The organism is Marinobacter persicus (assembly GCF_002934325.1).
Classification (GTDB): Bacteria; Pseudomonadota; Gammaproteobacteria; order Pseudomonadales; family Oleiphilaceae; genus Marinobacter; species Marinobacter persicus_A.
The window spans coordinates 1-41,948 of record NZ_PTIV01000030.1 but is presented as its reverse complement, the minus strand read 5'-3'; the positions used below and the strand labels follow the sequence as shown (position 1 = coordinate 41,948).

General features: G+C 57.8%; 45 protein-coding genes and 1 tRNA gene. 20 read left to right on the top strand and 26 right to left on the bottom strand.

Translation table 11 applies throughout. The annotated features are described in order from the left end of the window. Positions 1-193: 193 nt before the first annotated feature. Positions 194-1,174 carry a 23S rRNA pseudouridine(2604) synthase RluF gene (rluF, locus tag BY454_RS13910; protein ID WP_104417137.1) on the top strand — a complete coding sequence of 327 codons (981 nt, stop codon included), beginning with the start codon at positions 194-196 and terminating at the stop codon, positions 1,172-1,174. A 34-nt stretch (positions 1,175-1,208) separates the two neighbouring features. On the opposite strand, the gene rlmE is transcribed toward rluF, so the two are convergent. Further along, positions 1,209-1,829: a 23S rRNA (uridine(2552)-2'-O)-methyltransferase RlmE gene (gene rlmE / locus BY454_RS13905; RefSeq protein ID WP_104417136.1), complete on the bottom strand. Its 621-nt coding sequence runs from the start codon at positions 1,827-1,829 to the stop codon at positions 1,209-1,211. A 192-nt stretch (positions 1,830-2,021) separates the two neighbouring features. On the opposite strand from rlmE, the gene BY454_RS13900 reads away from it, so the two are divergent. Then, positions 2,022-2,768, top strand: coding sequence for a TrmH family RNA methyltransferase (locus tag BY454_RS13900; protein ID WP_104417135.1), 747 nt, complete (start codon positions 2,022-2,024; stop codon positions 2,766-2,768). Here BY454_RS13900 and BY454_RS13895 read toward each other — a convergent pair. Further along, complete coding sequence (locus tag BY454_RS13895; protein ID WP_104417134.1) at positions 2,765-3,400, bottom strand: hypothetical protein; 636 nt, start codon at positions 3,398-3,400, stop codon at positions 2,765-2,767. The genes BY454_RS13900 and BY454_RS13895 overlap by 4 nt on opposite strands. A gap of 305 nt (positions 3,401-3,705) precedes the next feature. Between BY454_RS13895 and BY454_RS13890 the strand changes: the two genes are divergently transcribed. Next, positions 3,706-4,806, top strand: a complete 1,101-nt coding sequence (locus BY454_RS13890) for a GGDEF domain-containing protein (protein WP_104417133.1) — start codon at positions 3,706-3,708, stop codon at positions 4,804-4,806. Positions 4,807-4,813: 7 nt separating this feature from the next. Here BY454_RS13890 and BY454_RS13885 read toward each other — a convergent pair whose 3' ends face one another. Both BY454_RS13885 and BY454_RS13880 read right to left on the bottom strand, forming a co-directional pair. Next, the gene (locus BY454_RS13885) at positions 4,814-5,854 is read right to left on the bottom strand and encodes a succinylglutamate desuccinylase/aspartoacylase domain-containing protein (RefSeq protein WP_258075664.1); all 1,041 of its coding nucleotides are present in this window, start codon (positions 5,852-5,854) and stop codon (positions 4,814-4,816) included. Further along, positions 5,851-7,335: a hypothetical protein gene (locus BY454_RS13880; protein ID WP_104417131.1), complete on the bottom strand. Its 1,485-nt coding sequence runs from the start codon at positions 7,333-7,335 to the stop codon at positions 5,851-5,853. The genes BY454_RS13885 and BY454_RS13880 overlap by 4 nt, the downstream gene beginning before the upstream one ends. 149 nt (positions 7,336-7,484) lie before the next feature. Between BY454_RS13880 and BY454_RS13875 the strand changes: the two genes are divergently transcribed. From BY454_RS13875 to BY454_RS17080, 4 genes are read left to right on the top strand one after another with little or no spacing between them, the layout of a single operon-like run. Then, positions 7,485-7,778, top strand: a complete 294-nt coding sequence (locus tag BY454_RS13875; protein WP_104417130.1) for a HigA family addiction module antitoxin — start codon at positions 7,485-7,487, stop codon at positions 7,776-7,778. Next, on the top strand, positions 7,779-8,282 hold the full coding sequence (locus BY454_RS17155; RefSeq protein WP_308471509.1) for a pilus assembly FimT family protein: 504 nt from the start codon (positions 7,779-7,781) through the stop codon (positions 8,280-8,282). A gap of 37 nt (positions 8,283-8,319) precedes the next feature. Further along, positions 8,320-8,730, top strand: a complete 411-nt coding sequence (locus BY454_RS13865) for an META domain-containing protein (RefSeq protein WP_104417129.1) — start codon at positions 8,320-8,322, stop codon at positions 8,728-8,730. A 45-nt stretch (positions 8,731-8,775) separates the two neighbouring features. Then, complete coding sequence (locus tag BY454_RS17080; protein ID WP_258075663.1) at positions 8,776-9,105, top strand: hypothetical protein; 330 nt, start codon at positions 8,776-8,778, stop codon at positions 9,103-9,105. Here BY454_RS17080 and BY454_RS13855 read toward each other — a convergent pair. From BY454_RS13855 to BY454_RS13780, 16 genes are all read right to left on the bottom strand, one after another. Further along, a complete protein-coding gene (locus BY454_RS13855; protein WP_104417128.1) occupies positions 9,017-9,994 on the bottom strand; it encodes a 5-oxoprolinase subunit C family protein in 978 nt (325 codons plus the stop codon). The two genes, BY454_RS17080 and BY454_RS13855, sit on opposite strands and share 89 nt — an antisense overlap. Further along, positions 9,991-10,674 carry a 5-oxoprolinase subunit PxpB gene (pxpB, locus tag BY454_RS13850; RefSeq protein WP_104417127.1) on the bottom strand — a complete coding sequence of 228 codons (684 nt, stop codon included), beginning with the start codon at positions 10,672-10,674 and terminating at the stop codon, positions 9,991-9,993. The genes BY454_RS13855 and pxpB overlap by 4 nt, the downstream gene beginning before the upstream one ends. Further along, on the bottom strand, positions 10,671-11,411 hold the full coding sequence (locus tag BY454_RS13845) for a 5-oxoprolinase subunit PxpA (RefSeq protein WP_104417126.1): 741 nt from the start codon (positions 11,409-11,411) through the stop codon (positions 10,671-10,673). Before BY454_RS13845 ends, pxpB begins: the two co-directional genes overlap by 4 nt. Before the next feature lie 15 nt (positions 11,412-11,426). Next, complete coding sequence (gene hemH / locus BY454_RS13840; RefSeq protein WP_104417125.1) at positions 11,427-12,539, bottom strand: ferrochelatase; 1,113 nt, start codon at positions 12,537-12,539, stop codon at positions 11,427-11,429. 25 nt (positions 12,540-12,564) lie between these two features. Next, the gene (locus BY454_RS13835) at positions 12,565-12,993 is read right to left on the bottom strand and encodes a TIGR01244 family sulfur transferase (RefSeq protein ID WP_104417124.1); all 429 of its coding nucleotides are present in this window, start codon (positions 12,991-12,993) and stop codon (positions 12,565-12,567) included. After that, entirely contained in the window at positions 12,993-13,436 is a 444-nt protein-coding gene (locus BY454_RS13830) for a YeeE/YedE family protein (RefSeq protein ID WP_104417123.1), read from the bottom strand. Before BY454_RS13830 ends, BY454_RS13835 begins: the two co-directional genes overlap by 1 nt. Before the next feature lie 4 nt (positions 13,437-13,440). Continuing rightward, entirely contained in the window at positions 13,441-13,878 is a 438-nt protein-coding gene (locus BY454_RS13825) for a YeeE/YedE family protein (RefSeq protein WP_104417122.1), read from the bottom strand. Positions 13,879-13,965: 87 nt separating this feature from the next. Beyond that, positions 13,966-14,778 carry an exodeoxyribonuclease III gene (gene xthA, locus BY454_RS13820; protein WP_104417121.1) on the bottom strand — a complete coding sequence of 271 codons (813 nt, stop codon included), beginning with the start codon at positions 14,776-14,778 and terminating at the stop codon, positions 13,966-13,968. Positions 14,779-14,843: 65 nt separating this feature from the next. Beyond that, a complete protein-coding gene (locus tag BY454_RS13815) occupies positions 14,844-15,581 on the bottom strand; it encodes a hypothetical protein (protein WP_104417120.1) in 738 nt (245 codons plus the stop codon). Then, positions 15,578-16,102, bottom strand: a complete 525-nt coding sequence (locus BY454_RS13810; RefSeq protein WP_104417119.1) for a DUF2878 domain-containing protein — start codon at positions 16,100-16,102, stop codon at positions 15,578-15,580. Before BY454_RS13810 ends, BY454_RS13815 begins: the two co-directional genes overlap by 4 nt. Continuing rightward, on the bottom strand, positions 16,099-17,370 hold the full coding sequence (locus BY454_RS13805; protein WP_104417118.1) for an SAM-dependent methyltransferase: 1,272 nt from the start codon (positions 17,368-17,370) through the stop codon (positions 16,099-16,101). The genes BY454_RS13810 and BY454_RS13805 overlap by 4 nt, the downstream gene beginning before the upstream one ends. Further along, positions 17,358-18,269, bottom strand: coding sequence for a DUF1365 domain-containing protein (locus BY454_RS13800; protein WP_104417117.1), 912 nt, complete (start codon positions 18,267-18,269; stop codon positions 17,358-17,360). The genes BY454_RS13805 and BY454_RS13800 overlap by 13 nt, the downstream gene beginning before the upstream one ends. A gap of 1 nt (position 18,270) precedes the next feature. Further along, complete coding sequence (locus BY454_RS13795; protein ID WP_104417116.1) at positions 18,271-19,536, bottom strand: NAD(P)/FAD-dependent oxidoreductase; 1,266 nt, start codon at positions 19,534-19,536, stop codon at positions 18,271-18,273. Between the two features lie 26 nt (positions 19,537-19,562). Then, positions 19,563-20,345 carry an SDR family NAD(P)-dependent oxidoreductase gene (locus tag BY454_RS13790; protein WP_104417115.1) on the bottom strand — a complete coding sequence of 261 codons (783 nt, stop codon included), beginning with the start codon at positions 20,343-20,345 and terminating at the stop codon, positions 19,563-19,565. Next, entirely contained in the window at positions 20,342-20,812 is a 471-nt protein-coding gene (locus BY454_RS13785) for a nuclear transport factor 2 family protein (RefSeq protein ID WP_104417114.1), read from the bottom strand. Before BY454_RS13785 ends, BY454_RS13790 begins: the two co-directional genes overlap by 4 nt. After that, a complete protein-coding gene (locus BY454_RS13780; protein WP_104417113.1) occupies positions 20,809-21,765 on the bottom strand; it encodes an acyl-CoA desaturase in 957 nt (318 codons plus the stop codon). Before BY454_RS13780 ends, BY454_RS13785 begins: the two co-directional genes overlap by 4 nt. Positions 21,766-21,773: 8 nt before the next feature. On the opposite strand from BY454_RS13780, the gene BY454_RS13775 reads away from it, so the two are divergent. Further along, positions 21,774-22,793 (top strand): NAD(P)/FAD-dependent oxidoreductase, encoded by a 1,020-nt coding sequence (locus BY454_RS13775; protein ID WP_104417112.1) that lies wholly within the window; start codon positions 21,774-21,776, stop codon positions 22,791-22,793. A 3-nt stretch (positions 22,794-22,796) separates the two neighbouring features. Here BY454_RS13775 and BY454_RS13770 read toward each other — a convergent pair whose 3' ends face one another. After that, a complete protein-coding gene (locus BY454_RS13770) occupies positions 22,797-24,281 on the bottom strand; it encodes an HD domain-containing protein (RefSeq protein ID WP_104417111.1) in 1,485 nt (494 codons plus the stop codon). Between the two features lie 112 nt (positions 24,282-24,393). Between BY454_RS13770 and BY454_RS13765 the strand changes: the two genes are divergently transcribed. The 6 genes from BY454_RS13765 to BY454_RS13740 all read left to right on the top strand — a co-directional run bounded on the left by BY454_RS13765 (position 24,394) and on the right by BY454_RS13740 (position 28,948). Further along, on the top strand, positions 24,394-25,575 hold the full coding sequence (locus BY454_RS13765) for a PP2C family protein-serine/threonine phosphatase (RefSeq protein WP_104417110.1): 1,182 nt from the start codon (positions 24,394-24,396) through the stop codon (positions 25,573-25,575). A gap of 44 nt (positions 25,576-25,619) precedes the next feature. Further along, positions 25,620-26,111: an STAS domain-containing protein gene (locus BY454_RS13760; RefSeq protein ID WP_104417109.1), complete on the top strand. Its 492-nt coding sequence runs from the start codon at positions 25,620-25,622 to the stop codon at positions 26,109-26,111. A 51-nt stretch (positions 26,112-26,162) separates the two neighbouring features. After that, positions 26,163-27,224, top strand: a complete 1,062-nt coding sequence (locus tag BY454_RS13755) for an NAD(P)H-dependent glycerol-3-phosphate dehydrogenase (protein ID WP_104417108.1) — start codon at positions 26,163-26,165, stop codon at positions 27,222-27,224. A 33-nt stretch (positions 27,225-27,257) separates the two neighbouring features. Further along, positions 27,258-27,713, top strand: coding sequence for a SixA phosphatase family protein (locus BY454_RS13750; RefSeq protein ID WP_104417107.1), 456 nt, complete (start codon positions 27,258-27,260; stop codon positions 27,711-27,713). 10 nt (positions 27,714-27,723) lie between these two features. Then, positions 27,724-28,284, top strand: a complete 561-nt coding sequence (locus BY454_RS13745) for a DUF1285 domain-containing protein (protein WP_104417106.1) — start codon at positions 27,724-27,726, stop codon at positions 28,282-28,284. Between the two features lie 202 nt (positions 28,285-28,486). Next, positions 28,487-28,948 carry an FKBP-type peptidyl-prolyl cis-trans isomerase gene (locus tag BY454_RS13740; protein WP_104417105.1) on the top strand — a complete coding sequence of 154 codons (462 nt, stop codon included), beginning with the start codon at positions 28,487-28,489 and terminating at the stop codon, positions 28,946-28,948. A gap of 114 nt (positions 28,949-29,062) precedes the next feature. On the opposite strand, the gene BY454_RS13735 is transcribed toward BY454_RS13740, so the two are convergent. Beyond that, positions 29,063-30,715 (bottom strand): electron transfer flavoprotein-ubiquinone oxidoreductase, encoded by a 1,653-nt coding sequence (locus tag BY454_RS13735; RefSeq protein WP_104417138.1) that lies wholly within the window; start codon positions 30,713-30,715, stop codon positions 29,063-29,065. 216 nt (positions 30,716-30,931) lie between these two features. Here BY454_RS13735 and BY454_RS13730 point away from each other — a divergent pair, with 216 nt between their 5' ends. The 3 genes from BY454_RS13730 (at position 30,932) to BY454_RS13720 (ending at position 33,959) form a co-directional block, all read left to right on the top strand. Further along, positions 30,932-31,681, top strand: coding sequence for an electron transfer flavoprotein subunit beta/FixA family protein (locus BY454_RS13730; protein ID WP_104417104.1), 750 nt, complete (start codon positions 30,932-30,934; stop codon positions 31,679-31,681). Continuing rightward, positions 31,682-32,623 (top strand): electron transfer flavoprotein subunit alpha/FixB family protein, encoded by a 942-nt coding sequence (locus BY454_RS13725; RefSeq protein WP_104417103.1) that lies wholly within the window; start codon positions 31,682-31,684, stop codon positions 32,621-32,623. It begins immediately after the preceding gene. A 100-nt stretch (positions 32,624-32,723) separates the two neighbouring features. After that, the gene (locus tag BY454_RS13720) at positions 32,724-33,959 is read left to right on the top strand and encodes a saccharopine dehydrogenase family protein (RefSeq protein ID WP_104417102.1); all 1,236 of its coding nucleotides are present in this window, start codon (positions 32,724-32,726) and stop codon (positions 33,957-33,959) included. Positions 33,960-33,977: 18 nt separating this feature from the next. On the opposite strand, the gene cydC is transcribed toward BY454_RS13720, so the two are convergent. From cydC to BY454_RS13700, 4 genes are read right to left on the bottom strand one after another with little or no spacing between them, the layout of a single operon-like run. Continuing rightward, entirely contained in the window at positions 33,978-35,588 is a 1,611-nt protein-coding gene (gene cydC / locus BY454_RS13715; protein WP_104417101.1) for a thiol reductant ABC exporter subunit CydC, read from the bottom strand. After that, on the bottom strand, positions 35,581-37,260 hold the full coding sequence (gene cydD, locus BY454_RS13710; RefSeq protein WP_104417100.1) for a thiol reductant ABC exporter subunit CydD: 1,680 nt from the start codon (positions 37,258-37,260) through the stop codon (positions 35,581-35,583). Before cydD ends, cydC begins: the two co-directional genes overlap by 8 nt. Then, positions 37,261-38,262 carry a cytochrome d ubiquinol oxidase subunit II gene (gene cydB, locus BY454_RS13705; protein ID WP_104417099.1) on the bottom strand — a complete coding sequence of 334 codons (1,002 nt, stop codon included), beginning with the start codon at positions 38,260-38,262 and terminating at the stop codon, positions 37,261-37,263. It lies immediately after the preceding gene. Positions 38,263-38,264: 2 nt separating this feature from the next. Then, entirely contained in the window at positions 38,265-39,695 is a 1,431-nt protein-coding gene (locus BY454_RS13700) for a cytochrome ubiquinol oxidase subunit I (RefSeq protein WP_104417098.1), read from the bottom strand. Between the two features lie 283 nt (positions 39,696-39,978). Between BY454_RS13700 and BY454_RS13695 the strand changes: the two genes are divergently transcribed. The 3 genes from BY454_RS13695 to BY454_RS13685 all read left to right on the top strand — a co-directional run bounded on the left by BY454_RS13695 (position 39,979) and on the right by BY454_RS13685 (position 41,867). After that, positions 39,979-40,632: a class I SAM-dependent methyltransferase gene (locus BY454_RS13695; protein WP_104417097.1), complete on the top strand. Its 654-nt coding sequence runs from the start codon at positions 39,979-39,981 to the stop codon at positions 40,630-40,632. A gap of 70 nt (positions 40,633-40,702) precedes the next feature. Further along, positions 40,703-40,790, top strand: a tRNA-Leu gene (locus tag BY454_RS13690). A 372-nt stretch (positions 40,791-41,162) separates the two neighbouring features. Next, the gene (locus BY454_RS13685; RefSeq protein WP_104417096.1) at positions 41,163-41,867 is read left to right on the top strand and encodes a hypothetical protein; all 705 of its coding nucleotides are present in this window, start codon (positions 41,163-41,165) and stop codon (positions 41,865-41,867) included. Positions 41,868-41,948: the final 81 nt, after the last annotated feature.

The window sequence follows — 41,948 nt, the reverse complement described above, 5'->3', positions numbered from 1 at the left end:
TAATTATTAATCAATCGTGCCCACATCTGAGCGGTCATGGCGGTCACCCGCTTAGTCTGCGAGACTTGCAGGGTGGCTGTGAGAAATCCGGGCTAGGATAGTCGGCTTACCAGCCGCGAGTGTAGTACCATCTTAGCCGGCTGCTCCGCGCCGTTGGATTTTCCCAAGCAATCATCAAAATAAGCCATTACCTATGCCCAATGCCTCCTCGACCCGTCTCAATAAATACATCAGCAGCAGCGGTATGTGCTCGCGTCGTGAAGCGGACCGTTACATTGAGCAGGGTAATGTGTTTTTGAACGGCAGGCCTGCTGTGGTTGGCGACCTTGTGATGCCGGGCGATACGGTGAAGGTCAACGGGCAACTCGTTGAGCCGCCAGAGCCGGACGACTTCGTGTTCATCGCACTGAATAAACCCGTCGGTGTCGTCAGCACGACGGACACGAGTGAGCCCAATAACATCCAGCGCTTTGTGGGCCACGGTACCCGAATCTTCCCCATTGGTCGGCTGGATAAAGATTCCCAGGGCCTGATCTTTTTAACCAGTAACGGCGATCTGGTGAATAAAATTCTGCGCGCTGGCAATGACCATGAAAAAGAATATCTGGTGGAAGTCGATAAGCCCATTAACAAGGGCTTTATCGACGGCATGGCCAATGGGGTGCCGATTCTGGGCACCATGACCAAGAAGTGTAAGGTCCAACAGGAGTCCGCCAAGGTCTTCCGAATCACCCTGGTGCAGGGCTTAAACCGCCAGATTCGTCGGATGTGCGAACACTTTGGTTACGATGTGGTCAAGCTGGAACGGGTTCGCATCATGAATGTGAATCTCAAAGGCCTGGCCGTTGGTGAGTGGCGCGACCTCACTCAAAAAGAGCTGAATGGCATTATGGAGGCTATCAAAGACTCATCGTCTGAGGCGCCTGCCGGGCATAAAAGCACGCAGAAACGGCCCGGTAAGAAACGCGGTGGCCCACCTAAAGCCAAGAAAACCGGCGGTAAGCCCAATGGCAGGCATCAGCCCGGCAAACCGTCAGGCAAACCTGCGAAACCCGGCAGGGGCTGTGATAAGAATCGGCCGGGTGGCAAGCCTGGCGGCAAACCCGGCGGCAAAAGCACAGGGCCAAAGTCCAAGCGGCCAAGGAAGCCAAGTGTGAAGAAGGCGCGCGGCTAGTGGCCGGTTTTCCGGCCATCCATTAGCCTGCTCGTTAGCCCTTGAAGCCTTTGGCCACCACGTAAACCTCGCGGGAGCGGGCGCGGGAGGCATCGGGTTTGCGAATCAGAACCTTGTTGAAGGACGTGCGCACGTCTTTCAGGTACTCGTCATAGCCCACCCCCTGAAACACCTTGGCGACAAAGCAGCCACCGGGTTTCAGGACCTGGCGGGCCATGTCCAGGGCCAGCTCCACCAGATACATGGAAGCGGCCTGGTCGGCCACATTGATGCCGCTGATGTTGGGGGCCATGTCCGATACCACCAGGTCCACCGGGGCGTTGTCCAGGGTGGCCATGATGTCGTCAAAGACCTCGTCTTCGGTGAAGTCCCCCTGGATGAAGTCCACGTCCGCTATGGCATCCATGGGCAGGATATCGGAGGCGATCACTCGGCCCTTGTCGCCGACCATGTTTGCCAATACCTGTGACCAGCCGCCCGGTGCACTGCCAAGGTCCATGGTCACCATGCCGGGGCGAACCAGCTTGTCCTTCTTAATCAGCTCAAGCAGCTTGTAGCTGGCGCGGGAGCGATAGCCATCGGATTGCGCGCGTTTCACATACACATCGTTGACGTGCTCATCAAGCCATTGCTGGCTGCTTTTGGATCTCGCCATGTCATTGCTCTAAGTCGAACCTGAATGATGCGCGGATTATACCTGCTCGGGCAGGGGGCTGTAACACCGGAAAATCCCGATCCATGCTAGTATTCGCTGGCTTTGCAGGCGCTGTGGACATTCTGGCGTCATCTTGGCGGGTGAATGGCACAGCAGTGATGGATGCGATTTTGATGGGTTGAGTAACGCACGATGAAACTGGATGACATAAAGAAGCTGCACAAGAAGAAAGGCCGCAATGACCTGGGCTGCTTTCTGGTGGAAGGCGAACACCTGATCCTGGAGCTGGAAAAGGCGGCCAAAGCCATTCCCGCATTCCGGCAGGCGAAAATTTATGTCAGTGAAAGCTATGGCGACGTGGCGACATCGCTGGAACAGGTGCGTATTACCGACAGGCAAATGCAAAAGATCGCCGATACGCAAACCCCGCAGGGCATTTTGGCGGTGGTGCCGTTTCCTTCCGCCGAGCGGCTGCCCGCGCCTTGTGCCAGCGAGGGTGAAACAAGCCAGGAAAAAACCATCTATTTGTACGAAGTCCAGGACCCGGGCAATCTGGGTACTATTTTGCGAACGTTGGCCTGGTTCGGTGGTTTTCGCTGCGTGTTAAGCCCCAATAGCGTGGACCCGTACAATCCCAAGGTTGTGCGCGCCAGTATGGGGGCGATTTTCCATTTGTCCATTGAACTGGATGTAAGCATCGATGAGCTGAAAAGGCGGTTTGATCACTTCGCGTGCCTGGATATCGAAGGCGCGCCGCTCTCCAGCGAGGGCTTTACTAGAGAACAGTGCTTTATATTCGGCAATGAAGCGCGCGGTGTTCCCCATGACGAACTGGCCAGGCTTGATGTGACCGCGTACTCCATCCCGGGCGCCGGCGTTCTCGAATCACTGAATTTGGCCACGGCCGTAAACATGTGCGCGTACGAACTGAATCGCTAGCTTCGAATCACTCGCATTATGGCCCTGCGCTTGCGTGCCCATGCCAGGCCTGCGAACCCAACAATCATAAGCGCTAAATTCCCCGGTTCATCAACCTTGAAAGAGGGTGGATAAGTTTCGAAAAAGCCACCGGAAAATCCTACGTGGTGATCATGGTATTGGACATGAATACCGTTGCTTTCAATGGACCAGTCAGGAAGTTGAAACAGGTAATCAAAGTCGGTCATTGATGGGCTATGGTTTTTATCAACCGTAAAATATAACCCTCGATCCGGAAAAATCTGACCTATTTTGCCCGCTCCAAAGCCGAACTGTTGCTGCAAATACAGGGACGGATAGAAGAAAGTATCAAACTCCTCGATTGAAGGGTCCTCCGGCCACGAAGTTGGTGAGGCAAAATAGGATCCCGTCCCATAGTTATAGCCCTTAAGATCAACCACCAACTTTGAGCCGTCATCGAATAGGCCTGTGTAGTTGGTAATAATGACTGCTTTTGAGATTGGTGAGAAAAAAATCAACAAGAGCAAAGCAAAGAACAGGTGCGCGCGGTTTATAGATTTCATTGTCTTAGCCCCCAATTTACCGCTTTCTGAGTTACAAAGTCCTTTTCCTATGGCGAAAGCCTTTTTCATCTCTTCGCTACACCAAAGGGCGATAACAGGATTTCACAGCGCTTGAAGCGATATTTAGGCCAACTTTCAAGCCTGCTTTTAAACAGGTAGTTAAGGGGACCTTTTTGTTTAGCTTGGCTCCAGGTGTAAAAAAAGCTGACGCTTTTCGGGCTGTGGTGCTTTGTGTCAGGGAAGTGATGGTTGCTGTTTGCACCTAATCAGGCCAAAACTTGTTCCTGGTCATTGTTGATCCAGCAACCGAACTGATCGAATGGGCAAACCCCCGCTGGCATACCAGATGAGTACAGGAGCTTGAGAGAACTATCTTGAATCACCCGTTATATACCAAGATGCGCGCCGCGCTGCTTGATTGTGTCAGTTCGCGCGATCACAGCCATGATTTCTCTTTCTATCGCAGTGAGCTACTGCTTGAGCGGGTGCGCCTGTTCGCGGCGCTGTTCGGGCTCGCCTCGCCTGCATGGATTCTGGTTGACCGTTGGTTGCTGCCCGAGGACATTCTGGGTGCAATGATGGGGTTGCGCGTTGTCACCGGTCTGGTGCTGTTACTGCTTGCCCTGGTTCCTGTGAAGCCCAGCCTCAACAGCGCCCGTTTGCGCATAACCGCGCTGGTGGTTGTGGTGATGGGGTTCTATGTCTTTGTTGAGGTTCTGACTGGCGGCACTTACCCCTCTCCGGGCTTGATAGGCTATACGATACTTCCGGTTTTGCTGGTGGGGGTTCTGTCGCTTTTGCCCCTGACCATACTGGAGAGTTCCGCAGCGCTGGCACTGATTGCACTAACAGTGCTCGGGACGCATTTTTCAATTGCCTCCCTGGGCGATGCTGGGGTCCTGGGTCTGTTTTGGGTGTTGTTGCTGTTTATCGGCTTCGCCCTGTTGGCGCAGATTTTTCAGCTCCGCCTGTTACTGCTGATTCATCGCCAGGCTACCCGCGATGCCCTCACCGGTTTGTTCAACCGCGGGGCGCTGCTGCGCCATGCCGCCCATGTACTGGCGGACTGTAAGAAGCGTGAGGTGAGCTATTCCGTTCTCATGATCGATCTGGACCGGTTCAAGCTGATCAACGATACCTATGGTCACTTGGCGGGTGACAAGGTCCTGCGTGCCGTGGCCCGCGTGATATCCGGTTCTTTGTCACCGTCGTATCTGCCGGGGCGCTTCGGCGGTGAGGAGTTCCTGTTATTGATGCCGGACACCGAACTGGAGGCGGCATTGGAACAAGCGGAGCGCCTGCGGGCATCGGTTGAGGAACTGGTGGTGAAAACCGACAGTGGGCCATTGAATATTACCGCCAGTATTGGTGTCGCGGTGGGGGCACCCGGAGATCCGCTGGAAGAGGTGGTGCATCGGGCCGATCAGTCGTTGTACAGCGCCAAGGAGTCCGGGCGTAACTTCGTGGTGTCGTAGGACTGTCTTAGAAAATAGGCTCCCCGGTCGCCTTAACGGCATAAAACAGGCAATCGCTCTTTGCGATCACCGGGTTGGTGGTGATCATAAACGTCCTGATGGCCTGGGCAGGGTAGATCTGCCCATCCTCCACCCGAAGCACCTTCTCCATGTTTTCGGTCTGGTTATGGCCAATAGCGGTGAGGATGCCCAGGCCCCTTTTCCCAATCCATCCCAGCGGTTCACCCGGGGAGATCACCCCGAAATTACGATGTTCGATGTCTGGCGGCAGGGTGATGTCGGCCCGGCCGGTGGGTTCCAGGCTGTATTCGATGGTGGCATCGGGTGCCAGCTCAACCCGTATGGGATTCCGCAGTACGGCGACGTCCCAATCCGCTTTTTCCAGTGACAGCACATCTGGCCGGGAGGCATAGCGAACGAGGCCATCGTAGGCCAGTTCGTGGGCGTGGTCGTCATGGGCCCCACCACACTCGATGGTGACCGTGGGCACTTCCTGTTCGGAGTACTCCATCAGTGCCCCCAGGCGCAGGTCGGTCATGATCAGCCGGTCGGTGTAGAGCGAGGCCAGTGCCTGGTGGGCGGCGTCGTTGGTGATGGTCACGGCGAACGCCGGGCCGGTGCCGGAGGTGTTGTGTACGTCCAGCACGCATTCGGGATTGGCTCTGTGGAGTTCGGCCAGCATGGCTTCGGCTATCGCCCCTTCTTCGCCGTCAAACGGTTCCTTGAAGCATCGGTTGAGGTCACGTCCACTGGGCAGTTGGCGCAGTGAAAAGGTGGGTGGAATCTTTGCCGGGTATACGCCGGCAATCAGGAACAGCATGTTGACCTCGGGCGTGTGTTGTTCCAGCAGCCAGCGGTGCAGTGCAAACAGGCCTGAAGGTTCGTTGCCGTGCAGCAGGGTGGCCATGGCCCGTGTTCTTGAGGGGTCGCGGCCGGCCACGCGAACCACGGTGGGCTTTTGCATTCGATCCAGCCATTCCAGGGGCGAACGGCCCAGCGTGCGCGGCGAGGGGTTATCCAGGTAATCCAGAACATTCGGATGGCTCATGGTGACAGCGTCCATTCATGAAGCGGAATGTTTTTCTTCTGGTTGGCCATGTACTCAGACAGCATAGCCCGGAATGCCTCGTCGGGGCTCAATGATTTGAACAGGGATTCGGTAACGCGCCGCTGCCACCGGGCACCGGTCATGGCGCATTCAATGCGGCCTTCGATGATGCCCAGCAGGCGGTGAATTTCCGCCTCCACCACGGCGGTTTGCTGCAGCGCTTCCCGGGCACGGGGCAGCAGGGTTTTGGCCACGGTTAACAGGGGCACCGCCTGCAATTGAACCTGATCTTTGTGGGGCCAGATGATTTCGGCGCTGATGCCGTATTTGGCGGCACGGTAGAAATTATGCTCGGCGTAATGGAAGGGGAGGATCGAGGTCAGGTGTTCGATGTCATTGAGCACGGCCAGAGCCGCCCCGATGATAAACAACCCGTTGGCACACATATCCACCGCCGTGGGGCCGGCCGGCATGGAGCGAATCTCGATGCGCAGGTGGCCACCCTCGGCGTGGTCATAGATCGGCCGGTTCCAGGGCCAGGTGGTGCCGTGGTGCAGGCGCAGTTCGGCCAGCTCCGGCACCTCACCACAGTCAATCACCGCCATGGGATCTTCCTCGGACATCAAGGGAATAATCGGGGGATACAGCGAGGCCGAGGCGGCGAACAGCTCCCAGGCGTTGCGAGCCCAGCCGCTTCCGTAATACACCCTTGAGGGGTGGCGCCAGGTTTTGTAGGTGGGGGAGCGGCTGTCGATGGACTGTTTGAACAGGGCGATCCGCGTCTCGTCCCACAGGTGGTGGCCAAACAGGCTGGGGGAATTGCTGGCCAGGGCCAGAACGATCGGCGTAACCAGTTGCACCGCATTGAAAAAGTCGGCAAAGCGATGGGCGGGAACACGCCAGTGCAGCTGGAAGGAGGTGTTGGCCCCCTCCATGGTGACGTCGTCGGCTTCCAGGTTGATCACATCCTTGCCGCCAATATGGATGCTGAACGGCTCGCCCCTTTGTTTCAGTAGCGCATTGGACAGGGCATGGTAGCGGGGCTCATTGGTCATCACATGAGCCCCCACATCAGACCGGCGAAGTGTGGGCAGAATGCCAATCGGCACCAATTCCCCGCCCAGTGGTACGGCGTGCTGGTTGATTCGCCGGATGGCTGCGAGCATCTCCTGTTCGGTTCGTCCGAACGGATCGCCACTGAGGGAGTGGGGGCTGAGGTTGTATTCGAGGTTGAATCGGTTCAGCTCAACAGTCAGCTGCGGGTCCTGAACGCTGGCGGCAATTTCGGTATTGATGGGGTGAGCGCGCAGGGCCTGGTTCACGATATAGAACTCGACCTCGGCGCCGATGGAACTCTCTCCCTCACCAAAGCCGGGTTGGGCCAGAAGGCGAGCGAGGGCGTCAAGATCCGTGCGGACCTTGGCTGCAAACCTTTCAAAATCTTCCGCCGAGAATTCCGATTTGTTGATGGACAGTCCCATGGCAAGGCCGTCTTTATTGCCTACTTATCTTTGATATTAGTGGAGAATTTGTTCTGCACCAGTTAATTGTTGCGCGGTGCGCAATGCGCTAGAATTCTTGTTATGATTAAGTGATATCGTCACCCTCTTAATTATTAGGATTATCACTGATGACTATGCATAATCCGCCGCATCCGGGTGAGTTCATTAGGAAGGTTTACCTGGAGCCCTCCGGTATCAGTTCCCGTCAGCTTGCCTCCAGCCTTGGCGTTTCCCCCTCAACCTTATCCAGGTTGCTTAAAGGCACCAGCGGGATCAGCCCGGAAATGTCCCTCAGGCTGTCCAAGGTTCTTGGGCGTAGCCCCGAGAGCTGGCTTGCAATGCAGGATGGATATGATCTGTGGGTGGCCCGTAACACGGTCAACCTGGATGAACTTCGTCCTCTGGACTTTGGTGCAGCTTAAATGTCGTACACGAAACTGGAAATGCTCCACACCAGTAACAGGGCCTATGATCATGGTTTTACACTGATTGAGCTAGTCGTGGTTATTGCGATTCTCGGTATTCTGGCTGCATTCGCGTTGCCAAGGTTTGCTGATTTAGGCTCAGGCGCTCGCATCGCAACGCTCGAAGCTCTGGAGGGTTCCGTGCGATCAGCGGTGGCTTCGGCAAACTCTCTAGCCATTATTGAAAACAAGACAGACTGTTCGATTGACCCCACGATTGAAATGGGAGGCAAGACAGTCACTTTACGCTGTGGTTTTCCTTGCCCCCACCCGAACGGTATCGGCAACGCGATTGATTCGAATGACAGCTATTCGTTTGTCGGTGGAAACTGCTCGGGGCAACTGGGTGCTATTGATGTTCGAATCAGTGATGCGCCGGATCCAGCCAATTGCAGGCTTCGCTACATTTCTGCCCGACAAGACAGGAAGCCTCGGGTCGTTTTGACGAAAAGTGGCTGCTGACTGCCCTGCCTTTTATTTCAATCAAAGGATTCCCAAAATGAAAAAGATCTTATTCACCGCATTAGCCGCTATTTTTATTACCGGATGCGCCACACAGTCCGCGCAAAAGGCCGCAATAACTTCGGACCAATTGAAAGGCCAGCAATGGGTGGTCGAAGACATCAACAACCAGGGCATCATCGACAATTCCCGCGTTACGCTGAACTTTGGCGATGAGGGCCGGGTGGCTGGTAAGGCGAGTTGTAACCGGTACTTTGCGGTTTATTCCGTTGATGGTGACACATTGAATATCCAGCAGGCCGTCACCACTATGATGGCGTGCCCGGAGGCGTTGATGAACCAGGAGCGGCGCTTTCTGGATGCCCTGCAGGGAGTTCATTCGTTTGAGATCGATGCAACCGGTGCACTGGTTTTAACCGGCGAAAACAGCCGGATTCTGGCGCGTTGAGTCTCTTGAGTCAGACCACGCGTTTAAGCATTGGAGGATATGCCCATGGCTGACAACGATTCAGACAACTCGATTCCCGAGCGCGATCACCGCCGGTTTGCGGTGTCTGCCAACCGGAGCAGGGCCAGCCATCGGGTTCGGTATGTGGAGACCGGCGGTGCCTCGGTGGATAACGAGGAGTGCACGTTCTGCCAGGCGGTGCCGGGTCTGGATGATGAACCGGAGGGAGTCGAAAAGGTGGTAGCGCCCGGTGAAGAGACGAGCGAGGAACAGGCCAGCTCTGAGGCTACCGCCAATGAAGAGAACGGCCGTCCTCGCTCCAAACCGTCTCGTGATAATGCCGCTCAAACAGACGACGCTGATTCTGGGCGCTGAGTACGTCTGTCCATTCAAACCGTATTTGCGTGCCCGGCAGTTGTTGCGCCAGCAGGCCGCAATCCATTGAAGTGATGATCCCGGGCTTGGGATAGCCGCCGATGGTCTGGCAGTCGGCCAGCAGGGCGATGGGTTGGCCATCGCCCGGCACCTGTACCGCGCCCGGCACAATGCCTTCTGAGACGATCCCCGGAGGCGGGTCGGCCATAGGTGTTCCAGCCAGGCGATAGCCCATCCGGTCGGATTCATCCGATACCTGATATTCCGTGGTGACCAGCCGCCGTAAATCCGCGGGCTGGAACTGGTGATACTGGTAGCCAGGGACCAACCCCAGTACCGGCGGTTGTTCCAGCCATTGCCAGGCCTGGGGTGGGGCGATGCGGGGTGTGCCCTGGAGGGCCTCGGCAGACCCCGCCGGCAGGATGTCTTCGGGCTCCAGTGGGCCGGCACCTTCCAGGCCTTCCCGAACCACCACCGAGCGGCTGCCAAACCAGTCCTTTGTCTCGAAACCGCCCCGAACGGCCAGGTAAATCAGCCGGTGATGCCGGGCGTGGCCAATGGCCAGTTCGTCGCCCGGGGCCAGTTGCAGGCTTCGCCACATCTCGACGGCTTTGCCGTTCACGGTGACGTCGGCTTGAGCGCCGGTGACCGATACCTCACAGGCGGATAAAGCCTCTGCTCGGAACCCACCTAAAACAATTTCCACGCAGGCGGCGTTGCGGTCGTTATCCAGCAGCTTGTTGGCCCACCCAGCGCTGCGAAGGTCTAGTACGCCGCCCCGGGCCAGGCCGTGGTGGCGAATGCCTTTTCTACCTAGGTCCTGGATGGTGGCTTTTATGCCGGGGGTTATGACTCTTAATCCGTGCCTGATGGTTTCTGGCTCCTTCATAACTGCCCACCCTGCGCCAAATATTCTTCCCGGCTGATGCTGACGAACCGTACCCGGTCGCCGGCTTTCAGCAGTGAAAGGTTCTCTTCATCAAACAGGACCGTGGGGCAGCGGCCGATCAACTGCCAACCACCGGGGGAGGTTTTCGGGTAAACGGCGGTCTGCTGGTTGGCAATGCCGACACTGCCGGCGGGCACTTTGGTGCGGGGCGTGTCTTTGCGCGGGCAGGCGATGGATGGGTCCACCTGGCCCATAAACCCGAAGCCGGGGGCAAAGCCAATGGCGTAAACCTGGTAGGTGTCGGCGGTGTGCCGGTCGATCACCTGCTGGACGCTCAGGCCCTTTTGCTCGGCAATCCAGGCCAGGTCCGGGCCGGTTTCCTCGCTGTAGTAGACCGGTAGTTCTATCAGGCGGCTGTCCGCTGCTTCGGCTTTTGTTTGGTCGGCTGACGGGGTCTCTGACAGCAGGGGGCGAAGCCGGGCTTTGGCGTCCAGCACGTTGATAGTAATTGGGTCGTAGATGACCAGCAGGGTGGTGTAGGAAGGCACCAGATCCACCAGCCAGGGCAGTTCGAGGGCTTCAATGCGCTGGCACAGCTCGGCGATTTGCGCGGGCAGGGCACTGTCGATGGCATCACCGAAGCGGATCAGCAGCGCGTCTTCGCCAGCGGCTTCAATCATGACGCTGGATTGGCAAGCGCCTCGCGGATGGCGCGAATGGCATCCAGCGCCGCTTCGTTGTCGCCGTGTACGCATAGGCTGTCGGCGGGCAGTTCCAGCCAGTTGCAGGTGGCGCTGTAAACGCCGCCCTTGCGGGCAAAGGACAGGGCCTGTTTGACCACCAGTTTCGGGTCTTCGTGAACCGCACCGGCCTGTCGGCGGGAGACCAGTTGGCCTTCGTCGTCATAGGCGCGGTCGGCGAAGGCTTCCAGCAGCAGGGGCACGCCGATTTCGGCGGCAATGGCCTGGTGTTCCCGGTAGTTGTTGGTTACCGGAATCATTAGTGGCAGGCCTTCGCGGAAACAGCGTACTGAGTGGAGTACGGCTTTGAGCAGTTCCGGATCGCGCATCATGTCGTTGTTGAGCGCACCGTGGGGCTTCACGTAGCTGATATGCAGGCCTTCGCGGCGGCACATGCCTTCCAGGGCGCCGAGCTGGTAGAGCATCAGCGCTTCGATTTCTTCGGGCGTGTGGTGAATCGAGCGCCGGCCAAAGCCCGGTAAATCGTGGTAGGAAGGATGGGCCCCCACTTCAACGCCGTGTTTGGCGGCCAGCGCCAGGGTCTGGCGGATCACCATGGGGTCGGCGGCGTGAAAGCCGCAGGCAACGTTGGCCATGTCGATCAGCGGCATCACGTGTTCATCCTGGCCCATTTGCCAGGCGCCGTAGCTTTCGCCCAGGTCGCAATTCAGTTTCATGGTTGCCTTTGCCCGTCAGATGTCCGTTCGGCCGGGGTAAGTCGCCTCTTCCTGCGCCTTGGCGCGCTCGGCGCGGGCGTTCAGGGTGTCCGCGTCGTTGTCGGGCTCTGCCCAGCCTTGCAGGTTATCTTCCACCAATTGCGCGAGGGCATCAATATGGCCCGGGGTGGCGTTGAGGCAGGGGATGTAGCCAAAGCCCTGGCCACCGGCTTCCATGAAGTATTCGCGGTTTTCCTCGTTGATTTCCTCGATGGTCTCCAGGCAGTCGGAGGAGAAGCCGGGGCAGAACACATCAATGGATTTCACGCCCTTGCCCGGCAGGGCCTTCAGGGTCTCGTCGGTGTAGGGCTGCAGCCACTCTTCCCGGCCAAAGCGGGACTGGAAGGTGGTCATGTACTCGTCTTTGCCAAGGCCCAGGCGTTCGGCCAGCAGGCGCGAGGTCTTGTGGCACTCGCAGTGGTACGGGTCGCCCTTTTGCAGGTATTTCAGCGGTATGCCGTGGTACGAGAGGATCAGCTTCTCGTTACGGCCGTGCTTTTCCCAGTATTCCTCGATGTGTTTGGCCATGGCTTCGATGTAAGCCGGGTAATCATGGTAATGGGAAATGAAACGGAAATCCGGCAGCCAGCGCCGGCGGGTGAAATCGGCGGAGATGGCGTCGAAGGTGGAGGCAGTGGTTGAGGCCGAATACTGCGGGTATAGCGGCAACACCAGCAGCTTGCGCACGCCCTGTTGCTGCATTTCCTCAAGCACCCTGGAGATCGACGGGTTGCCGTAGCGCATGGCAAAACCGACGACCACGTTATTGCCGTAGCGCTTCTTGAGCACGTCCCGAATGCCTTCCGCCTGTTTCGCGGTGTGGGTCAGCAGCGGTGAACCCTCCGGCTGCCAGACACCGGCGTAGGCTTCTGCGCTCTTCTTCGGGCGGATGCGCAGGATGACGCCGTGCAGGATCAGCCACCAGATCGGGCGGGGGACTTCCACCACCCGGGGGTCCCACAGGAATTCAGCCAGATAACGCCGCAGGGCCGGGGTGGTGGGGGCGTCGGGTGTTCCCAGGTTGGTGATGAGAACGCCAATGCGCTCGGGCTGGTTGTGGCTGAAATCTTTAATTCCTGTGTACGGCATTATCGCGGTAGTCCGTTTTATGAGGTTAGTGCTTCTCGGCCTGCTGAATGATACGTGGTGCCAGCCCCCGGATGTCGTAACCGGCACGGTAAGCACGGGACACGACTTCTTCCAGGTCGAGCTCACGGGCGCTGCTCAGGGCCCAGAGTATGGTACAGCGGGTGCCGGATCGACAGAAGGCCATTACGGGCTTATCGGCGTCCTGGATCATCGGGGCGAAGCGGTCCACGTCCTCATCGGTCACGTTGCCGGATTCCACGGGCAGGTAGACGAACTTAAGCCCATTCTCGGCAGCGGCTTTTTCGATATCCGCCATGGCCGGCTGGCCGGGCTCTTCGTGGTCCGGGCGATTGGCTACGAGGGTTTTGAAGCCCAGGCGGGCAATTTCGGCCACGTCTTCCACCGCGATTTGCGGGGAGACCGAAATGGTGTCGTCAATTTTTCGGATATCCATCAGGCTTCTCCAGCTTTACGTGCAAAGAGTTCAAGGCGTTCAAAGAATTCAAACAGCAACATACCAGCAACCATCGACGCCACAAAGACAACGGCCTTCATTTCGCCAGCCCCGAGGGCCACGAGCGCAGGCCCCGGACAAAAACCGGCCAGTCCCCAACCCACGCCAAACATCATGCTGCCGATGACCACGCGTTTCTCAACATGGTTGTTGGTGGGCAGCTTCATGTTAAAGCCGAGGAAAGACAGCGTACGCTTGCGGGCGACGGCAAAGGCGATCAGCCCCACGATAATGGCGCCGGCCATGACGAAAGCGAGAGACGGGTCCCAGAGCCCGGCGATGTCCAGGAAGCCGAGTACTTTTTCAGGATTGGCCATGCCGGAAACAATCAGGCCCAGGCCGAAAATCAGACCGGCGAGCATGGAAGCGAAGGAATATTTCATGGCATCAGGCTCCCATCAGGTGACGAATGACAAATACGGTAACGAACCCCAGGGCCATGAAGCTCAAAGTGGCGACCAGGGAGCGCAGGGAAAGCCGGGAAAGGCCGCAAACACCGTGGCCGCTGGTGCAGCCTGAGGCATAACGGGTACCAATGCCCACTAACAGGCCGGCAACAACGAGCACCGGATAGCCCGCATTAACCTCAATCGGCGGCAGGCTGCTGGCTAATTGCCACGCCACGGGAGCACCAATGAGGCCGGCGAGGAAGGCAATGCGCCAGACAATGTCGTTGCGGGTGGGCGTAAGCAGTCCACCGAGAATGCCGCTAATGCCGGCAATACGGCCGTTAAGCAGCAGGAACAGGGCAGCGGCCAGGCCAATCAGCAGGCCGCCCGCCAATGCGGCGCCAGGGGTGAACTGGCTCCAGGCGATTTCAATCATTCAGTACTCCTGTGTACATCTGAATCATTAATGGAATAACGATATTCTAATCAGAGATAAAGGTGATTGAAACCGCCGTGATAGTGCTTACACGTCGATGCGCGCCCAGATCGGACAATGGTCGGATGGCCGCTCCATGCCCCGGATGTCGTAACTCACGCCGGCTTCTTGTGCTTTCGGGAGCAGTTCGTCGCTGGCCATGATCAAGTCAATGCGAAGGCCCCGTTTGGGATCGCGCTCGAAGCCCCGGCTGCGGTAATCGAACCAGCTGAAAGTGTTGGCTTCTTCCGGGTGCAGGTGGCGGAATACATCGGTAAACCCGCGCTGCTCCACTTGGGCCAGCCACTCCCGCTCTTCCGGCAGAAAGCTGCACTTGCCGGTGCGAAGCCAGCGTTTGGCGTTGTCGGCGCCGATGCCGATGTCCTGGTCGGTGGGGGAGATGTTCATGTCACCCATGACCACGATGCGACCGGACTGTTCTTTCAGCTCGTCCAGCCAGGCCATGAGATCGGCGTAGAATTTCTCTTTGGCGGGGAATTTCACCGGGTGGTCGCGGTTTTCGCCCTGGGGGAAGTAGCCGTTGATGACCGTCAGCGGCTGACCGTCGACGGTGAACTGGCCGGTGATGATCCGGCGTTGGGCTTCTTCGCCGTCGTTCGGATAGCCTTTCACCACCTTGTCCGGTGCCTGTTTGGAGAGCAGCGCCACACCGTAGTGGGTTTTCTGGCCATGGAAATGCACGTGGTAACCCAGCTCGCGGATGGCTTCCTCGGGAAACTGGTCGTCCGAGACTTTGGTTTCCTGGAGCCCGATAAAGTCCGGGTCGTACTGCTTGATCACCGCCTCCAGCTGGTGCAGGCGGGTGCGGATACTGTTGACGTTAAAAGACACGAACATCATGGCGGTGTGATCCTCCGGTTCAGTTTGGCGCGGAGTTTATCACACCCGCCTGTGTCTGCCGTGGGCTACTGAACCAGAGCACAGGCCGGGTACTGGGAGACGCTGTAGCGGATGTGGGCTGTGTAATTGGTGTCTTTATTGCGGCGGATATTGGTCAGGCCCAGGTAATCAGTCAGGGCGCCTTCGGAGTTGTAGCCGAGGACAATGGGGTCCACCAGTACCCGCAAAAGCATGCTGGTGGGCCGGAGTTTCACCACCAGGTGGGCATCCACCTCCCGATTGGTGGCCGGTTCGGCGACAAAGCCGTAGTACTCGCCGCGAGTGGGGCCCAGGAACCGGAAGTTCACGGAATCCCCGCCATTCAGAGCCCGCCATTCGCGGCGAATCAGGTGATCGAAACCCGAATCCACCACCAGCCGGTTGGCTTTGTCCACGGAGAACTGCTCCCGATCGCCAAACGGCGTGCGCCAATCAATCGCGACTCGATTCGGTTTCGGGTAGGTGATCGACATGTGTTCGTTGAAGTCCGGTTGGGAGAAGTCCACCAACGGGGTGAGAACCGATTCCGGGAAAGTCAGGTGCTTTTCAGCAAAAGCGGCTTCGCTGCCAGGCTTCCGATACTCCGCCTGGTGATCCCGGGGGCGGAAAACGCCAGCCTGGCATTCTCCGGCGATGGTGTGATGCTCGGTGTAAAGCGTGTTGCCGTTTTCCCCGGTTGCCGTGCCTTCAAACGTAAAGGTTGAGGCGGATACTGGCGCAGTGATCAGCCATGTGGCCAAACCGCCCACCAGCCAGGGTTTCATGCCGCCAGCTCCGAATAGACGGTTTTCTGGATCAGCAACAGCAGCGGGAACAGAATCAGCCAGCCGACGGCCAGCGCAGCGATGGAGAGCATGGGGTCTGGCAGGGTGACGGCTCCCAGTTGGCTGGCGGACCAATAAGCAAACGGGCCGGCAATCGGCGCCGCCACATACGGCAACCACCGAATTTTGCCCACCCAATACAGGGAGTGGCACAGGGTAGTCATGAACAGCGCCCAGATACCCACCAGCCACGGCGGGGCGGCCAGGATTTCCTCGGTGCCGGCCAGGCCCAGTATCCCGGTACGGAACCAGAGGGTATCCAGCAGGCTACCCAGTACCACGCCGACACCGATGAACTGCATTTCGACGTAACGCTTGTTACTGATGAGCAGAAAATGCACAACCAGAACCACCGCAACCAGCGCCACCGACAGCCGGTTTGGAAACAGAACGCAAACAAACCATCCACTCTGGAATAGAAGGAAATTCAGTATGTTGCGGTGATGTTCTGAAGTGATCATAAGCTGATGATGTTCTCTCGTTTGTTGGCGGGTTTGGCCAGAAGCAGGTGTGCAACGCCAATGGCCCGCTCGCTGAAACCGGCTTCGCAGTAGGCAAAGTAGAAATGCCACAGGCGCTGGAAGGTCTGGTCATAGCCCAGATGTTCCAGTTCCTGACGATGCACCGCGAAGCGTTCGTGCCAGTCGTGCAGGGTACGGGCGTAATGGAAGCCGAAATCCTCAGCCTGGGTCAATACCAGGTCAGAGCTTGTGCGCATGGCTTCCAGGATGGCACCAAACGAGGGAATGAAGCTGCCCGGGAAAATGTAGCGCTGAATAAAGTCCACGTTCTTCAGGGCCCGGGCGTAACGCTGTTCCGGCATATTGATGGCCTGCACCAGGGCCAGGCCATCGGGCTTGAGCAGGGCGCCAATCTGTTGCAGGTAGCTTTCCAGGTATTGCGGGCCCACGGCCTCGATCATCTCGATGGAGACCAGTTTGTCGAACTGGCCCTGAAGGTCCCGGTAGTCGTCAAACAGCAGGGTAATGCGATCTTCCAGGCCTTCGGCGCGAACCCGTTTGCGGGCCAGGTTGAGCTGTTCCCGGGAAATGGTGGTGGTGGTCACATGGCAGCCGTAGTGTTTGGCGGCATGGATGGCAAAGCCACCCCAGCCGGTGCCTACTTCAACCACACGGTCGCCCGGCTGCAGGTCCAGCTTGCGACAGATCACGTCGAGCTTGTGAACGGCGGCTTCGTCCAGGGTGGCATCCTCGGAGGGGTAAATGGCCGAGGAATACATCATGGTCGGGTCCAGGAACAGCTCGAACAGGTCGTTGCCCAGGTCGTAGTGGGCGCTGATGTTCTTGCGCGAGCCTTCCTTGGTGTTGCGGTTCAGCCAGTGAAGGGCTTTCAGCGTAGGTTTGCTGAGCCAGGCGAACTTGTCTTCAAAAGCATTCAGGGTGTCCAGGTTGCGGCTGAAGAACCGAAGCAGGGCGGTCAGGTTCGGGGAGCTCCAGTCACCGGCCACATAAGCCTCAGCGGCGCCAACACCGCCACCGGTCACCAGGTCGCGCCAGGCGCCGTGGTTATGAACGACCATTTCGGCTTGCGGATACCGGGTGTCGGCATCGCCAAAGACCTGATCCTCGAACCCTTGCTCGCGCACCACCAGTTTGCCGTGGCCGAGGCTGGACAGCTGTTTCAGAACCAGCTGGCGGGCCATTCGGCTCACCAGCGGCAGGCGTTGTGTCGTGGCCTGGTTCTTGATTGATGTATTCAGGTTCTCCATGAGCTTACCCTTGCTTCAGACGCGGCATCTGCCTTGTTGTTCGTTGCCTTGCCTTGGTCCGTTTCCGTGACATCCAGCCCTTCGTCATCCACCCCCCGCCGATAGGTGTCGGCCTTGGGATCCAGCTTGTCCGGGTGGGTGTGGAAGGGCACGCCCTTGAGTTTGAGCTTCAGGGCGTTCCAGTAGATACCGGCGGTACCCTTGATGGTTTCCAGGGGAAACCGGACCAGGCTCTTGTGAAAGGTATTACGATCAAATGCCTGGCGACGGACCACCAAAGTGGCATCAAATTGTTTCTTTTCACCTTCGGTCACATTCATGTGAACGCGCAGGTCCGGGCCACGGAAGCTGAACAACCATTGGTAATGCTGATCCATGCCGTTGAAGGGCGACACGTGGAAACGCTTGGAGAAGGCGAAACGTTCAGACTGCCAGTCGGAAGTGTTGCCGGGGCCGGGTTGCTCGCATTCCAGGCAGTACACGTGGCGCTGCTTCCAGGGCGTGTTGGTGATCTGGGCCAGGATGACCCTTGGCACATCTCCGTTCTCCGGATGCTGGCCAGCCTCGTAACACAGGTAGAAGCTCACGGGGTTGAAGATGTACCCCAGGTAGCGGGGATGGGTGACCAGTTGGATCGGGCCGTCCGGTATCCAGCCCGTGGCCTTTTTTACAAGCTGGCAGACGGCCTGGCGGAGGCAGGGAACGTCCGGGTCCAGGTAGTCTTCCCGGTACAGGCTGACCCAGTTGAAGCGGCCGGAAGACAGGAATGGGCTGGTGCTGGCAATGTCTGTCCAGTCATTCAGGTCCAGGCACAGCATACCGATGTTATATTGAAATTCGTGCTTTTTCGGCTGCTTACGACGATGTCTTATAGTGCCTTCGAGCCATTCCGTTGTCATTTCAAAGCTCCACGCCAAAGGCCCGGGTTACCCGCAGGGCACTCTGTACGCCGTCCTCATGGAATCCGTTGAACCAGTAGGCCCCGCAGAAGTGGGTGCGGTTGCGGTTGCCGATTTCATCATAGCGTTCCTGGGCGGCCACGGCATCCAGGGTGAACACCGGGTGGTCGTACTCGAAGCGCTTGATGATCTTCTCTGGCGCGATGTCGTGACTGCGGTTCAGGGTCACGCAGAAGGTTTCCGGCGCGTCGTGGAAGTTCTGCAGGATGTTCATGTTGTAACTGACCGAGACCGGCTCGCTGTTGCTACCCGGAATCCGGTAGTTCCAGGCCGCCCAGGCTCGCCGGTTGGACGGCAGCACGCTGGCGTCGGTGTGCAGCACCACGTCGTTCTTCTGGTAGGCGATGGCGCCCAGGATTTCCCGTTCTTCCGGTGTGGCATCGCTCAACATGGCCAGGGCCTGGTCACTGTGACAGCCCAGGATCACCTGATCGAACCGGTGTTGCTGGCCGTTACTGGTGATGGTCACGCCATCTTCGTCCCGCTGGATGGATGAAACCGGACTGTTCAGGTGCGTGCATTCGCCCAGACGGTCCATCATCCGGTTCACGTAGGTGGCCGAGCCGCCGGAAATCACCCGCCAGGTAGGGCGGTCGTCCACCGACAGCATGCCGTGGTTGTTGAAGAACTGCAGGAAGAAGCGAATCGGGAACTGTTCCAGCACGATTTCCGGCGCCGACCAGATGGCCGCGCCCATGGGCACGATGTAGTAATTGCGAAAATAACGGCTGTAGCCATGGCGGTCCAGGTACTCGCCCAGGGTTTGCCCTTCGGGGATGTTGCCGGCGGCAAGGTCCGCGCGGGTTTCCTGGTTGAACCGGAGGATCTCGCGGATCATCTTCAGGAAGCTCGGGTTGAACAGGTTTCGACGCTGCGCGAACAGGGTGTTCAGGCTGGTGCCGTTGTATTGCAGGCCGGAGTTCTGGCAATCCACGCTGAAGCTCATGTCGCTCACTTCCGACGCCACGCCCAGCCGGCCCATCAGCTTGATGAAACCGGGGTAGGTCCAGTCATTGAACACGATAAAACCGGTATTGACCGGCCAGGTACGGCCGCCGGCCTCCACGTATTCGGTGTTGGTGTGACCACCGGCGTAATCGCCGGCCTCAAACAGGGTGATGTCGTGTTTCTCGCTAAGCAGCCAGGCTGCCGTCAGGCCGGATACTCCGGCACCGATGACAGCAATTCGCTGACGTTCCTGGTTCATGTATCGCTTTTCCTTGGAGAATGGGTTCAAGTGTTGCTGTTACGTGCCATCTTGGCGGCGAGGCGGTCGATCAGGCGTTGAGGCAGGGCACTGAACAGCTTGAGCATCCAGATGAACTGCCAGGGGAAAGCAATTTCGGTTTTGCCCTGTTCCAGCCCGGTCCGAATCTGTCGTGCCGCGTCTTTGGCTTCCACGATGAACGGCATGGCGAAATCGTTGCGGTCGGTCAGGGGCGTTTTCACGAAGCCCGGCGACACCACCACCACCTCAATGCCTTCCGCTGCCAGATCCGCTCTCAGGGCGTGGGCAAAATAGCTCAGTGCCGCTTTCGAGGCACCATAGCCTTCGGCGCGGCCAAACGGAAACCACCAGGCCGAGGAGCCGACGATTACCAGGGTGGCCGGTTTGCCCTTGGCCCGAGTGGCCCGCAGGGCCGGGAGCGCGATGTCCAGGCAGCGGGCGGTACCCAGCATGTTGGTGGTCAGATTGGCCTCAATTACGTCGCTGTCGTACTCGGCAACTTCCAGGTATTCGCAGGTGCCGGCATTGAGGATGACCATGTCCAGGTCGCCGAAATGGTTCAGGGTATCGGCAATGCCGGCCAGCTCATCCTTGCTGGTGGTGTCGGCAGCGGCGGTGGTAATTCGCTGCGGATATTGTTCCTCGATGGCGTCCAGTGCCTCCTGGTGCCGGCCGGTGATGATGAGATTGTGGTTGGCGCTGATCAGTTCATGTACCAGCGCTTCCCCGATGCCGGAGGAGGCGCCGGTGAGCCAGATGTTGGCGCGATTGCTCAGACGTTTGCTCATCCCGCATGCTCCCGAATCCGGCGAATGAGGCCGCCCAGAACGGGCAGGTTTTCATACAACAGCTGGCCGGCGTCGAAATAATCCCGGTGATAGCAGACCCGGCCATCGCGAATCTCAAGATGGCTGATGCCGTCCACCTGCACCAGTTCGCCCTTGCGCAGGCGCTTGTGGCGCAGCTCCATAACCCACGGAATGGTGCAGTGGCCCTGCTGGACCACCGGCTCGCCAAAGCGGAACCTGCAGCTGATCACGTTGCTGTAGGCGCCTGCAAAATATTTGGTGAGGGCATCCAGGCCTTCCACCCGGCTGAACGGGTCCTGGAACCGGATGTCTTCGCTGTAGATCTCCTGCAAACGCTGCAGGTTGCCTTTGTCCAGTTCGTTGAACAGCTGGCAGAAACGATCCAGGACCATGGGGACCGCGGCGTTACGTGAGCCGACTTCTACAGATGAGGCAGTGGAAGTCATGAGCGTTTCCTCTTCTGATTGTCGAGTTGGCGGGTTTCTTCCAGGATCTGCTCGGGAATTGGGTTCAGATCCCAGACGATACCGAGCTTGGATAATAGCCAAAGGCCATAGTAGGTAATATCAATCTCGTACCACCGGAAGCCCTGGCGTACCGAGCGGGGCCAGCGGTGATGATTGTTGTGCCAGCCTTCTCCCAGGGTCAGCAGGGCCAGCCAGAAATTGTTGCGGCTGTCGTCTTCGGTGTCGAACCGGCGCTTACCCCAGACGTGCAGCAGGGAATTGATGGAGACCGTAGCGTGGAACAGGGCCACGGTCGAGGTGATGAAACCCCACACCAGCAACTGGGGGCCATTGGTGTTCAGCCCGGGTGCCCAGACCGCCAAAGCTTCACCCAGGCCGTAAATCAGTACGGCAAAAATGGTGGGTACAAGTGAGTCGAAGCGGTTGATGAAGCGCAGCTCCGGGAATTTCAGCCAATCGCCAACCCGCTTTTTGTTCATGGCAAAACCGGCATCGCAGGTAAACCAGCCCGCGTGAGCCCACCAGAAGCCACCGTGATGGGGCGAGTGCAGGTCTTCGGGCTGATCGGAATACTGGTGATGATGGCGATGATGGGCCGCCCACCACAGCGGGCCGCGTTGGGCGGCGCTGGCGCCAAGTACCGCGAAGATAAATTGTGCGGTGCGGCTGGTCTTGAAGGTTTTGTGAGAGAAGTAACGGTGGTAAAACCCGGTGATGGCGAACATGCGAATCAGGAAAAAGGCGATGGCAAAAGCCACCGCAAACGTGCTGACTCCGGTCACGAAAGCCAGCAAACAGGCCAGGTGCAGCCCCACAAAAGGCAGCACGCGCAACAGGTTAAACGTCCGGGAACTGGAGTCCAGGTGATCTGATCCCGCTTCGGAATCGAACCATCTCAGAATGTTTGTCAGCCAGTTATTCACGTGGGTCATATATCATCATGCCAAAAGTTACATCAGACAGTGCATCTATACGCCGGGTGGCGGTGATTGGTTCAGGGCTTGCCGGGCTTGTTTCCGCGATTTTGCTGAAAGAGCAAGGGCACCAGGTGGCGGTGTTTGAGAAGAGTCGCGGGCCTGGCGGGCGATTGTCCTCAAAACGTGTGGGCGATACGGGCTCGGTCGATATCGGGGCTCAATATTTCACCATCCGGGACCCGGCATTCCATGCCTTCCTGCAAACCTGGGCCGGTAACGATACGTTCTCCGAATGGCCGGGACGTTTTGGTTTCCAGCATCCGCAAGGGGGTTGGCAGCCGTTTCCGGATGAGGCCCGGTATGTTGGCACGCCGAGGATGACGGCCGTTTCCCGGGCGTTGTCGAAGCACGTGGATCTGGCGGCACAAGTGCGCATCGCCAGGCTGATCCGCGAGGATGGCCACTGGCAACTGTTGTGTGCGGAAGACCGGGACCAGGGCCGGTTCGATCAGGTTATTATTACTGCACCGCCGGCCCATGCCCAGCAGATTCTGGATGACAGTGGGCTCGCCCCGATGGTGGACAAGGTTTCGGATTCCGCAGGCCTCATGCTCCCGTGCTGGGCGGTCGCCGCCAGGCTGGATGACGCCGTTCCGTTGGCTTACGAAGGCTTCCGCCCGGACAGCGACACCCTTTACTGGGTCGCCAATAATGCCTCGAAACCTGGCCGTGAGCAGGGCGGCGGCTGGTGGGTGCTGCACGCCACCCCGGAATGGACCAATCACCATTTGGAGACCGACCCGGACCTGATCGCCGAACGTTTGATCGGCGCGTTTCGCGATATTACCGGTTACGCCGGTGATGTGAGCGAGCAGATTGCCCACCGGTGGCTCTATGCCCGCTCCACCGACGGCGGCTGCCCCGGCTATCTCTGGGACGGCAGCGAAGGCTTGGGCCTGGCAGGCGACTGGCTGGCCGGTGGCCGGGTGGAAGGCGCCTGGGAGAGTGCGGCCAACCTGGTGGCCGCGATGAAGGAAGACTAATCCCTATTCGGTCATGTCCGGAGGCGTGCCATTGGCCACTTCCGGGCGCTGGTAGAAGTGAGTGATGGTGCCGTCGCCGAATTTGGAGAAAAACGCGCTTACATCGGTGATTTTCTTCAGTGAGCGCTCCCGGCTGATCGGGTCCCGCAACAACACCTTGATGCCGTCGAAATTGTCCTGAATGTTCGAGAAGCGGGCCCGCATGGAGCAGGTCACCACATCCTCGGGCGCAATGCCCAGCTCGTCGCCCAGCCACTCGCTGTGAGTCTGGATACCGGTTTTGTCCAGATTCTCCCGGGTGTCCAGGTGTTTCAGCTTCACCCGATTGACGATGCTGAAGGAATAACTCTTGGGCTGGCGTCGGGCCACCTTGCGGAACGCCTCCCAGAAGAAGTTGTCGGTCAGTTCGGCAAAGTAGCGCATGTCGCTCAGGCAGGTGTCGATCCACTCAAAGTTATCGGGGTCTTCCAGCACCTCGTTGATCGCCTCCCGCAGCAGCCAGTCAAAGCCCAGCGCCGTCTTGTGGGCGTAGACCTTGCGGTACATCTGGTAGCGGCTGTAGACGAAATCCTCCAGCGCCCCCAGACCCTTTTCGGTGATTGCCAGCCCCATCCAGGGTTCGGACACTTCCCAGCCAAAGCGCAGGTTGCTCAGCAGGTGGTCCAGGTTAAAGCCGCCGATGGTCACCGAGCTGTGGAAGCCGTCACGAAGCATATAATCCGCGCGGTCGGCGTCGATTTCGCCGGAGACGATGGAAGCCAGCAGATCCATTACCAGCTGTGGCACATCGCGGGAGGCAATGCTGCCGGCCACGGCGTCATCCCCGGCCACAAATTTCCAGAAGGTTTCGGCGTGGCGGCAGAAGGCTTCGCTGGGCTGCACCTCGGTGGTTTCCATAATGCCGATCACATCGATGGCATTCAGGCCGGCGCTATCAAGGTCTATGGCTGAAAGCACATCGTGGGCAACACGCACCGAATAATGCTCGTGTTCCAGTTCCGCCGGCTCTTCGGGAAAATACTGGTGATAATCCACCCCATGCCAGAGGTCCCGGAAGCGTTGGGGCCGCGACATCAGGTCCCGGATGCGTTTGGCCTGGGTGAACTGGTGCGAAAAGCTGGAGTGGCCGCTGTCGTGCAGCAGGCAGGCCAGGCGAATGGTCTTGGCCAGGTAGTCGATGGCATCCAGTTGGCTCAGGCCCAGGTCTGTCCGTTCGCTGAGTTGCCGTTCCCGCAGGTAGGCATCAATCATGGAGCGGAACATGCGGGTGCCCACGTGCATCACCCCGATGCTGTGCAGGAACCGCGAGTGCGTGGCCCCCGGGAATACCAGGCTGAGGATGTCGTTCTGGCAGATGTTGCGCAGCCGCTGGAACAGAGGGTGATCAATCACCTGGATTTCGTGCCGGTACAGCGGAATGCCGCCGTGCACCGGGTCCATGATCAGTTTGTCGTAAGCACCGAGCAGGTCGTTTACGGCACGTCGCATCGTCACAATACTCCCGAATTGATCTTACCGGCTTGTTATATCACAGAGGCATGCCAGAATATGCGATATACAAAGAATTTCCTTTTATCGCTGGCAGGTTAGGGTAACCAACATGACATCGCGCACCGAGCGCATTCTGATTATCGATGCCGACGAGCAGGCCAGAGAAGACCTGTCCCGGTATCTCGAATCCAAAGGGTTCTACGTCACCGGGCGCGCAAAGCTGGCCGAGGCCCTGACCCTGTCAGACGACAAATTGCCGGATGTCATCTTCGCCGACCTCCCGCCCGAGACCATCCAGAAGGTATCGGAAGAGCTGGAAGCGGACGGCCATTTCGTGCCCCTGGTCGCCTGTACCGCGAGTGAATCCAGCCAGGATATTGTCGCTGCCATGCGGGCCGGGGCAACGGATGTCATCCTCAAGCCCTGCCAGGATGATGTCAGCGCCCTGGATAATGTGATCGAAAAGCTGTTTGACCGGCTGCGCATCAACCGCTTGAACCAGCTTTACCGAAAAGAACTCGAAGATGCCAACCGCGAGCTGCGGGCCGGTATTTCAGAACTTCGCGCCGACCAGAATGCCGGACGCAAGGTGCAGATGAAAATGCTGCCGGACAGAGAGCTGAACATCTCTGGCCTGCGGGTTGATCACATGATTAAGCCTTCTCTCTACCTGAGTGGTGATTTTCTCGATTACTTCAAGCTCAGCGATGACAAGGTGCTGGTCTATATTGCGGATGTATCCGGCCATGGCGCCAGTTCCGCGTTTGTGACGGTTTTACTGAAAAACCTGACCAACCGGCTGCAACGCAACTTGCGGCGCCAGTCCAGTTCTGAAATCCTGCATCCGGATCTTTTCCTTGAGCGCATTAACGCCGAACTTCTCGATACGGGCCTCGGCAAACATGTTACCGTGTTCGTAGGTATCATCACGATTTCTGAACGAACGCTCGATTACGCCGTTGGTGCGCATTTCCCAATGCCGATCATCTCCTTCGAGGGGGGTGAAACCCGGTTCCTGGAAGGCAATGGCCTGCCAGTGGGTATTTTTGAGAAACCGGAATGGGAAGTTTATCGTATTGAATTAGATAAACCGTTTCACTTGATATTGTTTTCCGATGGGATTCTTGAAGTACTGACGCAAAAGTCCCTGGATGAAAAGGAGAAAACTCTACTTGAACTCGTTTCAGGAGGTAGTCACACTATCGCATCGCTGAGCGAGGCCCTGGGTCTGGACCAGATCTCGGAGCTTCCGGACGATATCGCGTTAGTATCGGTAACCGACACTTTTTAGCCTGTGTCGGGTAACACGTCCTTCTACTGAGTGGCAGTGTAAAAATGGCTGGTTATAAAATCCTGCAGGCAGATCAGCAGGGAATATACGTCTTAAAGTTTATAGGCGAAATCCGGTTGAACCTGTGTTCAACGCTGGATAACCTGGCCGAGTCGATCACTCGCGATCCCGAATTCAAAACGGTAGTGGTCGACCTGACCGAAACGGATATCATAGACAGCACCACCCTGGGGCTGTTGGCAAAGATTGCCCTGGCCGCACAGAAACAAAGCCAATTCCTCCCAACCCTGATTTCCACCAATCCCGACATCACTCGCATTGTGACCTCCATGGGTTTCGACAAGATTTTTATCATTGTCCGGGAGCCCGCGTCGCGTATTGAAGAGCTGGAAGAAATTCCGGTACTCAAAGCGAGCGAGCAGCAGGTCCGGGACAAGGTGCTGGATGCCCATAAAATTCTGATGGGCATGAACAGCAAAAACCGGGAGGAGTTCAAAAGCCTGGTGCGAGCACTTGAGTGTGAAGAAGCCGGTTGATACCCGGATACCATCACCCCGAGCCGCCCAAAAGCAGAAAGCGAAATTTCTATGCCCGACAATGCAACGCCCAACGATGCCGGGGCGAATTCCAAGGATGTAGCCGTTCTTGGCGGTGGTAGTTTTGGTACTGCCATGGCCAAGGTGCTTGGTGAAAACGGCCATCGTGTTCACTTCTGGATGCGTGATCCGGCCCAGGCGGAGCAGGTCCGGAAAACCGGCATCAACAAACGCTATATGCCCGATGTTGTCCTGAAAGGCGACATCCATCCCACCACGGACCTGGCCGATACCCTGAAAAAATCTGACGTGGTGTTCGTGGCGGTTCCCGCCAAAGCCTTTCGTGCCCTGATCAGTGAGCATCGTGACGAATTTCACGACGGCCAGGTAGTTGTCAGCCTGACAAAAGGCATTGAACAACAGGGCTTTAAGCTGATGAGCGAGATTCTTCTTGAGGAGATTCCGCGTTGCCGTTCCGGTGTGCTCAGTGGCCCGAACCTGGCCGCAGAAATCGTTAACCGGGAACTCACCGCCACCGTCATTGCTGCCAAGGACCCGGAAGTAAGGCAAATCGTCCAGGAATTACTGGGCTGCGAGTACTTCCGCGTGTACGCCAATGTGGATGTCTACGGTGTTGAGTTGGCGGGCGCCCTCAAGAACATCTACGCCATCGTCGCCGGCCTGGGGACCGCGCTGAACATGGGCGAGAACGCCCGTGCCATGCTGATTACCCGTGGGCTGGCGGAAATGAGCCGGTTTGCCGTAAGCCTTGGGGCCAACCCGATGACGTTCATGGGGCTGGCGGGCGTGGGTGACCTTATCGCCACCTGCACCTCCAATAAAAGTCGGAATTACCGCGTGGGTTACGCCATTGGCAAAGGTCGCCAGCTGGATGAAATTGTTGAAGAGCTGGGGCAGGTGGCCGAGGGTATCTATACCCTGAAACTGGTTCGGGAAAAGTCCGAATCCATTGGCATTTACATGCCACTGGTCCGTGGTCTGTATGAAATTATCTATGAAGGCGCTTCCATCAACGCCGTCATCAACAGCCTGATGATGGCCGCACAGAATTCTGATGTGGAGTTCATTCTTCCACGCACCATCAGCCAGTAACCGGCGAACGGTGCCCGGGCAGGGGAGAGCGTGATGCACCTGATCATCATGCGGCACGGTGAAGCCGGCTGGCACACCATCGACCAGCAGCGTGAGTTGACTGAAATGGGGCGCCGGGATGTCGCCGCCGTGGCCGCTCAGATTGCGGAATCTGAGTTTCGGCCCAAAGAAATCTGGTGCAGCCCGTATGCTCGAGCGCGCCAGACCGCGGCTATCATTGCTGAAGTGCTGAACTGCCCGGTTGACGAAAAGTATTTCATTACCCCCGACGATGACCCTGGCCAGTGCCTGGATACGCTGCTGGATCTGGATACCCGCACCACACCTTTGATGCTGGTCTCACACATGCCTTTTGTCGGAGCATTGTCTACGTTGTTGGTAGATGGCCATCGTCGAGGCATTCCGTTCATGACCTCCCAGGCCGTGCTGTTGGACATGCCGGTGGTGGGGCCTGGCTGTGCGGACCTTAAAACCCAGTTTCTACCCTGAGTAATTTGCCATGGAACCGGATCACATCGTAAAAAGCGTCGGAAATCACTCAAAGGAGCAATGCGCTTCGTCCCTGGACAAGTGGCAGCCGGAACTGACAGGCGACATGGACCTGGTGATTACCCGCGATGGCAAGTGGGTCTATGAAGGGCACCCGATTCCCCGTGAATCAGCGACCCGGCTGTTTTCCACCATCCTGAGAAAAGAAGAGGATGGTGAATTCTATCTGGTGACACCGGTGGAGAAATGGCGCATTCAGGTGGAAGACACGCCGCTGCTGGCGCACTCGCTTACGGTTCGTGAAGAAGGGCGGGAACAGGTGTTGTCGGTCACAACGAATATGGGTGACGTCATTGATATCAGTGATGAACACCCCCTGATCGTTGGCCAGTATCCCGACAGCGACGAACCCCGGCCCGTGGTGATGGTGCGCAAGGGCGTTGAAGCACGGCTGGTGAGCAGCGCGTTCTATGAATTGGTGAAACTGGCGGAAGACCGTGAAGTCGATGGCGAAACCTGGCACGGGGTCCAGAGCCGGGGAAAATTCTGGAAAATTGGCCAGCACGGTTGAAAAGCCAAAATCAGCCTCTATAAATAAGGTAGAAAACGCAGTCTTTCACTTGTTAGACTGTGTCTTCACGCTTGTTATCGAGCCTGGCTCTTAACGAGGCAGGTGGTCGTTAGTCCCTCTGTGCAGTCTGGCTGTTCACGATCACTTTCGATCGCCCTTTTTACTCAAAATACACAGTCATTGCGACACGCAAGGAGATCACATGGCCCAACCTCGTGTTGTCACCATCCATTACACGCTCACTAACGACCAGGGAGAAGAACTGGATTCCTCCCGCGTAGAAGGCCGTGAGCCGCTGTCTTACCTGGAAGGTGCACAAAACATTATCGGTGGACTGGAAAACGCGCTGAACGAAAAGAACGCTGGCGATCAGGTAAAAGTATCTGTAGAGCCGGGTGAAGGCTACGGCGAAGTTAACGAAGAACTGATCCAGCCGGTACCGCGTTCTGCGTTCGAAGGCGTAGACACCATCGAGCCGGGCATGCAGTTCCAGGCTCAGACTCCGGGCGGCCCCCAGATCGTGCGTGTGGTAGAAGTTGGCGACGAAACCGTTACCATCGATGCCAACCACCCGCTGGCTGGTGAGACTCTGCACTTCGACGTAGAAGTAGTAGAAGCCCGCGAAGCAACTGACGAAGAGAAAGAGCACGGTCACGCGCACTGATCGCTTCGTAAGGTTGTACGAAAAACGGCGCTTTCGAGCGCCGTTTTTTTATGCCTGGATCTTTCAGGCGAGCATAAAAAAAGGCCGGGATTCCCGGCCTTTTTCGTTCCTGCATTACATGTTCGGGTAATTCGGCCCGCCACCGCCTTCCGGCGTTACCCAGGTAATGTTCTGGGCCGGGTCCTTGATGTCGCAGGTCTTGCAGTGCACGCAGTTCTGGGCATTGATCTGGAACTTCTTGCCACTGCCATCGTCTGCTTCCACCACCTCGTACACGCCGGCCGGGCAGTAGCGCTGCGCAGGCTCGTCGTACTTCGGCAGGTTGTCCTTGATCGGAATCTCCGGGTCGGTCAGCTTCAGGTGAACCGGCTGATCTTCCTCATGGTTGGTGTTGGAAATAAACACCGACGACAGGCGATCAAAGGTCAGCACGTTATCCGGCTTCGGATAGTCGATCTTCTTGCACTGGGACGCCGGCTTCAGCGTTGCATAGTCCGGCGTGGTGTCGTGGAACGTCATCGGCAGGCTGCCGCGCAGGATGTTCTGCTCGAAGAAAGCAATGGCGCCGCCCACCATGTTGCCAAACTTGTGCATGGCCGGGCCGAAGTTGCGTTCCGCGTACAGTTCCTTGAACAGCCAGCTGTTTTCGAACCGCTGGGCGAAACTGGTCAGCTCTTCGCCTTCCTTGCCAGCCTTCAGCGCTTCAAACACTTCTTCCGCACCCAGCATGCCCGACTTCATGGCCGTGTGGGAGCCCTTGATCTTGGAGCTGTTCAGGGTGCCGGCGTCACAGCCCAGCAGCAGGCCGCCCGGGAAGCTCATCTTCGGCAGCGCATTGTAGCCGCCCTTGGTAATGGCACGGGCGCCGTAAGCCACCCGCTTGCCACCTTCCAGATGTTTCTTGATTTCCGGATGGTGCTTGAGGCGCTGGAATTCCTCGAATGGGCTCACGTAAGGGTTGGAGTAGGACAGATCGGTGATCAGGCCCACGTACACCTGGCCATTTTCCAGGTGATACAGGAAAGAACCACCGGTGGAGCCGGATTCGTTCAGCGGCCAACCTGTGGTGTGTACTACCAGGCCCGGCTCGTGTTTCTCCGGGTCGATGTCCCAGAGTTCCTTGATGCCCAGGCCGTAATGCTGCGGGTCTTTGCCTTCGTCCAGCTTGAATTCGCTGATCAGCTCTTTGCCCAGGTGGCCACGGCAGCCCTCGGTGAACAGGGTGTACTTGGCGCGCAGTTCCATGCCGGGCATGAAGCTGTCTTTTTCGGAGCCATCGCGGGCCACGCCCATGTCGCCGGTGACAATGCCTTTTACCTGGCCATCTTCGATAATGGTTTCCGCAGCCGGGAAGCCAGGGTAAACCTCAACCCCCAGCTCTTCGGCCTGTTCGGCCAGCCAGCGGCACAGGTTACCCAGGCTGATAATATAGTTGCCGTGGTTGTGCATGTTCTTGGGCACAAGGGCGTTCGGGAGTTTGGTGGCGCTTTCCTGGCCTTTGAAAAGGAAGATGTCGTCGCGAGTGACGGGGGTGTTCAGCGGGGCGCCTTTCTCCTTCCAGTCCGGGAAGAGTTCGTTCAGGGCAGTGGGTTCAAACACGGTGCCGGCCAGGATGTGCGCACCGATTTCAGAACCTTTTTCCACCACGCATACGGTCAGCTCCTGTTCGGCTTCCTGCGCCAACTGCATTACGCGGCAGGCTGCAGACAGGCCCGCCGGGCCGCCGCCGACGATCAGAACATCAAACTCCATCGATTCGCGTTCCACGTTGGTCTCCTCAAACAGCTTTTTATGGACTTTGGCGAAAGCATAAACGCAATTTGGCAATCAAACAAACGTTTGTTTGAATTCTGCGGTTACCTTTGGCAATATCTTGATAACACCGAAACAGGTGCGTTTTGAGTCGATTTTTAGTATCGTCTCATTACGAGGTCGGGTCAACCTGGCTTACTCATAAACTCATCGTGGAAGAACGAGGAATCTATGAAGGTTCTGGTCGCTGTAAAACGAGTTATCGACTACAACGTGAAGGTGCGCGTCAAGCCGGACAACACCGGTGTTGACCTCGCCAACGTCAAAATGGCAATGAACCCTTTCTGTGAAATCGCAGTTGAAGAAGCGGTTCGTCTTAAAGAGAAGGGCATTGCCACAGAAATCGTCGTGGCCACCATTGGCCCGAAGGCTTCCCAAGAGCAGCTGCGTACCGCTCTGGCACTGGGTGCCGACCGTGGCATTCACATCGAGACTGACGAAGAAGTGCAGTCCCTCGAAGCCGCCAAACTGCTGAAGGGCGTTGTCGAGAAAGAAGAGCCGAAGCTGGTGATTCTGGGCAAACAGTCCATCGACACTGACAACAACCAGACCGGCCAGATGCTGGCTGCGCTGACTGGCATGGGCCAGGGCACTTTCGCTTCCGAAGTGGTTGTTGAAGGCGAGAAAGTGAACGTAACCCGTGAAGTCGACGGCGGCCTGGTAACCGTTGGCCTGAACCTGCCGGCAGTGATCACCACTGACCTGCGTCTGAACGAGCCTCGCTACGCGTCTCTGCCGAACATCATGAAGGCCAAGAAAAAGCCGATTGATTCCATGAGCCCGGCAGACCTCGGCGTTGACGTTGCCCCGCGCCTGTCCACCGTGAAAGTTGAAGCCCCGGCATCACGCCAGGCGGGCGTCAAGGTGGCCGATGTGGCTGAGCTGGTGGACAAACTGAAAAACGAAGCGAAGGTGATCTAAATGAGCATCCTGGTAATTGCTGAACACGACAACAGCAGCCTGAAGCAGGCGACCCTGAACGTTGTAGCGGCTGCCAAGGCCATCGGTGGTGACATCGACGTGCTGGTTGCCGGTGAAAACGTAGGCGCCGTTGCTGAAGCCGCTGCCAAGGCCGAAGGCGTGAACAAGGTACTGGTTGCCGATAACGCTGCTTACGGTCACTTCCTGGCGGAAAACCTGGGTGATCTGGTTGCCGAAGTAGGCAAGGGCTACAGCCACATCCTGTCCGCAGCCGGCACCACTGGCAAAGACTTCATGCCGCGCGTTGCCGCGCTGCTGGACGTTGCCCAGGTATCCGATATTGTCCGCGTTGAGTCCGAGGACACCTTCGTTCGCCCGATCTACGCTGGTAACGCCATCGCGACCGTGCAGTCCAGCGACGCCATCAAGGTCATCACCGTTCGTCCGACTGCGTTTGATCCGGTGGCTGCCGAAGGTGGCTCCGCTGCGGTTGAACAGCTGGACGTGGTGAAAGACGCCGGCCTGTCTGCTTTCGTTAGCGAAGAAAAAGCCGAATCCGACCGTCCGGACCTGTCCTCCGCTGGTGTGGTGATTTCCGGCGGCCGTGGCATGCAGAACGGCGAAAACTTCAAGATGCTGGAGCGCATTGCTGATCATCTGGGCGCTGCCGTGGGTGCATCCCGCGCGGCTGTTGATGCCGGCTTCGTACCCAACGACATGCAGGTTGGTCAGACCGGTAAGATCGTTGCCCCGCAGCTGTACATCGCCGTGGGCATCTCCGGTGCCATCCAGCACCTGGCGGGTATGTCTGACTCCAAAGTGATCGTTGCGATCAACAAGGATGAGGAAGCCCCGATCTTCCAGGTGGCCGATTACGGCCTGGTCGCGGACCTGTTCGAAGCAGTTCCGCAGCTGGAGGAAGAACTGAAGAAGGCGGTATAACCTTCTGAAAGTTCGATAAAAAGGCACCTTCGGGTGCCTTTTTTATTGGCAACAGAAAGTGTCAGCAACAATACTGAACAATAAATAAGGGGCACGTTCTATGAGTAGGCACGCTGATCGTCCGTACGATCTGGTGGTGTTTGGCGCCACCAGCTTTGTTGGCAAAATTCTCACCCGCTATCTGGTTGAAACCTGCAGCGGCGAAAACCCGGTGCGATGGGCCATTGCCGGGCGCTCTGAGAGCAAACTTAACGCCCTGAAAAGTGAGCTGGGTGACAAAAATCTGCCTGTGATTGTGGCCGATGTGTCCCATGATAAGGAACTGGCCGAGTTGTGCGAACAGACCAGGGTGGTCATCTCCACGGTCGGGCCTTATGCACTGTACGGCGAACCGTTGATCCAGGCCTGCGTGGAAAGCGGCACCGATTACTGTGACCTGGCCGGGGAAGTGCAATGGATCCGCCGCATGATCTCCCGTTATGAGGTTGAGGCCAAAAAGTCAGGGGCCCGAATCGTGCACTGCTGCGGCTTCGATTCCATTCCCTCCGACATGGGCGTGTGGTTCCTGCAGACCCAGGCCCAGGAAGTATTTGGCGAGCCCTGCCAGCACGTGCGCATGCGGGTGAAAGCCGCCAAGGGCGGATTGTCTGGTGGCACCTTTGCTTCAATGATCAACCTGGCGAAGGAAGCGGCGGCCGATCCTGCCTTGCGCAAGGAGATGGCCAACCCGTTTTCCCTGTGTCCTGAAGGGCACCGGTCGGAAGCGCGCCAACCGTCCCTTAAATCCGCTGAATTCGACCGGGATTTCCAGGCCTGGCTCGCGCCCTTTGTGATGGGAGCCATCAATACCCGCGTGGTGCACCGGTCCAACGCGTTACAGGAAGCGCGGTACGGCAAGGAATTCACCTACGACGAAGCCATCATGACTGGTCGGGGGGTTAAGGGACGGCTTATGGCTTATGGCATGGCCGCCGGCCTCGGTCTGTTTTTCACCGCCGCAGCCTTCAAACCCACCCGTTGGGTGGTCGAAAAGCTGGTGCCCGCGCCGGGCGAAGGCCCCAGCCCGGAAGAACAGGAAAACGGCTTTTACGATATGCGCTTCATTGGTCGAACTTCGGATGACAAGGCAGTGATCACCAAAGTGACCGGTGATCGTGACCCCGGTTACGGCTCCACCAGCAAAATGCTGGGGCAATCCGGACTGTGTCTGGCCTTTGACCTGCCCGATGATGCTGAAGGCGGCTTCTGGACGCCCGCTTCCCTGCTGGGAGACAGACTGTTCAAACGGTTAACAGAACACGCCGGCCTGCGTTTTGAGAAGCTGGAAACCCGTTAAATCCAGTTTGTTTGCCGGTTAAAGCTGGATCACGCGGTCGGTGGCCAAAAGGGCTTCCGGCCCGTGGCCCAGACAAACCACCGTGCGGTCTTCCAGGTAATGCTCAATTTGCGGGGCAATACGATTCCGGGTATCGGCGTCCACGCCGGTAAAGGGCTCATCCAGAATCACCAACGGTGCTTCGTTCAGCAGCGCACGGGCCAACACCAGCCTGCGGGCTTCGCCGCCGGATAACCGGTTCCCAGCGCTGCCCAGCCAGGTGTCCAGGCCGTCGGTTTCATTCGCAAACCGGCCGGCCAACTCCACCATTTCCAGAATCCGCCAGAGTTGGGCGTCGGTGGCGCCAGGGTTGCCCAGAAGCAGGTTGGCTTTCACGGTGTCATCAAACACGGTGGTGGTCTGGGTCAGGTAGGCGCAGGGCAGGGCAGCCACCGTTCCGGTCAAAGGCGGAAGCATGCCTGCCAGGGTGTCGGCAAATGAGGATTTCCCGCTGCCGGAATCGCCCACCACACCGAGGATTTCCCCCTTCGCCAATCGCAGGTTGAAGTGCGTCAACAGGGGCGCATAACCCGGGTGCCCGATATCGACCGCATTCAGTTCAGCGGCCATGCCTTCAGGCAACTCATGCTGGGCAGAAGTAAGCTCTGATTTGGGCGATGACACATCCCGATTGAGCCGCCGGGCCGCCGCCTCGGTGGCGCCGAATTTGCCGAAGGCCTCTGGCAGCATGCCATAGACCTCGCCCAGCCCCAGCAAGGCAATGGGCAGAAGCACCAGAACCGGCCCTGATACCTGTCCGCTTTCAAAGAGTGCAAAACCGAGCCACAGAGCGAGAACGGCCGTGATATTCACCAGCAGGGTGGTTGCGGCGTTATGCCAACCCACGCGGGTATCCACGGTTGCCTGGGCCCGTGACAACCGGTGGGCCTGGCCCATAAGGCCATGGGCATGGTCATTGATGCGACCGGCCGCCAACAACTCGGCATACCCTTCCAGGTGCTCGATGACCTCGCCCCGCAGTGTTTCCTGCTGGTCATTCAATCGGGCGGACAAGCGCCGTGTGCGCAGCAAAACCGCTACTGTCGCCACCAGTAACGCCAGCGCCAGAACCAGCAACACAGCAAGGGCGATGGCACCACTGAATAACACCCATGCCAGGCCACTCAGCAACAAAGTGACGACACCGGCCAGGGCCGTGGGTGCGATCAGGCGCAGGTACAGGGTATCCAGGGCGTCCACATCGGCGGTGAGGCGTGACAACCATTGCGCGCCGCTTTTGTCGCCGCGTATTTGTTGCCCTGTGGCGGACAGGCGATCAAACAGCGCCACCCGAATGTCGGTCAGCAACTGGAGCACCAGGTTATGGTTGTACACCCGCTCCATGTAACGAAAAGCCGTGCGGGAAACCGCGAAGAAACGGATGGCGCCGCCGGGCACATAGAGGTTGATGCTGGCCTGTATGCCGGCGGCCAGAAGCAGGCCCACAATGGCGGTTTTGGTCAGAAACCAGCCGGACACCGCCAACAGGGCAATGCCGGAGAGCAGAGTGGCCAGAATCAATACGCCGCCAAGCACCAGGCGGCCACGATGCCTGAAAATCAGGCGAAGCCAGGGGCGCAGTTCATGCATCGTGCACCTCCCCGTTGCTGACCACCAGTACCCGGTCTGCCAGGGCGAGCAGGGCGTTGTGGTGCGTGGCAAACACCAGGGTTTTGCCCTTATCGGACAGTGCCTTCAGGGCTGCGATGATGTGTTGCTCGGAGGTTGTATCCAGCCCGGCGGTGGGCTCGTCGAGCAAAATGAGGTCGTAATCCGCCAGGAAAATCCGGGCGAGACTGAGCCGGCGGGCCTGGCCACCGGAAAGCCCCTGCCCACTTTCACTCAAACGGCTGTAAATGCCTTGCTCGCGGCTGGCGACCAGCGAACCCAGGCCCACCTGCTGTAGCGCCTGTTCAATGTCGGCATCCGAGGCCTCCGGTGTGGTCAGGCGCAGGTTGTCTGCCCAGGTGCCCTGCACCCAGAAGCCCTTCTGGCCCAGCCAGCCAAAGGAGCGTGCACCGGCGGCCTCGCCGAATATTGAGACACCGCCATTGGCTGGTGTTAAGAACCCGGCCATCACGTGCAACAGGGAAGATTTGCCGCTGCCTGTGGCACCGGTCAGCGCCAGGGCGGTACCCCGGGGCAGGGTAAGATTGAGGTTTTCAATCACCGTTGGGCCCTGGCCGTGGCGAATAGTGAGGTGATCAAGCTTGATGCTTTCTGGTTCGCTCACTTCTGGCCGGGTAACGGTCGTTGCTTCTGGTTCTGCGCTATCACCCTTCTGCAGCCGTGCCAGGATTTCCGCCGCAGCGCCCATGGCCGAAGCACGGTCATGATAATGCTGGGAAAGCGTGCGCAGGGGCTGAAAAAACTCCGGGGCCAGTAACAGGATCAGCAGGCCGGTGAACAGGGTCAGGTCCGGGCTGGGCCCATATTCGATGTAGCCCAGCAGGCCAAAGCCGATATAAATCGCGATCACCGCAATGGCAACCGATGAAAAGAACTCCAGCACCGCAGACGACAGAAACGCCACTTTCAGGGTTTTCATGGTGATGTGGCGATACTGATCCGAACGTCGGCGCAGTGTTTCGCTGGCGCTGGCCGTTTGTCCGAACAGCTGGAGGGTGGTCAGGCCGCGAATCTTGTCCAGAAACTGGCCCGACAAACGGCTGACAATTTCAAAATGCTGCTGGTTCACCTTCTCCGCCCCCATGCCCACCAGGGCCATGAACAACGGAATCAAGGGTGCGGATAACAGCAGGAATAGGCCGGCCAGCCAGTCCAGCCAGAACACCAGCACCAGAATCAACAGGGGAACGACGACAGAGAGCGTCATCTGGGGTAGAAAACGGGCAAAGTACCCATGCAGGGCTTCTACATGGTCCAGCCATTCCCGGGTAAGAGAGGCGGCAGAGGCATCGGCCAGTGCCACAGGACCTTCGCTCTGCCAGTGTTGATTCAGTTGTTGCCGGGCCTGCCGGCGAACCTGTTCACTGGTGCGGGCGGCAAACCGGGTTTGTAACCCCTGGGCGGCTGCGCGCACCAGCAGGGCAATCAGAAGGCCGACAAACCAGGGCGTCAGTGAAGCAACCGGTTGGTGCTCAATAACGCCCTGATGAACAATCCAGGCCAGCAGCACCATCTGAATGATGGTGGCGATACCGGCCAGCGAACCGGCCAGCACGGTGGCGTTGATCCAGCGCCGGCTGTCACGGGAAAGCCCGGACAGCCATTGCCGAACCTCTGCCTGCTGGCTGGCCACTTAGTGGTACCCTTCGCCCGCACGAACCTTGCCGCGGAAGACCCAGTAAGTCCAGGCGGTGTAAGCCAGCACAATAGGCACCACAAACAGCAGCCCTAACAGCAGGAAAAGCTGGGAGTCATAGGCTGAAGCGGCTTCCCACAGGGTGTATTCCGGCGGTACCACATAGGGCCAACGACTGACGATCAGCCCCAGGTAGGTGGTGATGAACAGTCCCATGGTGGAAACGAACGGCAGGCCTTCATCACGCCGGCGCACGGAACGCCAGATCTGCAGGGCGCAAAGAAGGGTGAGTACCGGCAGAATCCAGATCACACTCAGGTGAGAGAACCAGCGCTCGCTGACCAGTTCATCCACGAACGGCGTCCAGATGCTGATAATGCCAAAGACCACCAGCACGGCCACCAGCAGCGGCGTGGTAATACGGTAAGCCCACTCCTGAAGCCGGCCTTCGGTTTTCAGAATCAGCCAGGTGGAACCCAGCAGGGCATAACCGGCCAGCAGGCCGAGGCCAGTCAGGACGGTAAACGGCGTCAGCCAGTCCAGGGCGCCGCCCACGTAAACGCCGTTGGCAGTCTCGAAGCCCTGGATGTAGGCGCCAACCACCACGCCCTGGGCGAATGCGGCAACCGTAGAGCCGCCGGCAAAGGCCCAGTTCCAGAGGTAGCGGGAAGTCCGGGCCTTAAACCGGAATTCAAACGCCACGCCCCGGAAAATGAGGCCCGCAAGCAACAGGAATACGCCGATATACAAGGCCGGCAGGAAAATGGTGTAAACCATGGGGAAGGCCGCCAGAAGCCCGGCGCCACCCAGAACGAGCCAGGTTTCGTTGCCGTCCCAGACCGGCGCAACGGAGTTCATCATGACATCCCGATCGTCCTCCGACGGCGCGAAGGGAAAGAGGATGCCAACACCCAGATCGAAACCGTCCATCAGCACATACATGATGATGCCGAAACCGATAATGAATGCCCAAATGAGGGCCAGATCAAACAGTTGCATACTCACTGCCCTCCATCGTTAGCCGGTACCGGGCGGCCGTGGCTGTCGTATTCAAACGGGACATGCGCGGCTGAAAGCGGCCGGGCCGGACGTTCAGGGGAATCGGTGGTGTCTTCCTCCTCGCTTTCCAGGCCGACGAACAGCACCCGCATCAGGTAGTAGACGCCTGCGGCGAACACCAGCGCATAGACCACGATGTAACCAATCAGCGTAAACAACGCCATGCCACCGGTGAGTGATGGCGTGACCGATTCAGCCTGGGTCATCATGCCGTACACCAGCCAGGGTGCGCGGCCGGTCTCGGTGACAAACCACCCGGTGAGCACCGCAATGAACGGGGCGATGCTCATAAAGCGCAGGCCCTGCAGGAATTTTCGGTTCTGGTAGTAACGCCCGCCAGGACGCAGGAACAACCCGGCCAGCGCAAAGAGAATCATCAGCGCGCCAAGGCCCACCATGATCCGGAAAGACCAGAACACAATCGCCACTGGTGGCTGCTCCTCAACGGCCACTTCGTTCAGGCCCGGCACCACGCCGTCCCAATCGTGGGTCAGAACCATGCTCGCCATGCTGGGAATACCGATTTCAAACAGGTTCCGCTGGTTTTCCTGGTCGGGGATGGCAAACAGCAGCAACGGCACGTTGCTGGAGGTTTCCCAGTTGCCTTCCATCGCAGCGACTTTGGTGGGCTGGTGCTCCAGGGTGTTCAGGCCATGGAAATCACCAATCACCAATTGCGCAGGGGCAATAAACAGCAGCAGCCACAGGCACATGGACAGCGCCTTGCGGTTGGCTTCCACCTCACGACCCTTGAGCAGGTACCACGCGCTGACACCGGCCACCACAAAGCCACCGGTCAGGAAGGAAGCCATGGCCATATGCAGGAAGCGGTAAGGGAAGGAAGGGTTAAAGATGGCTTCACTCCAGGAAGTCACGTGGAAAACGCCTTCCCGCAGCTCGACGCCCGCCGGAGTCTGCATCCAGCTGTTGGCCGAGAGAATCCAGAACGAGGAAATAAAGGTGCCGGTTGCCACCATGATGGCCGCAAAGAGGTGAACGCCGGCTGGCACCTTGTTGCGCCCAAACAGCAGCACACCCAGAAATGCTGCTTCCAGGAAGAAAGCCGTGATCACTTCATAGCTGAGAATGGGCCCCAGGAAATTGGCCGACGCCTGGGCAAAGTTGCTCCAGTTCGTGCCAAACTGAAACGACATCACAATACCGGAGACCACCCCCATGCCGAAAACAACGGCAAACACCTTGGTCCAGAAGGCCGACAGGGTTTCCCAAACCGGATTCCGGGTTTTGAAGGCGAGCCCTTCAAGAACGGCGATGTAAGAGGCAAGCCCGATGGTAAACACCGGGAAAATCGCGTGGAAGGAGACCACGAACGCGAACTGTATCCGCGATAGAATGAGGGGATCGAGTTCCATTGGAACCTCCGGTAACTCATACAATCACAATAAGCGAGCCGGATTGCGCCATGCTCGCCCAGCCGCTGCCTGGGGGAGCCTCAGAACAACTCCGAATCACCTCTGCAAGCCAGAGGCGACCCGTAGTTATTCCGAGGCTCCCTAGTTCGGATTGTTATTTTGTTATTACCGGCAGTTGGTTAGGATGATACACAAGTGAACCCACCCATGGGTAGGGCACTTTGTCGCAGTCTTGATATTCGACATGGACACCTGAGCATCAACGCGTTAAAGGCTACCATACATGGGCTTTTATGAAGAAAGGATACTGCCGCACCTTGTAGACACGGCCTGCAGCTTGGGCCAGGTGAGAGAGCTGCGCCGACAAATTGTGCCCCACGCCCACGGCCACGTGCTGGAAGTGGGCATGGGCTCCGGCCTGAACCTGGAATTCTACAACCCCGAGCAGGTGCATAAGGTTTACGGCCTGGAACCCTCAGAAGGCATGCGCCGCAAAGCCCTGCCGAACATTGAACGTTCACCGGTAGCCGTGGAATGGCTGGGCCTGCCCGGCGAGCAGATCCCCCTGCCGGACGAATCCATCGACACCGTGCTGCTCACCTTCACCCTGTGCACCATCCCCGACTGGCATACAGCGCTGAAACAGATGATGCGGGTGCTCAAACCCGGCGGCCAACTGCTGTTCCTGGAACACGGCGAAGCGCCCCACGAAACCACCCGTAAATGGCAACACCGCATCACCCCCGGCTGGAAGAAAATCGCCGGCGGCTGCCACCTCAACCGCCACATCGCAGACCTAATACGACAGGCCGGCTTCGAGATACAGCAACTGGAAAACCTCTACCTGCCCAACGCGCCAAAAATCGCCGGCTACATCTACCAGGGCAGGGCGATAAAGCCGCTGGAAGAAGCACCCGAAGGCACCGAAAATCCCTGATTTTGTGCGGGTATTGCGGTAAGCCCAGCGGCCTTATACAATTCCCGGCCCTGACAAGTTCCCTCCTAATGCCCGGGTGGTGAAATTGGTAGACACAAGAGACTTAAAATCTCTCGACCCAGAGGGTCGTGCCGGTTCGATTCCGGCCCCGGGCACCATTCTTATTAGTTAATTCCCCAAAACCGCCACTGCTCCGCCTCGAATACTGTGTGTTTTCCAGAGATCAACGACAAATGTCGGGAAAGTCCAAATTTTCCATTTGGGCAGTATTTCAACTGTCTGAAAAATATGGACTATCCTGGAAAAGCAATTGGAAATAGGCGAACTCATGACCTGAGGCAAACCCGACGATTGACGCCTATTTCAATGGGCGCTAATGTCAGTAAAATTGATAGGTTTCTGATAAAAAGGAAGAAACCGGCAATGGCAGTGAGTTACGCGTGAAAATAGTCGCGTTTGAAATAGAAGTCATTTGTCGCTGAATTAGCTGTTAAATGTGAGGGAGTTTCTCTCAAAACTAGGTTATTTGGATGGAAAACAAAGAGGAAGAAAACCTAAGAAGCATTATTAGCACGGTAATTGGCGTGTTGGGTTTTATTTGTGTTTTTGGGATTGGCGCACCCATGTCTGATGCCGAGTGGAGTTGGGTCAACAAGCTTGCGCCTTATGTTATTTGGGCTGGCATCGCACTTCTTTTGTTTTACAGCTTTTTATTTGTGGGGAATTCTAAAATTGCCAAGGCATTAGGGGGACAGCTTGCCTCACAGGTAACTTTTGCCGCTCTGGCGTGGCTGATATATGTCCTCGCCTCTGTAGAGGCTGCAAATGCGTTAAATCATGCATTCGGAGTGGATTCGAGAGCCTTTCCATTAGCTCATCAGGTTTTGACTTTCCTCAACATGTTCGCTTTTGGAGAGCCAGTTTTCGCAGTTCTATTGGTGTGGGGACTTGTCACAGTAATTTTTTATTCGATTACTGGAGGAGCCGGAACACATAAGTCATTTCAAACGCTAATATTCGCCTGTAGCGGCTTCGTCATCGGGCTGGTGTCGCTGGTAATGGTTAACGTCATCTTTGACGAAGATGTACTGGACAAAAAAGCATACTTTATTGCCCGTGCTTTAGATTTTAATGAGAATCTGAATTGTCCTGGAAATTCACTAGGAGGTTATGGGGTTTTTCTGGGGCCATCTCAGACAAGAATTCTTTACGATGAAACTCCGCGGCCTCAATAACTAAGTGCAACACCCTCTAATCGAGTATGGTGTTGCCATGAACAATCACTACCGCCACCTCAGTACGACAGACCGTGTCAC

What these genes read in the sequence shown, in the direction of transcription:
- BY454_RS13795 (WP_104417116.1), bottom strand. Translation starts at nt 19,536, where the DNA reads ATGAACCAGGAACGTCAGCGAATTGCTGTCATCGGTGCCGGAGTATCC.
- BY454_RS13835 (WP_104417124.1), bottom strand. Translation starts at nt 12,993, where the DNA reads ATGGATATCCGAAAAATTGACGACACCATTTCGGTCTCCCCGCAAATC.
- BY454_RS13865 (WP_104417129.1), top strand. Translation starts at nt 8,320, where the DNA reads ATGAAAAAGATCTTATTCACCGCATTAGCCGCTATTTTTATTACCGGA.
- BY454_RS13900 (WP_104417135.1), top strand. Translation starts at nt 2,022, where the DNA reads ATGAAACTGGATGACATAAAGAAGCTGCACAAGAAGAAAGGCCGCAAT.
- BY454_RS13725 (WP_104417103.1), top strand. Translation starts at nt 31,682, where the DNA reads ATGAGCATCCTGGTAATTGCTGAACACGACAACAGCAGCCTGAAGCAG.
- BY454_RS13830 (WP_104417123.1), bottom strand. Translation starts at nt 13,436, where the DNA reads ATGAAATATTCCTTCGCTTCCATGCTCGCCGGTCTGATTTTCGGCCTG.
- BY454_RS13730 (WP_104417104.1), top strand. Translation starts at nt 30,932, where the DNA reads ATGAAGGTTCTGGTCGCTGTAAAACGAGTTATCGACTACAACGTGAAG.
- BY454_RS13755 (WP_104417108.1), top strand. Translation starts at nt 26,163, where the DNA reads ATGCCCGACAATGCAACGCCCAACGATGCCGGGGCGAATTCCAAGGAT.
- BY454_RS13740 (WP_104417105.1), top strand. Translation starts at nt 28,487, where the DNA reads ATGGCCCAACCTCGTGTTGTCACCATCCATTACACGCTCACTAACGAC.
- BY454_RS13800 (WP_104417117.1), bottom strand. Translation starts at nt 18,269, where the DNA reads ATGACAACGGAATGGCTCGAAGGCACTATAAGACATCGTCGTAAGCAG.
- hemH (WP_104417125.1), bottom strand. Translation starts at nt 12,539, where the DNA reads ATGCCGTACACAGGAATTAAAGATTTCAGCCACAACCAGCCCGAGCGC.
- cydC (WP_104417101.1), bottom strand. Translation starts at nt 35,588, where the DNA reads ATGCATGAACTGCGCCCCTGGCTTCGCCTGATTTTCAGGCATCGTGGC.
- BY454_RS13855 (WP_104417128.1), bottom strand. Translation starts at nt 9,994, where the DNA reads ATGAAGGAGCCAGAAACCATCAGGCACGGATTAAGAGTCATAACCCCC.
- rlmE (WP_104417136.1), bottom strand. Translation starts at nt 1,829, where the DNA reads ATGGCGAGATCCAAAAGCAGCCAGCAATGGCTTGATGAGCACGTCAAC.
- BY454_RS13780 (WP_104417113.1), bottom strand. Translation starts at nt 21,765, where the DNA reads ATGACCCACGTGAATAACTGGCTGACAAACATTCTGAGATGGTTCGAT.
- BY454_RS13875 (WP_104417130.1), top strand. Translation starts at nt 7,485, where the DNA reads ATGACTATGCATAATCCGCCGCATCCGGGTGAGTTCATTAGGAAGGTT.
- BY454_RS17155 (WP_308471509.1), top strand. Translation starts at nt 7,779, where the DNA reads ATGTCGTACACGAAACTGGAAATGCTCCACACCAGTAACAGGGCCTAT.
- BY454_RS13815 (WP_104417120.1), bottom strand. Translation starts at nt 15,581, where the DNA reads ATGAAACCCTGGCTGGTGGGCGGTTTGGCCACATGGCTGATCACTGCG.
- BY454_RS13765 (WP_104417110.1), top strand. Translation starts at nt 24,394, where the DNA reads ATGACATCGCGCACCGAGCGCATTCTGATTATCGATGCCGACGAGCAG.
- BY454_RS13770 (WP_104417111.1), bottom strand. Translation starts at nt 24,281, where the DNA reads ATGCGACGTGCCGTAAACGACCTGCTCGGTGCTTACGACAAACTGATC.
- BY454_RS13885 (WP_258075664.1), bottom strand. Translation starts at nt 5,854, where the DNA reads ATGAGCCATCCGAATGTTCTGGATTACCTGGATAACCCCTCGCCGCGC.
- BY454_RS13785 (WP_104417114.1), bottom strand. Translation starts at nt 20,812, where the DNA reads ATGACTTCCACTGCCTCATCTGTAGAAGTCGGCTCACGTAACGCCGCG.
- BY454_RS17080 (WP_258075663.1), top strand. Translation starts at nt 8,776, where the DNA reads ATGGCTGACAACGATTCAGACAACTCGATTCCCGAGCGCGATCACCGC.
- BY454_RS13700 (WP_104417098.1), bottom strand. Translation starts at nt 39,695, where the DNA reads ATGGAACTCGATCCCCTCATTCTATCGCGGATACAGTTCGCGTTCGTG.
- BY454_RS13775 (WP_104417112.1), top strand. Translation starts at nt 21,774, where the DNA reads ATGCCAAAAGTTACATCAGACAGTGCATCTATACGCCGGGTGGCGGTG.
- BY454_RS13825 (WP_104417122.1), bottom strand. Translation starts at nt 13,878, where the DNA reads ATGATTGAAATCGCCTGGAGCCAGTTCACCCCTGGCGCCGCATTGGCG.
- cydB (WP_104417099.1), bottom strand. Translation starts at nt 38,262, where the DNA reads ATGCAACTGTTTGATCTGGCCCTCATTTGGGCATTCATTATCGGTTTC.
- BY454_RS13720 (WP_104417102.1), top strand. Translation starts at nt 32,724, where the DNA reads ATGAGTAGGCACGCTGATCGTCCGTACGATCTGGTGGTGTTTGGCGCC.
- BY454_RS13845 (WP_104417126.1), bottom strand. Translation starts at nt 11,411, where the DNA reads ATGAAACTGAATTGCGACCTGGGCGAAAGCTACGGCGCCTGGCAAATG.
- rluF (WP_104417137.1), top strand. Translation starts at nt 194, where the DNA reads ATGCCCAATGCCTCCTCGACCCGTCTCAATAAATACATCAGCAGCAGC.
- BY454_RS13810 (WP_104417119.1), bottom strand. Translation starts at nt 16,102, where the DNA reads ATGATCACTTCAGAACATCACCGCAACATACTGAATTTCCTTCTATTC.
- BY454_RS13745 (WP_104417106.1), top strand. Translation starts at nt 27,724, where the DNA reads ATGGAACCGGATCACATCGTAAAAAGCGTCGGAAATCACTCAAAGGAG.
- BY454_RS13750 (WP_104417107.1), top strand. Translation starts at nt 27,258, where the DNA reads ATGCACCTGATCATCATGCGGCACGGTGAAGCCGGCTGGCACACCATC.
- BY454_RS13895 (WP_104417134.1), bottom strand. Translation starts at nt 3,400, where the DNA reads ATGAAAAAGGCTTTCGCCATAGGAAAAGGACTTTGTAACTCAGAAAGC.
- BY454_RS13760 (WP_104417109.1), top strand. Translation starts at nt 25,620, where the DNA reads ATGGCTGGTTATAAAATCCTGCAGGCAGATCAGCAGGGAATATACGTC.
- BY454_RS13685 (WP_104417096.1), top strand. Translation starts at nt 41,163, where the DNA reads ATGGAAAACAAAGAGGAAGAAAACCTAAGAAGCATTATTAGCACGGTA.
- pxpB (WP_104417127.1), bottom strand. Translation starts at nt 10,674, where the DNA reads ATGATTGAAGCCGCTGGCGAAGACGCGCTGCTGATCCGCTTCGGTGAT.
- BY454_RS13805 (WP_104417118.1), bottom strand. Translation starts at nt 17,370, where the DNA reads ATGGAGAACCTGAATACATCAATCAAGAACCAGGCCACGACACAACGC.
- BY454_RS13695 (WP_104417097.1), top strand. Translation starts at nt 39,979, where the DNA reads ATGGGCTTTTATGAAGAAAGGATACTGCCGCACCTTGTAGACACGGCC.
- xthA (WP_104417121.1), bottom strand. Translation starts at nt 14,778, where the DNA reads ATGATGTTCGTGTCTTTTAACGTCAACAGTATCCGCACCCGCCTGCAC.
- BY454_RS13880 (WP_104417131.1), bottom strand. Translation starts at nt 7,335, where the DNA reads ATGGGACTGTCCATCAACAAATCGGAATTCTCGGCGGAAGATTTTGAA.
- BY454_RS13790 (WP_104417115.1), bottom strand. Translation starts at nt 20,345, where the DNA reads ATGAGCAAACGTCTGAGCAATCGCGCCAACATCTGGCTCACCGGCGCC.